Source organism: Comamonas odontotermitis (assembly GCF_040396735.1).
In the GTDB taxonomy this organism is placed as follows: domain Bacteria; phylum Pseudomonadota; class Gammaproteobacteria; order Burkholderiales; family Burkholderiaceae_C; genus Comamonas; species Comamonas odontotermitis_C.
Genome location: NZ_JBEBNZ010000007.1, coordinates 55,388 through 112,661, shown reverse-complemented (window position 1 = coordinate 112,661; position 57,274 = coordinate 55,388). Strand labels below are relative to the sequence as shown.

The following is a 57,274-nucleotide window of genomic DNA, read 5'->3' as shown; positions in this document are numbered from 1 at the left end:
GGGCTTTTCCCTCCAGGCAGGCAAGAGTCTGGGCGTGGTGGGTGAGTCGGGCTCTGGCAAATCAACCCTCGCACGCCTGGTGATGGCGCTTGACGCGCCAACATCCGGCCAGGTGCTGCTGCAGGGCCAGGACCTGCACCGCATGCCAGCAAACGACCTGCGCCGCGCACGCAAGGATTTCCAGATGGTGTTTCAGGATCCTTATGGCTCGCTGGACCCCCGCCAGACGGTGGAGCGCATCGTCAGCGAGCCACTACAGGCACAAGCCGACAGCAGCCGCGCCGAGCAGCGCACCCGCACCATCGAGGTGTTGCAGCAGGTGGGGCTGCGCCCACAGGATGTGGACAAGTACCCGCATGAATTCTCTGGCGGCCAGCGCCAGCGCATTGCCATTGCGCGTGCCCTCATCACCAAACCCCAGCTGATCGTGGCCGACGAGCCCGTCAGCGCACTCGATGTGTCCGTACAGGCCCAGGTGCTCAACCTGATGCAGGACCTGCAGACCGAGTTCGGCATCACCTACATGCTGATCAGCCACGATCTGGCTGTCATCAACCATCTGTGCGATGAAGTGGTCGTGCTCTACAAGGGCGAAATCGTGGAGCGCGGCACGCCCGCGCAGCTGTTCCAGCACGCGCAGCACCCCTACACGCAAAAGCTGGTGGGTGCAGTGCCGCAGGTGCGGTCCCGGCGGCGCCATCTGCAGGCTACACAGGCCGTGCAGGCGCAGGCCATGCCAAGTCCTGTATAACCTGGGTCTCAAGGTTCTGTCTTTGCAGGAGCGTGGCACGTCACCTGAGGTGCAGCACACAAAAATCATAGCGGCCAGCGAACAGTGCTCTTGGCTTTAGGCCATAAAGTGTTTGACACTGAAACAGCTGTGTGCGCTACCCGCTCTTATTTTCAGAGCAGAACCGAAGACCATGAATCCGTCATCCGCTAAAAAATTGTTCCAAGGAGTTCCTGGATGCTGAACCGTAGAAATCTGCTTGCCGCAGGCGCACTGGCCCCGCTGCCACTGTGGCTGCCCGCCACCGCCCAAGCGCAGAACAAGAAAGACACCGTTGTACTCGGCATGACGCTGGAGCCGCCAGGGCTCGATCCCACAGCCGGGGCAGCCTCTTCCATTGCGGAAATCACCCAGTACAACATCTATGAGACGCTGACCAAGGTCAATTCCGATGGAAGCGTATCGCCCCTGCTGGCCGAAAGCTGGGAAGTCTCGCCCGATCTGAAGACCTATACCTTCAAGCTGCGCAAGGGCGTCACCTTCCATAACGGCGAGGCCTTCAACGCCCAGTCGGTCAAATTCTCGTTCGACCGCGCCGCTGGCGAAAAAAGCACCAACAAGGACAAGCGCACCTTTGCCAACCTGACGGCCCAGGTGGTGGATGAGCACACCGTCGTGATCCTCAACAAGGAAATCGACCCTGACCTGCTGTTTGTGCTGGGCCAGGCCACCTCCATCATTGTCGACCCCAAGAGCGCCGACACCAACGCCACCAAGCCCGTGGGCACCGGCCCCTACAAGCTGGGCAACTGGAGCAAGGGCGCATCGATCACCCTGGAGGCCTGGCCCCAGTACCGCAATGCCGGCACCATTCGCATCCGCCGCGCCACCTTCCGCTTCATCTCGGATGCTGCGGCCCAGGTGGCCGCGCTGCTGGCGGGCGACGTCGACGTATTCCCACGTGCAACGCCACGTGGCGTGGACCAGTTCAGATCCAACCCACGCTATCAGGTGGTGACCAGCGGATCGCGCGCCAAGACCATCGTCGCCATCAACGAGCGCCGCAAGCCGCTCGATGATGTACGCGTGCGCCGTGCGCTGTCGGCCGCCATAGACCGCAAGGCCGTGATCGCAGGTGCCGCCGAAGGCCTGGGCGTGCCGATCGGCAGCCACTACGTGCCCGGCGCGTTCGGTTATGTCGATACCACCGGCATCAACCCCTATGACGTGGAGAAGGCCAAGAAGCTGCTGGCCGAAGCCGGTGTCAAGACGCCGCTGCAACTGACCATGACGCTGCCCCCCACGCCGTATGCGCGCCAGGGCGGGGAGATCGTCGCGGCCCAGCTGTCCAAGATCGGCATCGACGTCAAGCTGCAGAACGTGGAATGGGCGCAGTGGCTCTCTGGCACCTACACCAACAAGAACTACGACCTGTCGATCATCTCGCACGTCGAGCCGTTCGACCTGGAAAACTACACCCGCCCCGATTACTACTGGGGCTACAAGTCGGAAAAATTCAACAAGCTGTTCGAGCAGATCAAGCTGGAAGCGCGCCCCGCCGACCGCGCCCGCCTGCTGGGCGACGCGCAACGCCTGCTGGCCGAGGACGCCGCCAATGTCTACCTGTACCAGCCGCAGTGGATCACGGTTGCCGCCAAGAACCTGCGCGGCCTGTGGAAGGACATGCCGATCTTCGTCAACGACCTGTCATCCATGTACTGGGCATAACCGGCCTGGCTTGCTACGCTAGCGGCAGGGCCTGTTTGCCTCAAGCCAAGCCCATCACAGGCAACGTGCCGTGATGGGCTTTTTTCATTGAACCCCAACCGATTCCACTCACTGTCTCCATGACCGCGCTGCACGATCTGCCCGCCACCGAGCTCCTGGCCGCCTACCACAGGCACGAGCTGTCCCCTGTCGATGTCATGCAATCCGTCATCGACCATGTATCGCGGTGGGAGCCACGGCTGTGCGCCACCTACCTGTACCGCCCCGAGCAGGCCCTGGCGCAGGCGCGCGAAAGCGAAGCGCGCTGGAGCAGGAACGCACCAGCCGGTCTGCTGGACGGCGTACCCGTCACCATCAAGGAAAACATTGCCACGCAAGGCGACCCGCTGCCCGCAGGGACAGCCGCCGTCAAGCTGGTGCCAGCGGCTGCCGATGCACCGCCCGCAGCCCGCATGCGGGAGGCAGGTGCCATCATGTTCTCCAAGACCACCATGCCCGATTACGGCATGCTGTCGTCAGGCCTCTCCAGTTTTCACCATCTCGCGCGCAACCCCTGGGATCTGAGCAAGGGCCCGGGCGGCTCCAGCGCTGGCGGCGGCGCGGCCGCCGCAGCTGGCTACGGTCCGCTGCATATCGGCACCGACATCGGCGGCTCGCTGCGCCTGCCTGCCAGCTGGTGCGGCATCTACAGCCTCAAGCCCAGCCTGGGCCGCATTCCGATCGATCCACCCTACACCGGCCGCGCCGCGGGGCCGATGACACGCACCGTAGCCGATTCGGCACTGATGATGCAGGTGCTCTCCGCCCCCGATGTGCGCGACACCATGAGCCTGCCCGCGCAAGACATCGCGTGGGGCTCGGTCGCAACCACAACACCCGATTTCGTCCGTGGCAAGCGCATCGGCCTGCTGCTCAATGCAGGCTGTGGATTGCCGTTGGAGCCCGAAGTCAGGGCTGCCGTTGAACACGCCGCCCATCTGCTGCAGGAAGCGGGCGCGCAGGTCACGCGTATGCAGCCTTTCATGACGCAGGCCATGCTCGACGGCATGGACCATTTCTGGCGCATGCGCTCGTTCACCGACATGCAGGCGCTCAGCAGCGAGCAGCGCGACAAGGTGCTGCCCTATATTCGCGCATGGGCCGACAGTGCCCAGGGCATGAGCGGCACGGAGGTCTTCCACGCCAGTCAGCAATTCCACCTGGTGCGCGTTGCCACTGTCCGCGCCACCAGCGCGTTCGACTATGTGATCTCTCCGGTCGCGCCCCATGTGGCTTTCAAGGCCGAATGGGCGGGGCCCACCAACGACCCGATGCGCCCGCTGGAGCATATCGGCTTTACCGTGCCCTACAACATGTCTGAGCAGCCTGCGGCCTCCGTCAACTGCGGTTACACCGCAGCTGGCCTGCCCATCGGCCTGCAGATTGCAGGTGCCCGGTTTGACGACCTGGGCGTTCTGCAGCTCTCGCGTGCTTTCGAGCAGATCCGCGATCCACAACACCCCTGGCCGCAGCCACCAGCGGCATAAGAGAGGAATGCAGCATGGGCGCCCAGCACGACCTGTACGGCAATCCGGTCAGCAGCGATACGGCCGCCTTGCCCTATCTGAACGACTTTGTCGAAGGCTTTGCCGCCTGCGAGATGCGCGTGCTGCGCCTGCTGGAGATTGCCGGGCAGGATGACAGCCCGCTGGTACAGATCTGGAGCGCCGCGCTCCATCTGTTTGCAGAAGATGCCCGGGCTGCCTCCAATGCACGCCCATTTTTGCAGCGCGCATGTGCAAGGCAGGCGCATGCCAATGCCCGCGAAAGGCTCTGGCTGGGGGCCATCGAGGCCTGGGCCGATGGCAACACACCCATGGCGGCAGAGCGGCTCGAAGCGCTGGTGCAGCACCATCCCCGCGATCTGGCAGCGTTGAAGCTGGCGCACTACCACGCCTTCAACCTGGGCGATTCTCCGGCCATGCTGCGCATGGCGCTCACGGCCCAGCCGCACTGCGCCGATGTGCCCTACTTTCACGGCATGCTGGCCTTTGCCTATGAGCAATGCCACCTGCTGCGCCAGGCAGAAGGTGCGGCACGCCACGCGGTGCACATGCGCTTCAAGGAGCCCTGGGCCCACCATGCGCTCGCCCATGTATTGCTGACCGAAGGCCGTGTGAACGAGGGCCTGGATTTCATGCAGAGCGCCAGCGGCAGCTGGAGCGGCCTCAACTCCTTCATGCAGACGCACAACTGGTGGCATCTGGCGCTGTTCCTGATGGAGGACGAACGCCACGACGAAGCCCTGCAGTTGCACGACAGCCAGGTCTGGGGCGTGGTGCCCGCCTACTCGCAGGACCAGATCGGCTCCATCTCGCTGCTCGCGCGGCTGGAACTTGAAGGGGTCGATGTGGGCCAGCGCTGGCAACTGCTCACGCCATACCTGCTGCAGCGCCAGCACGACCATGTGCTGCCTTTTCTGGATCTGCAATACCTGTACGGCCTGGCGCGCGCCGAGCAGTGGGAGGCCGCGCAACAACTGCTCGCCAGCATGCAGCGCCACGCCGATGCGCAGAAACACCCCCAACTGCGCGCCATCTGGCAAGAGGTCTGCCTGCCCGCAGCGCGAGGCGTGCTGGCCCATGCGCAAGGCCGGTACCAGCAAGCGGCCCGGCAATTGGGACCGCTGATTGCACGCCTGGTGGAAATAGGCGGCAGCCACGCCCAGCGCGACCTGTTCACCCAGCTGTACTGGAGCGCATTGCGCCATACCGGCCAGTGGACGGCCTTGCAGAACCTGGTGCAGCCCTGGCGCAACCAGCAGCCGCAGTCCAAACGGCTGGCACGGCACATGCAGCGCATCTACCAAGGGCTGGGCCTTCCCCCTGCCCTGGCAAATTCAGAGAACTAAGAGCCGCTAACACAACCCAGCAAATCGTAGATTTGCGGTTGAGACGAGGAGTGAAGCCGCAGGCAGTACAAAAGTACGACAAGGCAAAGCAACGACGTATCAAGGGTTGTGTTAGCAGCTCTAAGACACCCAATCCGACTGCAGCAATGCCCGCACCTGCTGCACCAGCGCGGATTCAGCGGCGCGCGCCGGCAGCAGGCCAAACTGCACCCGGGTGAGGCTGGGCAAGCCTGCCTCGGGCATGACAGGCGCCATGTTCTGCGTCAGAGTCGCCGCGTTGATACACGCCACCCCCAAGCCTGCAGCAATGGCCGATTGCAAACCCGCTACCCCGGAGGCCTGGTGCGCCACCACATAGTCCACCCCCTGCTGCCGCAGGCGGGCTTCGGCATATTGGCGCAGCGCGCAGGTCTCGGGCAGCACGAGCAGCGGCAAGGGCTGCCCGACCTCTGGCGCCCATTGGCGTGCGCGGGCCCAGACCAAGGCTTCCTCCGGGCCCAGCGTCTGCAAAGGCTGCTTGAAGGGAGGCGTTGCCATCACCACGCCCAGATCGCACTGGCCCTGGGCATGCGCCGCCTCCACGTCGGAGCTTTTGAGAACGCTCACCTCCAGCCGCACTGCGGGATGCTGCTCTGCCAGGGCCTTGAGCATGCGTGCCAGCGCGTCGGGCTTGAAGTAATCGGTGACGGCCAGCTTGAGAGCGCCCTGCAGCGCCACGCCACGCATGTCGCGCAAGGCATGGTCTGCCATGCCCACCAGCGCTCGTGCATGGCCCAGCAGTTGGAGGCCCGCTGCCGTGGGCACCACGCCTGTCTTGCTGCGCAGCAGAAGGGGCTTGCCCACGCAGTCTTCCAGTTTTCTGATCTGCTCGCTGACGGCTGACTGCGACAGGAAAAGCTGGGGCGCTGCAGCCGTCAGGCTGCCTGCATCCGCAACAGCCATCAGGGTTCTGAGCTGTGCGAGATCAAGATGGGCCATGATTGATCCAACGGTTTAACAGATGACATCAATCATATCTTCCCGTTTTACAGATGCATAGAGGGCTTTCAGAATGGAGCCATCGATCCTCTTTCAAGGTTTTTTCAGGAGAACACCATGCCCCACATCGCCATCCAGCTTTCCGGCCCGCGCAACGCCCAGCGCCAGCAACAGATCAGCGAGGCCATTGCCCAGTTGACGCAGGACATTCTGGGCAAGCGGCCCGAGGTCATCGCCATCACGTTCGCACAGGTTGCGGCGCAAGACTGGTGGATTGCAGGCAAGACCCTGGAGGAATTGGGCCAGTCGGCATTTCAGCTGGATATCAGCATCACCGACGAAACCAACACCAAGGCAGAAAAGGCGCGCTACCTGCAAGCCGTCTATGACACGATGGCCGCGCTGCACCCGCAGTTGCACCCGGTGTCATACGTGCATGTCATCGATGCCCGCGCTGCTGCCTACGGCTATGGTGGCAAGACGCAGGAATACCGCTATCACAAGGCGTGACAAGAGCGCATCCCCGCGCAGCGCGTCAACGCTGCGACGTGGCCAGCTTCACCGCCAGCCCCACAAACACCACGGCCGTGATCTTGTTGAGCCAGAACTGCGCCCGTGGCGAGCGCAGCAGCAGATTGCCAAAGGCGCCGGAGAACAGTGCAATGGCGCCGAACACCAGAAACGCCGCCAGAATGAACACCGCGCCAAAGACAAAGATCTGCGGGCCGACCGGGCCGATGGCGGGGTCGGCAAACTGCGGCAAAAAGGCCAGAAAGAAGATCAGCACCTTGGGATTGGTGAGGTTCATCACCACGCCACGGCGCACCATGGCCAGCAACTCCTTACTACTGATTTCATAGCTACTGGCGCTCGCTTTGCTTGTTCCATTGCCTGATTTCTCTGCTGAAACAGGCGCCCGCCACGCTCCCCAGGCCAGGTAGGCCAGATAGGCTGCGCCGCACCACTTGAGCACGGTGAACGCAATGCTGGATGCTGCAAACACCGCCGCCAGCCCCAGCGCCACCGCCGTGGTGTGCACGACCACCCCCAGGCACAGGCCCACCACCACGGCAATGCCAACACGCCAGCCACGCTGCACCGATTGCATCAGCACAAACAGGTTGTCGGGCCCCGGCGACAAGGCCAGCAGCACCGCAACACCAAAAAAAGCAACCAGGGACTGAAGGGTAGGCATAGGAGGTATCCAGGCAACTCACTGACAAAGGCGGTAATCGGCACATTATGGCTTGCCGCCTGCCAATTGCATTCTGGACGCACTTACGCGCGCGACAACGGGGCAGTCACAATCCAGCCTTCCAGCGGGTCCGCGCCCGTAGGCAAACCGTAGTGCGCATCGCCCTGCAGATGACGGCTCAGGCCCCAAGCCGCCTGCAGCATGCAGATGGCGGCATCCAGGTGATCGCCGCTCGCGTCCTGCAACATGCATTCCTGCTGCGCTGCACTGGCACTCAGGCGCAGCTGCAACGAGTGATCGCCCTGCAGCAGGGCCGCCAGGCAATCTTGCCGCGCAGCAGCGCGCTCGGGCGTCTGGCTTTGCCTGTCATCGCTTTTGTAGCTGCGGCGGCCAATCAGCTCGCGGGCCAGCAAGCCGGGATAGGCTTCCAGCGCGACCTTGCGGCTCCTGCGCCGCAGCAGGCCTGGAAAATCGGCTCCCGCGGCAAGAAGGCGCGGCACACCGGCATGCAGCATGTAAGCCACAGGCGGGTTGACCCATTTCATCGACGGGCTGGAGCCCGCCGGGCCATCGGTGGCGCGGTGCGCAAACTTGCCGCCAACGGGCCGCCCGGCGCAAAAGGCCTTGAACTGCTCACGAATCAGGGCGCGATCCAGGCCTGCATAGTGCTGCACGCAGGCTTGCCAATCGGTAGGCCAGCCCAGTTGCTCCACCAGTTCGCGCGGCAGCGCAAATGGCAAATCAAAGCCGCCCACCCAGGCGATGTCCTGCGCGAGAAAATCGCTCCACGCATCCAACGTGGAAAAAAATGCAAAGCCTTGCAGCTGTACGCTGCGGCTGGCCGCATCCCAAGCGCCATACGCCTGCACAATGGGTTTTCGCCTGCCGGGGCTGCTGCTGAAATCACACCCCAGCACCATGGGAGGCGGCATGGCAGGCTGCGCCATCGCTCAACCCAGACCCAGCGCCGTCACGCCCAGCGCAATCAATACGGCCCCGGCAATGCGCAAGGCGCGGTCCCCTTCGCCCAGCAATTTGCCGCCGATCAAGGCGGCAAACAGCATCGACACCTCACGTGCTGGTGCCACGTGCGAGATGGGTGCGCTTTGCACGGCGTACAGCACCAGCACATAGGCGATAGGGCTGAAGATGGCAACCACCAGCGCGTATTTCCACTGCAGCTGCCACAGGCGCCAGGTTTCCGTCCGGTTGCGCAGGCCCAGCGGCGCCAGCACCACGCAGCGCAGCAGGTTGCCCATGTAATCGAGCAGAATCGGCGACATCAGCAGCACCTTGACGGCATAGCTGTCCACCACCGTGTAGGCGGCAATGAAGACACCCGTCAGCAAGCCGTAGTACAGGCCCTTGATGGTGCGCTCGCGCTTTTCGCCACTGCCGCCCTGGGTGGCCGTGCGCAACATGGCCGGGCCGCCTGCGATCAGGAACACGCCCACCACCACGCCGACAATACCGAAGGCCCCCATTGCCGACAGGTGCTCGCCCAGAAACAGCACTGCCACCAGCGACGACAGCAAGGGCCCGCTACCGCGCGCCAGGGGGTACACCACCGTGAGGTCGGCTACACGGTAGCCGCGCAGCAAAATGATGAAATAAAACACATGCAGCAGCGCACTGGCCGCGACAAAGCCCCATTCCACCCAGCCCCACAGCGGCACCACTTCTCGGCCCAGCCACCAGCCCAGCGGCAGCCAGACGATGGCGTTGAGCACCGAGGTGAACAGCGAAAAGCGGGCATCGCCGCCCGCCTTCTTGGCAACGATGTTCCAGAACGCATGGATGATGCCCGCAACAATGATCAGCGCAAACGCGTAGAGCGTCATGTCCCCTCTTTGCTCAAAAAATGGCTTCTGTGCCGCACAGGGTCAGAAGCCGCCACACCCTGAAGCAAGCACCGCGCTGCGGCACGGGCAAAAAAACCGCCCGGCAAAGGCCGGGCAGTTGGTGATGGTGGATGGAGGATTTCAGTTACCTGCACGCTGCGGAATCAGCGAGAGAAATTCGCGCCGCAGGTTGGGGTTGGTCAAAAACTCGCCACGCATCACGGAGTTGAGCATCTTCGAGTCCATTTCGCGCACACCGCGCCAGGACATGCAGAAATGCGAGGCCTCCAGCACCACGGCCAGGCCATCGGGTTGGGTCTTGTTCATGATCAGGTCCGCCAGTTGCACGATGGCTTCTTCCTGGATCTGCGGACGGCCCAGCACCCAGTCCACCAGGCGCGCATACTTCGACAAGCCGATCACATTGGTGTTCTTGTTGGGCAGCACGCCAATCCATACCTTGCCGATGACCGGGCACAGGTGGTGGCTGCAGGCGCTGCGCACGGTGATGGGGCCCACGATCATCAACTCGTTCAGGTGCTCGGCATTGGGGAAGGCCGTCACCTCGGGCTGCGGCACATAGCGGCCCTTGAACACCTCGTTGATGTACATCTTGGCCACGCGGCGCGCGGTGTTGCGGGTGTTGTGGTCGTCTTCGGTGTTGATCACCAGGCTGTCGAGCACGCCCTGCATCTTGTGTTCCACCTCGTCCAGCAGCTTTTCCAGCTCGCCGGGCTCGATGAAATCCGCGATGTTGTCGTTGGCATGGAAGCGCTGCTGGGCCGCCACTATCCGCTCGCGGATCTTGACGGACACCGGTGTGCCTTCTGCGCTGGCAGGCGCTTTTTTCGGATCGGATAGTTCGGTAAACATAGCAGGCATGGTACCAGCGAAATCTGTCCTCATGGGTATTGGTGTTTATCGCCCGCTGCGCTTATGTGACGCGCGCAAGAAGCTATATTTAATATAGCAAACCATTCTGGAGCGCTGCCGGTCTTCATCTGGCAGCATGCGCCCCTCCCGGAGTGATCCCTCTCTCCCATGGCTCGCCGCCTGCAGCAAAGCGGCGCTGGCAGCGAATGCCTGCGCATCCGGCCCTCCGTCAATCCCGCAGGCGGAACTCTGCAATCAGCGGCAGGTGATCGGACATGCGCCACCAGATGCGCCCGCGCGGAACAAACAGGCCGCAGGGCGTCAGACCCCGTGCGTAAACATGGTCGAGCTGCACCACCGGCAGGCGCGAGGGGTAGGTCATCAGCGGCTGCTCGTCGTACTCGAACAGCCCGAACCCGGCGAGCATGGACTTGACCTGGAACCCCCAGTCGTTGAAATCGCCCGCCACCACCACCGGCTCGTCGTCCGGCACGTACTCGTTGATGAACTGCTGAATCTGCGCCGTCTGGCGCAAGCGGCTGCCGTGCACCAGGCCCAGGTGTACCACCACCGCATGGACGCGGCGCCCGGCAATCTGCATGGCGGCATGCAGCAGGCCGCGCTGCTCGAAGCGGTGGTCCGAGATATCGCGGTGGTGCGTCTCCAGGATCGGCCAGCGCGTGAGCAATGCATTGCCGTGCTCACCCCACTTGGTCTGCGCATTGGTGTAGTAGGCAGCGGTGTAGCCCAGCGGCGTCAGAAAATCTGCTTGCGTCTGCTCGGGCCAGTTATCAAAGAAACCGGCCTCCTTGCGGTTGTCCTTGCGCACCTCCTGCAGGCAGACGATATCGGCATCCATCTGCTCCACCGCCAGCCCCAGGTTGTGGATCTCCAGCCTGCGCACCGGCCCCAACCCTTGCACACCCTTGTGGATGTTGTAGGTGGCCACGCGCAGAATCGGATGTTCGTCGTCTAGTTCGGTCATGGATGCAGGAACCTTGGCAGCCACAGAATGGCTTCGCTGTTCGATATGGAATAGCAACGCTCTGCCGCCTCTCGCCAATCATGCCACGCATAGGCGCTGTGCTCTCGCGGGCTGAGGGTGATGTTGGTGTAGGACGGCACCTGCAGGCTGAGCACGTGCTCGGTGTTCATGCGAACCCCGGGCGCATAGCGGTGCAGCCACTGTGGATAGATGGGGTAGATGTTCTCCAGGTTCCAGTCGCGCAGGGTGCAATCGGGGTGATGGGCGTCAATCCCCGTTTCTTCGCCCACCTCCCGGATCGCGGTCTGTACCCAGGTTTCATCTTCCGCATCCTTGCTGCCCGTCACAGGCTGCCAGTAATCAACCCCGGCCATGCTGCCCACACGGCGCAGCAGCAATACCTGCAAGTCAACCGTATGGATGATGACCAATACAGATTGCGGAATTTTGAAAGGCTTGGAATTCACAATGGTGGGGCGCGGGAGAAATCACGACAAGGCAGTTGCAGCGGCCTGCAACCTTTAAAAAGAATAGCATTCAGCGCTTATCCACTGCGCGTGAATCACCTTTTTTGCCAGAACTTGCATGGCCATTGGCACCCGCCGTCGCCACCGGAGGCGGCAGATCCTTGGCCTGCAACAGGCGCACCTGCTGCACCAATTGGTTGTGGGCATGGAGGAAGGCCGCCGCAATGACCTTGCCTTCGTTCGTATTGCTCCAGCCGGCGCCAGCGCCTCCTCCCAGCTTGCCCAATACCACGCCCCCCACGCCCAGATCGGTGGCGCGGGCCGAACCCGTGGCCGCAGCGACCTGCTCCGTGGTTTCATTGTCGGTAAGAAAGAGCGCCGTCTGCGCTTCCTTGAGCTTGACCTGCTCTGCCACACCGGCCAGCCCCGCAATGTCGCGCAACATGGGAATCATCGCAATGATGCCAGCGAGACCGCGCCCCGCATCCTGCTCGCTGAAAGTGAGGTTGGGCACCATGGTGTACTGCGCTTCATAGCCTTTGCGCTTTTCCACCGTGCCATTGGGGCGCAGCACGCCTGCATCCTGCAGTTCGCCCTCGCGGATCGTGCCCTGCAGGCCACCCGCGCGGTCCACCACACGAAAGCAGCCGCTTTGCTGCATCAACAGGCGCACCAGCGGCACCGGCGTGGGTGGCAGGTTGGCAGCGCTGGGCATCACATAGCCGCGCGGATTCTCCAGCAAGGCCACGGTGGCAATCGGCGCGTCGCAACGCTCCAGGCTGGCATGGGCGTTCTGCCCGCCAGCAGGCCCGGCGGAGCCCGATATCTCCGACCCGCCCTCGCCCAACTCGGTCTTCTTTTCGCCGCAGGCGGCCAGCGCCAGTGCCGCAGCCATGGCAATTACCGCCCGTACCGTGCCTGCCTTGGTGTAGTGCATGCCTCGCCTCTCCAGATCATGAGCCCGCAAGCATAAAGCCTTGCTTTCAATGCAAAACGCCAAAACCTTGCGGCTTTGGCGTTTTATCGTTGCCAGATGCATCAGCCCCAAAAGCCGATGCCGGGCCGGTGCTTACTGGGCAGCAACCGCATTGCGCAGCTTGATGTGCAGCTCGCGCAACTGCTTTTCGTCCACGGCCGAAGGCGCCTGCGTCAGCAAATCCTGGGCGCGTTGGGTCTTGGGGAAAGCAATCACGTCGCGGATGGATTCGGAGCCCGTCATCAGCGTGATGAGGCGGTCCAGGCCGAACGCCAAGCCGCCGTGCGGAGGCGCGCCGTACTGCAGCGCATCCAGCAGGTAACCGAACTTGGCGCGTTGCTGCTCAGGGGTGATGTTCAGGGCGTCAAACACCTTGGCCTGCACGTCGGCACGGTGGATACGCACCGAGCCGCCGCCCAGCTCCCAGCCATTCAGAACCATGTCGTAGGCCTTGGCGATGCACTTGCCGGGTTCGGTGGCCATGAGTTCTGCGTGGCCATCCTTGGGACTGGTGAAGGGGTGGTGCACAGCGGCCCAGCGGTCGTTTTCCTCGTCGTACTCAAACATCGGGAAATCCACCACCCACAGCGGTGCCCACTTGTTCTCGAACAGGCCGCCGGCCTTGCCGAAATCGCTGTGGCCGATCTTGATGCGCAGCGCGCCGATGGCGTCGTTGACAACCTTTTCCTTGTCTGCACCAAAGAAGATCAGGTCGCCATCCTGAGCGCCAGTGCGCTTGAGAATTTCGGCAATGGCTGCATCATGGATGTTCTTGACGATAGGCGACTGCAGGCCATCGCGGCCCTTGGCCAGTTCGTTGACCTTGATGTAGGCCAAGCCCTTGGCACCGTAGATCTTGACGAACTCGGTATAACCGTCGATTTCACCACGCGAGAGGCCACCCTGCTCGCGGGCGCCACCAGGAACGCGCAGGCCCACCACACGGCCGCCCTTCATGTTGGCCGCGCCGGAGAACACCTTGAAGTCCACGTCCTTCATGACATCAGTCAATTCGGTGAACTCCAGCTTGACGCGCAGGTCCGGCTTGTCCGAACCAAAGCGGAAAGCCGCGTCCTGGTAGGTCATCATCGGGAATTCGCCCAGCTCCACGCCCAGTTGGGTCTGGAACACTTCCTTGATCATGCGCTCGAAGATCGCGCGGATTTCTTCCTCGTTCAGGAACGAGGTTTCGCAGTCGATCTGCGTGAACTCGGGCTGGCGGTCGGCGCGCAGGTCTTCGTCGCGGAAGCACTTGGTGATCTGGTAGTAACGGTCGTAGCCGGCCACCATCAGCATCTGCTTGTACAGCTGGGGCGATTGCGGCAGCGCGTAGAACTCGCCGTCGTGCACGCGCGAAGGCACCAGATAGTCACGGGCGCCTTCTGGCGTGGACTTGCCCAGCATCGGGGTTTCGATGTCGATGAAGCCTTCCTTGTCGAGGAAGTTGCGCACCTGGATCGCGGTCTTGTAGCGCAGCATCATGTTGCGCTGCATGACCGGGCGGCGCAGGTCCAGCACGCGGTTGGTGAGGCGCACGGTTTCCGACAGGTTGTCGTCATCGAGCTGGAACGGAGGCGTGACCGAGGCGTTGAGCACATTCAGCTCGTGGCACAGCACTTCGATCTTGCCACTCTTGATGGAATCATTGGTCGTGCCTTCCGGACGGGCACGCACCACGCCCTTGACCTGCACGCAGAACTCGTTGCGCACGCCTTCGGCGGTCTTGAACATGTCGGCGCGATCCGGGTCGCAGACCACCTGCACATAGCCTTCGCGGTCGCGCAGGTCAATAAAGATCACACCACCGTGGTCGCGGCGGCGGTTCACCCAGCCGCACAGCGTTACGGTTTCGCCCATCTGGGCTTCGGTCACCAGACCGCAGTATTGCGAACGCATTGCCATAGCCAATCTTCCTGCGCCTTGTGGGCGCTCTAGTCCTTTAGTTTTTGGGGATCGAGGGACGCTGCTCCGGAGGAGCCACCACACCCATCGACACGATGTATTTGAGCGCGGCGTCCACGCTCATATTCAGTTCCACACAGTCGCTTTTGCGCACCATCACCAGATAACCGCCCGTGGGGTTGGGGGTAGTGGGCACATACACGCTGACAAATTCTTCCTGCGCACCCACTGCGACCAGATGATCAGCCAGCTCGCCGCCGGGCGCACCCGTCACGAAGCCGACGGTCCACATGCCGGGATGCGGCCATTGCACCATGACGGCGGTACGAAATGCATTGCCGCTTTCGGAAAACAGGGTGTCGGACACCTGTTTGACGCTGGAATAGATCGAGCGCACCACCGGTATGCGGCTGACCAGGGCATCGCCCCAGCTCACCAGCTTGCGGCCAACGAAATTGCTGGCCGTGCCCCCCACCAGCAGCAGGATCGCCAGCGTGAGCACCACGCCGAAACCCGGCACATGGTAGCCCAGGACCTTGTCTGGCTGCCAGCTCTCCGGCAGGATCTGCAGGGTCTGGTCAAGCGTGCCGACGATCCAGCCGAGCACCCAGACCGTGATCACGCCGGGCACAACGACCAGCAATCCGGTCAGCAGCCATTTGCGCAGTGCAGCCATGGGTGGTGGGAATCCTTATGCAGCAGAGCTGGTTGATGCTGCGGGTGCCGCAGCAGGCGCGGGCGCGGGTGCGGCCGCAGGCGCTGCAGCGGGCGCAGCCTTGCTGTCGCTGGACGAGCTTGCTCCGCCCGTGTCCGAGCTGGATTTCTTACCGCTGAAATCGGTGGCGTACCAGCCCGTGCCCTTGAGCTGGAAGCCCGGCGCAGTCAGTTGCTTGGAAAAGCTCGCTTGCTTGCATTCGGGGCATTCGGTCAGCGGCGCATCCGATATTTTTTGCAAAACATCCTTGGCAAATCCGCAGGCACTGCACTTGTAGGCGTAAATAGGCATCGCGCAAAGTCAGAAAACGAAGGGAAACCCTTGATTATAGGCTGGCTTGCACAAACCAGCCCGGGCTACCGGGCCTTTCGGGATTCGCACGCATGGTTTGAAAAATGATAGCTGATAGCGCCTGCTGTTATTGAAATCCATGTCAAAAATGACATGAAAGCCAATAGGTATGCGCGCAGACAGCTCTCATTTTTCTGGAAACCCACCCCGCTTCAGCGCGCCATGGCCCCTGCGGGCGCGGCTTCCGGCTCGAACGGAATCACATCCGTCTTCTGGTTGGGGACCCACTGCGGCGCGAGCGAGCCTGCCACCATGCCGGCAAAAGCCGACAGCACACCGGCCAACTGCGCCGGGAAAGCACTGCCCCAGGCCATGTTGAGCCCAGCCAGCCACACGCCGATGCCCAGAAACACCGCCAGCAGGGCGCCTTGCGTGGTTGCGCGCTTCCAGTACAAGCCCATGGTCAGCGGCACAAACGCCCCCACCAGCGGCACCTGGTAAGCGCCGGACACCAACTCATAGATCGGCGTGCCTTCCATCTTGATCGAGTACGCCAGGACACAGGCGCTGAACACCAGCACGCTGATGCGCATGGTGCGCAGATTGTCGTGATCACTCACATGGGGGCGGAACTGGCGCCAGATGTTCTCGGTAAAGGTGACGCTGGGTGCGAGCAAGGTTGCGGATGCGCAGGATTTGATAGCCGACAGCAGTGCGCCAAAGAACAGGATCTGCATGATGAACGGCATCTTCTCCATCACCAGGGTGGGCAGCACCTTCTGCGGATCTTCCTTGAGCAGGCTTGCCGTTGCCTCGGGCATGATGATGAGCGCGCTGGCTACCAGGAACATGGGCACAAAGGCAAACAGGATGTAGGCAGAGCCGCCGATCACTGTGCCGCGCACGGCCGATTTCTCGCTGTTGGCCGACATCACGCGCTGGAACACGTCCTGCTGCGGAATCGAGCCCAGCATCATGGTGATGGCCGCTGCAAAGAAAAACACAATGTCGTGCCAGGTCGGCTCGGGCCAGAACTTGAACAGGTCACGGCTGGTGGCCAGATCGATGACCTTGCCAGCGCCGCCCGCCATGTCGGAGGCGAAGAAGGCCAGCACCATGAGGCCGACAACCAGAATGATCATCTGCACGAAATCGGTCACCGCCACCGACCACATGCCACCAAACAAGGTGTAGGCCAGGATCGAAACCACACCGATCACCATGCCCATCGAGGTGCTGATCGCGCCATGCGAGAGCAAGTTGAACACCAGCCCCAGCGCTGTGACCTGCGCCGACACCCAGCCCAGATAGCTGAGCATGATGATGAGCGAACAGATGATCTCCACCGAGCGGCCGTAGCGCTTGCGGTAGTAATCACTGATGGTGAGCAGGTTCATGCGGTAGAGCTTGGCGGCAAAGAACAGGCCCACCAGAATCAGGCAGGTGCCCGCGCCAAACGGGTCTTCCACCACATTGCGCAGGCCGCCTTCGATGAACTTGGCGGGCACGCCCAGCACGATCTCCGAGCCAAACCAGGTGGCAAACGTGGTCGTGATGATCATGAACAGGGGCAGATGGCGCCCTGCGACTGCAAAATCTGCCGTGTTCTTGACCCGTTTGGCGGCCCACAGGCCCACGCCAATGGTTACAAAAAGGTAAGCAATCACCATGTAGAGCAGCACGTTGTCACTCCTGCAAAGCGTAAAAGGTCAAAAGATACGAACGCGAATCAGGAGCTGCAGCACCACCAGCCCCAGGACGAAACCGATGCCACCGCTGACGATGATCTGCAGCAGCTTGTTGGTCAGCTTCTGCTGCGCCAGCAGCTCCTTGAGAGTCTCGTCGTTGTCGCGGCCCTGTTGCGAGAGGTACTGGTGCACCAGGCGCGGCATGTCCGGCAGCAGCTTGGCGTAGCGCGGAGCCTGGCTTTTCAGCTCACGCCACAGGCGCTGCGGCCCCATCTGGTCGAGCATCCACTTTTCAAGGAAAGGCTTGGCCGTGCTCCACAGGTCCAGGTCCGGGTCGAGCTGACGGCCCAGTCCTTCGATGTTGAGCAGGGTTTTTTGCAACAGCACGAGCTGCGGCTGAATCTCGACCTGGAAACGGCGCGAAGTCTGGAACAAACGCATCAGCACCATGCCCAGCGAAATCTCCTTGAGCGGGCGGTCGAAGTACGGCTCGCACACGGCGCGGATCGCCGCCTCCAGCTCATCGACCCGCGTGTCGGGCGGTACCCATCCGCTTTCGATGTGCAGCTCTGCAACACGCTTGTAGTCGCGGCGGAAGAAGGCCGTGAAGTTCTGCGCCAGGTATTCCTTGTCGAACTCCGTCAAGGTGCCGACGATGCCAAAATCCAGCGAGATATAGCGGCCAAAGCTCTCGGGCTCCAGGCTCACCTGGATATTGCCCGGGTGCATGTCAGCATGGAAAAAGCCGTCACGGAACACCTGGGTGAAGAAGATGGTCACGCCATCGCGCGCCAGTTTGGGAATATCCACGCCAGCGGCTCGCAAGGTTTCAACCTGGTTGATGGGCACGCCATTCATGCGCTCCATCACCATCACCTCCTGATGGCAGAAATCCCAGAACACCTCGGGAATCAGCACCAGATCGAGCCCTTCCATGTTGCGGCGCAACTGGGCGGCGTTCGATGCCTCGCGCATCAGATCGAGTTCGTCGTGCAGGTAGGTATCGAACTCCGCCACCACCTGGCGCGGCTTGAGGCGCTTGCCATCGGCAGAGAACTTCTCCACCAGCTCCGCCATGGTGCGCATCAGGGCGAGGTCGCTGTCGATCACCGGCAGCATGCCTGGTCGCAGCACCTTCACGGCCACATCACGCAACTCGCCAGCGCGGGTGCGGATGGTGGCAAAGTGCACCTGGGCTATGGATGCGCTCGCAACGGGCTTTTCATCAAAGCTGGCGAACACCTCGGCAATCGGCTTGCGGAACGCACGCTCGATGGTCTCGACCGCGATGCGCGGATCGAATGAGGGCACGCGGTCCTGCAGCAGCGACAGTTCTTCGGCAATATCGGGGGGCAGCAGGTCACGCCGGGTCGAGAGCACCTGCCCGAACTTGACGAAAATGGGTCCCAGCTGCTCCAGCGCTTCACGCAGGCGCTGGCCGCGCGGCTGCGTCCACTTGCGGCCCAGGCGCAGCACACGGGTGATGCCCTTGAGCCACGGGTGGCTGAAGCTGGAGAGCACCATGTCGTCCAGCCCATAGCGCCACACCACCCATAGGATGGTAAAGCCACGGAAAAAACGCTTCATGAGGGCTGGCGCTCGCTGGGAGAATCGGCGCCTGTGCCATAGCCTGGAGGTGTAGGCGGCGCTGGCGGTTGCGCCTGCTGGCCGGAGCGGCTGCCGCCAAAGCGGTCTGCCGTGCGCACCCCCATGTCGACGAACTGGCGCAGCGCCACCGCAATGCGCTGACCAAAGGAAGCCAGCCAGTGCGCGGGGGTATCGCCCACGATGCGTGCCAGGTCTTCCTCGACGTCCCAGCGGACATGGTCGACCAGCCACTGGATCTCGGCGGCGAACTGCACATCGCCGTCAATGCGGATAGCGGGCTTTTCACCCTGCAGCACATCACGCGCCAGCGCGAGCGGCGATTCATCAACCACATGCACGCGCAGATCAGGTGTTACGCCGGGCTCGGCCAGGTCCAGCAGGCCGGCTGGCGTGATCTGCAGCGCCAATTGAATGCTGCGCCACTGCACCTGAACCACTCGCCCACTTTGGCGCGTGAGGCGCTCCATGGCGATGCTTTCCTGCATCAGCACATGGTTCAGGAACAGCACCACACGGTGTTGCACCTCGGACACCAGCCACTGCGGTGGTTGTGCCGAATCCAGAATGCGCGCAAAAATGCCGCCCGGAAAAGAAAAAGGGGACTGTGTTGCCATAGTCCCCAATTATTCCCCAACTCGATCGCCTATGCCTTCGATTAACAGGCACGGCGATGGAGTTTTATGACACAGCGCCTAAGAACATGCGATCTCTACGCAGCCACGTTCTTACTGCAAGGCTTGCAGACCAGCGACCAGCCAGCCGCTGGTGCCGTCCTTCGGCTTGGTCATGTTCCACACTTCGCGGAAGGGGCTGGGGCCCGCATTCGCCTCTTCACGGATCATGCCGGAGAACTCGACGCTGGCCATGTAGGCGTTGCCCAGGTCCTCGATACCCAGCAATTGGGCTTCAAGCATCACAACATCGGTCTGGTTGGGCTGCACACCTTCGCGGTGCTGCTCGCGCTCCTGCAACTGACCCTTGACCTCTGCCAACATGGTATCGGTCATCATCGAGCGCAGGGTCTGAACATCACCACGGTCCCAGGCAGCCTGCAAGGTCACGAAATTGCGCTTGGCCGCATCCAGAAAGCCTTGCGTATCAAAGCCTTCGGGCACGCCCCAGTTCTGCGAGCCACCCAGCGCCGAGCCGATCATGCTGCCACCCGCTGCCGCGGCCACGGGTGCCGCGCCTTGCTCCCAGGGACGGGCGGATGCATCATTGCCCACTTTCTCAGGGTTGTACTGGCGTGCCACGGGAGCCGATTCCGGCGCCTGAGGCGTGGCATTGCCTGCGCCCTGGAAGGCGAAAGGCGAGTTGTTAGCAGGCGCTGCCGCACCACTCTTCTTGCGCATGATGAAGCCGACAATCGCCAGCACCGCCATGATGGCCAGACCTACCAGCAGCATGTTGGCGAACGCTTCACCAAAGCCCAGGCTGTGTGCCAGCCAGGCCAGGCCCAGACCGGCGGCCAGGCCACCCAGCATGGCGCCCCAGGGCTTCTTGGGCGCAGCCTGTGGGGCTGCATTCGGGGTTGCAGGGCGCTGTGCCTGCTGGGCAGGCGCAGCCTGACTGGGCGCCTGGGAAGGCGTTGCCTGGCGCTGCGTCACATTGCTCGATTGCTGCCCCATGGACTTGCCGCCACCCATGCGCTTGGCATCGGCATCCACATGCACAAACGCCAGCAGAACCACCAGGGCTACTGACCACAGTTTCATCATATTTGCTCCGTTCTTTTTCAATGCCTGCGCACCTTGCGGTACCGGCTTCTTCACTGTTACGCCCCATGCTTGCATGACCGGCCTGTTGTGTTGTATTGCGCCAGACGCTGGGCCGCGTCCGTCTTTTCAACCTGCCATGCGATTCAAATCATCAGCACTTGATGCCCATATGCAACGCGGTGATGCCCGCCGTCATGTTGTGGTAGTCGACATGCCCAAAACCTGCCTGATGCATCATGGCCTTCAACTCCTTCTGGCCAGGGTGCATGCGGATCGATTCAGCCAGGTAGCGGTAGCTGTCCGCGTCACCCGCCACCATCTGTCCGATACGTGGGAGCACCTGGAAGGAATACAAGTCGTACGCCTTCTCCAGAGGCTTGGCCACCTTGGAAAACTCCAGCACCAGAAGCTTGCCGCGCGGCTTGAGCACGCGGTTCATCTCCTTGAGGGCCACATCCTTGTGCGTCATGTTGCGCAGGCCAAAAGCCACGCTCACCACGTCGAAGTAGTTGTCGGGAAAAGGCAGCGCCTCGGCATCGCACACCATGGTGGGCAGATGAATGCCTTTGTCGATCAGGCGGTCACGCCCCACACGCAGCATGGCTTCGTTGATGTCGGTGTGTACCACCTGGCCGCTCTTGCCGACCTTCTTGGCAAAGGCCAGTGACAGGTCGCCCGTACCGCCGGCGATATCCAGCGCACGCTGGCCTTCCTTGAGGTTGGCGACCATCACGGTGTATTGCTTCCAGATGCGGTGCAGCCCACCAGACATCAGGTCGTTCATCACGTCGTACTTGCTCGCAACCGAATCGAACACGCCGCGCACTTTGCGCGCCTTGTCCTTTTCATCAACCGTCTCAAATCCAAAGTGGGTGGTACTCATAGTTCGAATGCTAGCAAGCTCTGCAACGCCTCTCCTGACAAACCCCGCCATATGGGCGGGTATGCAATCAAAGGCATTTGATGCTGCAGCTTAATATGATCAAGCGCATGCAGCTATCAAATTCATAGCTTTATATACAAAATATTTCGTCTGATCCACGCAGCGCATGGCCTGCACAGCGCTCTGCCCCGCGCAGCGGCGCGCTTTTTCCGATCAATGGTGGTGACCGCAGCCCCCGCCTGAAGCGCCAGCCTTGGACGCCATGGGCTGGTCGCGGTCCACGCCGGCCGCCTGCAACCTGTCCAGATAACCCTGCCACAGCTCGCTCTGGCGCTCGCCCAGTTCGTACAGGTACTGCCAGCTGTAGAGACCGCTTTCGTGGCCGTCCGAGAAGATGGGCTTGATGGCGTAGTTACCCACCGGCTCCACGGCAACGATGGTCACATCGCGCTTGCCAGTCTGCAGCACCTCCTGCCCCGGGCCATGGCCCTGCACCTCGGCAGAGGGCGAATACACGCGCAGCAGCTCGAACGGCAGCTTGAATGCAGCGCCATCGGCGTACTGCACCTCCAGCACGCGCGAGGCGCCATGCACGGTCAGCGCGGTCGGTGTCGGGGTGTCGCGGTTCAAGCCAGCCATGGGGTTCCTTTACAGCTCCGCAGCTCGCACTGCAGATAAAACAGCCTCTTGCGCACATCTGGCGTGCGCAATGCTATCAAAAACAATAGCAATTATGACGCAACCAGGCGCTCGAGCGCCGCAACCATGCGCGCCTCGGCGGCAGGCAGCTGCGCGGCCAGTTCAGCCTCCAGTGCAACGCTGCGCTCGCGCTGCACCGCAGCCCATACCGAGCCCGGAAAGTGGCTGTCGTCGCTGTAGCGGGCAATCACATGCCAATGCAGATGCGGCACCATATTACCCAGCGCCGCCACATTGATCTTGCGGGGCGCAGGAGTCATTGCGCGCAGCGCCAGCTCCACGGCCACGACGGCATCCATGCACCACTGGCGCTGCTCGGCAGGCAGAGCGGAGAACTCCGCCACATGCGCGGCCCAGACCACACGATAAAAAGCAGGAAAACCCGCTTCTTGCGCATGGATGACACGCAAGGCGCCGCCCGCGCGGGCGCCCTGCCACACCAGGCGGCCGCCTGTGCCGTGGCACAGCGGGCAACCGGGGTTCGGTTCGATGGCAGGATTCGTCATACCAGCACCCGTTCAATGCCGCCGTTGTTGGCGCGCTGCACGTATTCGGGCATCCAGTTTTCGCCCAGAATCTCGCGCGCCATCTCGACGACGATGTAATCGGCCTCCAGCAGGCCGTTCTGCAGATCGTCCTGGTAGCGGTTGAGGCCCTGCAGGCAGCTCGGGCAACTGGTCAGGATCTTGACGTTGTCCTTGGCGTCCACCTTGCCTTCGTCGCGCAACTGAGCCTCGCCCTTGCGGATTTCTTCGGTCTTGCGAAAACGGATCTGGGTCGAGATATCGGGACGGGTCACGCCCAGCGTGCCCGATTCGCCGCAGCAGCGCTCGCTCTTGAGCACGTTGTCGCCCACCAGCGCCTTCACGGTTTTCATCGGATCCTGCTGCTTCATCGGCGTATGGCAGGGGTCGTGGTACAGGTACGCGCTCTTGCCCTGCAAGGTCACACCCTTCTCCAGCAGGTATTCATGGATGTCGATGATGCGGCAGCCCGGGAAGATCTTGTCGAACTGGTAGCCCTGCAGCTGGTCGTAGCAGGTACCGCAGCTCACCACCACGGTCTTGATGTCCAGGTAGTTGAGCGTGGTTGCCACGCGATGGAACAGCACCCGGTTGTCGGTGATCATCTTCTCGGCCTTGTCGAACTGGCCGCTGCCGCGCTGTGGATAACCGCAGCACAGGTAACCCGGCGGCAGCACGGTCTGCACACCGGCATGCCACAGCATGGCCTGCGTGGCCAGGCCCACCTGGCTGAACAGGCGCTCCGAGCCGCAACCGGGGAAGTAGAACACTGCCTCGGTCTCCGAATTGGTGGTTTTCGGGTCGCGGATGATGGGCACGTAGTCCTTGTTCTCGATGTCGAGCAAGGCACGCGCCGTCTGCTTGGGCAAGCCGCCAGGCAGCTTCTTGTTGACGAAGTGGATCACCTGCTCCTTGATCGGTGCAGTGCCGACACTCGCTGGCGGGTGCGCGGTCTGGCGTCTGCCCAGCCCCTTGAGCACATCAACGGCCAGCCGCTGGGCCTTGAAGCCCACGCCCACCATGGTCTTGCGCAGCAGCTTGATGGTATCGGGATTGGTGGCATTGAGCATGGCCATCGCCACCTTATTGCCGGGGCGGAAGCTCTTCTTGCCCATCTGGCGCAGCAGGTTGCGCATGTTCATGGTCACGTCGCCAAAGTCGATCTTGACCGGGCATGGCGTGGCGCATTTGTGGCAGACCGTGCAGTGGTCCGACACGTCCTCAAACTCCTGCCAATGGCGGATGGACACGCCACGGCGCGTCTGTTCCTCGTAGAGGAATGCCTCCACCAGCAGTGATGTCGCCAGAATCTTGTTGCGCGGCGAATACAACAGGTTGGCGCGCGGCACATGGGTGGCGCACACCGGCTTGCACTTGCCGCAGCGCAGGCAGTCCTTGACCGAATCGGCAATCGCGCCGATATGGCTTTGCTGCATGATGAGCGATTCATGCCCCATCAGGCCAAACGACGGCGTGTAGGCATTGGTCAGATCGGCATACATCAGCGACTTGCGCGATTTGTCGCCGGCATAGGTCTGCTCCAGCAGCAGGCGGCGCTCTTCGGGGCGCAGCAGCTTGCCCTTGTTGAAGTGGCCGTGCGGGTCGATCTTGGCCTTGTACTCGGCAAAGGGGCGCAGTTCGTCGTCGCTCAGAAACTCCAGCTTGGTGATGCCAATGCCATGCTCGCCCGAGATCACCCCACCCAGGCTGCGAGCCAGGGTCATGATGCGCGCCACCGCCGCATGGGCCGTGGTGAGCATCTCGTAGTCATCGCTGTTGACGGGCAGGTTGGTGTGCACATTGCCGTCCCCCGCGTGCATGTGCAGTGCCACGAACACGCGGCCCTTGAGCACACGCTGGTGAATGGCCACCACCTCGTCCATGATCGGCTGGTAGGCCGAGCCGGTGAAGATCGCAGCCAGCGGCGCGCGCAGATCGGCCTTCCAGCTGGCGCGCAGGGTATGGTCCTGCAACAGCCGGAACTGGCCTTCCACGTTGTTCAGCCAGCCCTGCCAGCGTCCATGCACCTCGGTCACCAGCGACAGGGCCTGCGCCACGCGGTCTTCCAGCAGCTCGGCGGACGGAATCTCGCTCGCATCGTCCTGCTTGCCCAGCGGCAGTTGGCCATTGGCAAAAAAGGCGTGCAACTCGTCGCACAGCTTGATCTTGTTCTGCAGCGACAGTTCGATATTGATGCGCTCGATGCCATCGGTGTATTCGGCCATACGCGGCAGCGGAATCACCACGTCTTCGTTGATCTTGAAGGCGTTGGTGTGGCGGCTGATGGCCGCCGTGCGCTTGCGGTCCAGCCAGAATTTCTTGCGTGCCTCGGGGCTGATGGCAATGAAGCCTTCGCCACTGCGCGAATTGGCGATGCGCACCACTTCGCTCGTCACGCGTGCCACGTCGTCCGGGTTGTCGCCCACGATGTCGCCAAACAGCACCATCTTGGGCAGGCCGCCATGCTTCTTGCTCTTGGTGGCATAGCCCACAGCCTTCAGGTAGCGGTCATCCAGGTGCTCTAGCCCCGCCAGCAGCACACCCGAGCGCTTTTGCTCGGCGAACATATAGTCCTTGATCTCGACGATCGAAGGCACCGCATCCTTGGCATTGCCAAAAAACTCCAGGCACACCGTGCGGGTGTGCTCCGGCATGCGGTGCACCACCCAGCGCGCGCTGGTGATGAGGCCATCCGTGCCTTCCTTCTGCACGCCCGGCAGGCCCGAGAGGAACTTGTCGGTCACATCCTTGCCCAGGCCTTCCTTGCGGAACTTGTAGCCTGGAATGTCGAGGCGCTCCGTGCGCAGCAGCTTCTTGCCCTCGGCATCGAGGTACTTCAGTTCGAAGCTGGCCATCTCGGCGTCGTGGATCTTGCCCAGGTTGTGGTGCAGGCGCGTCACCTCCAGCCACTGCGCATCCGGCGTCACCATGCGCCAGCTGGCCAGGTTGTCCAGCGCCGTCCCCCAGAGAACGGCCTTCTTGCCGCCCGCATTCATGGCGATGTTGCCGCCAATGCACGATGCCTCGATCGATGTCGGGTCCACGGCAAACACAAAGCCGCCGCGCTCGGCCGCATCGGCAACGCGCTGCGTCACCACACCAGCCTGCGACCAGACGGTGGGCACCGGGTGGTCCACGCCGGGCAGAGACACCATCTCCACCTCAGTCATCTTTTCCAGCTTTTCGGTATTGATGACCGCGCTGCGCCAGGTCAGCGGAATCGCACCGCCTGTATAGCCGGTGCCGCCGCCGCGCGGCACGATGGTCAGACCCAGCTCGATACAGGCCCGGACGAGCCCCGCAATTTCTTCTTCGCCATCGGGTGTCAGCACCACAAAGGGGTATTCGACGCGCCAGTCGGTGGCATCGGTCACATGGCTCACGCGCGAGAGGCCATCGAACTTGATATTGTCCTTGGCCGTGATGCGCCCCAGGGCGCGCTGCACCTTGCGGCGCAGCTCGGTCGCCTCCTGCAAGGTTGTGTCGAACTCGGACACTGCGACCTGGGCCGCTTCGATCAACTGCCCCACCAGCGCATCGCGCGCGGCGTCTTCTGCGGGTGCGCGGCGCTTCTGCACTTCAGCCAGGCGGTGGTGCAAGGCTTCCACCAACTGCTTGCGGCGGCCGGGGTTGTGCAGCAGATCGTCCTGCAGGTAGGGGTTGCGCTGCACCACCCAGATATCGCCCAGCACTTCGTAGAGCATGCGGGCCGAACGGCCCGTCTTGCGCTCCTGGCGCAGTTGGCCCAGCAGGTTCCATGCGTCGAAACCCAGCAGGCGAATCACGATTTCACGGTCGGAGAACGAGGTGTAGTTGTAGGGAATCTCGCGGAGACGGGCTGGCCCGTCGACCTGTGCTTGCAAGGTGGCCAGCGCAATCGGTGCATTCATGGATGAAACCTGTATGGGAGCGTGGGGCTCCCTGGGAGTTGGCAGTGGGGGCACCGATTTTATGACATGGGGCAATTACGCATGGCTGTAGCCTGCAAAAGCAGATAGGCCGCTCCAGTTCTTGACCATCAAAGCCTTTTGCCAAGAACAGGAATTTTTCTCTATTTTTCTCATTTGATCGAATTTGAGCATTTAATCAGGGCCGGTCATGCCTAACACAGATGTTTGACTGCCTTGTGTGACACCCCCAACGATGGACTAGGCAAATTCCCGGGTGGTTACATTTTTTCTTTCAACCTAGAATACAGCCTGTCTTACAATCGTAACGTCTTGTATTTGTTGACGCTGTATGCCTGTACAACCGGGTTTCCCCAGTTGCTTCACCAACGGCGATATGCCACAACGTCACAGAACATTCACAAACGCCTCATACGATTCGTTTTTGAGCGTTTTTCATAACCCAGGAGCATTCATGCACTTCAAGCGTTTGGCCATCGCTGCCGGTATCGCAGCCACCACGAGCCTGTCCGCCCATGCAGTCACCGACATCCAATGGTGGCATTCCATGACCGCCGTGAACAATGAGTGGGTCAACGATCTGGCCAAGGAGTTCAACGAAAGCCAGAAGGAATACAAGATTGTTCCTACCTACAAGGGCACCTACGACGAATCGATGACCGCAGCCATCGCGGCCTTCCGCTCGGGCAATGCGCCAGACGTTTTGCAGGTGTTTGAAGTGGGCACCGCCACGATGATGGCATCCAAGGGCGCCTCGGTGCCCGTGGGCAAGGTAATGGCCGACGCTGGCGTGTCGTTCGACCCCAAGGCCTACATCCCTGCCGTGGCCGGTTACTACACCGCCCCCAACGGCCAGATGCTGAGCTTCCCGTTCAACAGCTCGACCACCATCTTCTATTACAACAAGGACGCCTTCAAGAAGGCCGGCCTGAACCCCGACAAGGCCCCCACCACCTGGCCTGAAGTGTTTGAAGCCGCCAAAAAGCTCAAGGCCAGCGGCCACAGCTGCCCCATGACCCTGGCATGGCAGGGCTGGACCCAGCTGGAGTCCTTCTCCACCTGGCACAACGTCGAGTTCGCCACCGAGCAGAACGGCCTGAGCGCCAATGGCTACAAGGCGCGCATGAAGATCAATTCTCCACTGCACGTCAAGCACATCGACAATCTGGCTGCTGCCGCCAAGGCAGGCGAGTTTGTCTACAAGGGCCGTGGCTCGATTCCCCAGGCATCGTTCACTGCTGGTGAGTGCGCAATGATCCAGACCTCGTCGGGCTTCTATGGGGACGTGGCCAAGAATGCCAAGTTCGCCTACGGCTTGTCGACCCTGCCTTACTACCCCGATGTCAAAGGCGCGCCACAGAACACCGTCATCGGCGGCGCCTCGCTGTGGGTGATGGCTGGCAAGTCGGCCGAGCACTACAAGGGCGTGGCCAAGTTCTTCGAATTCCTGTCGCAGACCAAGGTGCAGGCCGCTTCGCACCAGCGCACCGGCTACCTGCCTGTGACCATGGCTGCCTATGACCTGACCGAAAAGTCCGGCTTCTACCAGAAGAACCCAGGCACCGACACGGCCGTGACGCAGATGATCCGCAAGGTGACCGACAACTCGCGCGGTATCCGCCTGGGCAACTATGTGCAGATCCGTACCATCGAGGACGAAGAACTCGAACAGGTCTGGGCTGGCAAGAAGAGCGGCAAGGAAGCGCTGGACTCCATCGTGACCCGCGGCAATGAACTGCTCGCCCGCTTCGAGAAATCGTACAAGAAGTAATCCTTTCACGGACTCGCATCTACCCTGTCTACACAGGGTGGATGCAGGCCTGATCCCGCCCTCCGGACGCTGAAAAATGCTCCGGCGGCTTTTTTGTTTTTAAGCTCCATCATGGAAAAACGCGTCCTTTTCCGATCCAAGTGGCTGCCCTGGGTGCTGATTACCCCGCAGTTGCTGATCATCGGCATTTTCTTTTTCTGGCCCGCCGCGCAGGCAGTGCTGCAGTCGTTCCAGATGGAAGACGCTTTCGGCATGAGTACGGAATGGGTCGGTCTCGACAACTTCCGCACCCTCTTCGCCGACCCCACCTATCTCGACTCGTTCTACCGCACCGCTCTCTTCTCGGTACTGGTGGCGGGTATCGGCATTGCCACTTCGCTGGCACTTGCCATTTTTGCGGATCGCATCGTGCGCTTCGCCATGGTCTACAAGACCATGCTCATCATTCCCTATGCCGTGGCGCCCGTGATCGCTGGTGTGCTGTGGATCTTCATGTTCTCGCCATCGCTGGGCGTGGTGTCATATTTCCTGGGCAAGCTGGGCTACACCTGGAACCACCTGATGAATGAAAACCAGGCCATGGCGCTGATCGTGCTGGCCTCGGTGTGGAAGCAGATCTCGTACAACTTCCTGTTCTTCCTGGCTGGCCTGCAGTCCATCCCCAAGGCACTGATTGAAGCGGCCTCCATTGATGGTGCCGGTCCATGGCGCCGCTTCTGGAACATCCAGCTGCCACTGCTCTCGCCCACCACCTTCTTCCTGCTGGTGATCAACATCGTCTACGCCTTCTTTGACACCTTCGGCATCATCGATGCGGCCACCCACGGCGGCCCTGGCCAGTCGACGTCGATCCTGGTCTACAAGGTGTATCTGGATGGCTTCAAGGCGCTCGACCTGGGCGGCTCGGCGGCACAGTCCGTAATTCTGATGTGTATTGTGGTTGTGCTGACGGTGATCCAGTTCCGCTACGTTGAAAAGAAAGTGCAGTACTGATCATGGTGGACCGCAACCCCTGGCTCAATTTCTTCTCGCACGCCGTACTCATCCTCGGCGTGGCCATCGTGGCCTTTCCGCTGTATCTGGCGCTGGTGGCTTCGACGCACACCTCCACCGAGATCGTGCAGGCGCCCATGCCGCTGCTGCCCGGCACCCATATGTGGGAAAACTACAAGGAAGCGCTGATCGGCTCCGGCAAGCTGGGCTCCAACACCAATGTGGTGCACATGATGTGGGTGAGCTTTGTCGTGGCCATCATCATCACCGTGGGCAAGATCGCGATCTCGCTGCTGTCGGCGTTCGCCATCGTCTACTTCCGCTTTCCCTTCAAGATGGTCTGCTTCTGGGCGATCTTCCTGACGCTGATGCTGCCTGTGGAAGTGCGTATCCTGCCCACGTACAAGGTCGTGGCCGAGCTGGGCCTGCTCAACAGCTACGCCGGCTTGTCGCTGCCGCTGATCGCTTCGGCAACCGCCACCTTCCTGTTCCGCCAGTTCTTTCTGACGGTACCGGACGAGTTGGTGGAGGCCGCGCGCATTGACGGCGCCGGCGCCATGCGCTTTTTCAAGGACATCCTGGTGCCCCTGTCCAAGACCTCGATCGCGGCCCTGTTCGTGATCCAGTTCATCTACGGCTGGAACCAGTACCTGTGGCCGCTTCTGATGACCACCTCGGAGGACATGTACCCCGTTGTCGTGGGCATCAAGCGCATGGTTGCTGGCGGCGGTGAAGCTGCCATCGACTGGAACATCGTGATGGCCACGGCCATCCTCGCCATGCTGCCACCAACCCTGGTGGTGATGCTGATGCAAAAGTGGTTTGTCAAAGGCCTGGTGGATACCGAAAAGTAATCCCCCGTCTTGCCCATCCACCATCTTTGACCGATTGAAAAAAAACCCGTTATGGCTTCCATCTCTCTCAAGAACATCGTCAAACGCTATGGCAGCGGCAAGTCTGCCGTGCCCGTCATCCACGGCGTCAACGCCGAAATCAAGGACGGCGAATTCATCGTGCTGGTCGGCCCGTCGGGCTGCGGCAAATCGACCCTGCTGCGCATGATCGCGGGCCTGGAAGAGATCACCGGCGGTGACCTGATGATCGGCGACCAGGTCGTCAACAACCTGGAGCCCGCCAAGCGCAACATCGCCATGGTGTTCCAGAACTATGCGCTCTACCCGCACATGAGCAACTACGAGAACATGGCCTATGGCCTGAAGCTCGCCAAGGTGCCCGAGGACGAGATCAAGCGCCGCGTGGACAAGGCTGCCAAGATTCTGGAGCTGTCGCACCTGCTGGACCGCAAGCCGCGCCAGCTGTCGGGCGGCCAGCGCCAGCGCGTGGCCATGGGCCGCGCCATCGTGCGCCAGCCCCAGGTCTTTTTGTTTGACGAGCCCCTCTCCAACCTGGACGCCAAGCTGCGCGGCCAGACCCGTATCGAAATCCAGAAGCTGCACGCCGAGCTGGGTATCACCAGCCTGTTCGTGACCCACGACCAGGTCGAGGCGATGACCCTGGCCCAGCGCATGATTGTGATGAACGGCGGCAATGTGGAGCAGTTCGGCACCCCCGAAGAGGTCTACCACACCCCCGCCTCCACCTTTGTGGCCGGCTTCATCGGCTCGCCCCCGATGAACCTGCTCAAGAATGCCCCTGGTGGCAAGTCTGGCCAGATTCTGGGTATCCGCCCTGAGCACATCGACCTGGTGCCTTCGGGCGGCTGGGAATTCAAGGTGGACACCGTCGAGCTGCTGGGCGCAGAACGCCTGCTGTATGGCAAGGTGGGCGGCGAAGACCTGACCGTGCGCGTGGAAGAAGGCCAGGCCTACCCCAAGCCCGGCGAGACGGCGCGGATCCAGGCACGCGAAGACCGCCTGCACTGGTTCAACGCCGAAACCGGCAAGCGTATCTAAAACAATGGCGGGTCGATGTGCGGCGCCTCAGGCCTTTTCTGAAGCAACCACCGCGGCCCGCCATACAACCCACAGCACCAACAAGCGCCCAAACTCATACTTTGCGGCGCTTTTTTACGCACTGCGGTTGCTGCTTTTGCCGAAGGTCTATAGCCAAACACAGCTTTTGTGCCCATTTCTCAAGGGCCAATAGCTACTAATTTGATAGTAATCGAGAACGCCATGACACCCTCCACCCACTGGCCCTATCCCCGCTGGATCGCCCACCGAGGCGCTGGCAGGCTTGCACCCGAAAACACCATGAGCGCCTTCCGTCTGGGCGCCTCGTTCGGCTACCGGATGTTTGAATGCGACGCCAAGCTCAGCAGCGACGGAGTGCTGTTTCTAATGCACGATGCGGACCTCAAGCGCACCACCAACGCCCAGGGCACGGGCAGTGACCTCAGCATGGGCGCGCTGGCCCAGCTTGATGCCGGCAGTTGGCATTCGCGCAGCCATGCGGGCGAAAACCTGCCCACGCTGGAAGCCCTGGCCCGTTGGTGCCTGGCCAACCACTATTTCCTCAATGTGGAGATCAAGCCCACGCCCGGACAGGAGTTGGAAACCGGCCGCGCCACCGGCGCGCTGATGAACCGCATCTGGCCCCCAACTGTGGTGCCACCGCTTTTCACCTCGTTCAAGCCCGATTCGCTGCGGGGAGCCCGCGAGGTTGCGCCGCACATCCCGCGAGGCCTGCTGGTGGACAAGTTTGCCGACGGCACGGGCGAGGCTGACCTACAACTGGCTGTGGAACTGGGCTGCCAGGCCCTGGTGCTCAACCATGCGCTGTGGAACGCCGCGCTGGTGGCCAAGGTACACGCCGCTGGCCTCTACTGCAGCAGCTACACCGTCAATGACGAATGGGCCGCCCAGCGCCTGATCGATCTGGACACGGACGGCATCATCACCGACCGGGTGGACCTGTTCAGCCCCGCCCAGGACGGTCCGAAGCTATGAAAAATGGAGCGTACAGCGTTTGCTCCCTCTGATTTTGGGATGAGAATCATAAGAACCATGGAGTGACGTGCGCAGACTGCTCCTGCCTTGATCGCACGCACAAAAAAGCCCGGCAATGCCGGGCTTTTTGCCAAAGCGCCTGGCCTCAGTCCATCTTGGTACCCGATGCCTTGACGGCCGCCGCCCAGCGCGGCATTTCGCCCGCCAGGAATTTGGCGAACTCTTCGGCGCCCAGGAAAGCAGGATCGGCACCCTGCTCCACCATTCGCCCGCGCACGTCGGGCATCTGCATCACCTGGCCAAAGGCACTGCTGAGCTTGGCCACCACCTCCTTGGGCGTACCAGTGGGGGCGAGGAAACCGTAGAAGCCCACCACCTCGAAGCCCTTGAGCCCGCTCTCGATAGCCGTGGGCACTTCGGGCAGCGCTGGGTTGCGATCCTTGCTGGTCACGGCCAGCGCGCGCACCTTGCCCTGCTTGTGGTAGGCGGCAGCCTGCGGAATGCTCTCGGCCATGAACTGCACCTGGCCACCCACCAGATCGGTGAAAGCCGGTGCGCTGCCTTTGTAAGGGATATGGACCAGATCAAGGCCGGTCGTGCTCTTGAACATCTCGGGCACCAGATGGCTGATGCCGCCATTGCCCGCCGAGCCGAAGTTGACCTTGCCCGGATTGGCCTTGGCGTAGGCAATGAACTCCTGCAGATTCTGGGCCGGCACCTTGTTGTTGACCAGCAACGCCAGCGGCTGCATGGCCGTGCGCGCCACAGGCGTGAAGTCCTTCAAGGTGCTGTAAGGCAGCTTCGGATAGAGCGCGGGGTTGATCACCATCACGCCAGTATTGGCGAGCATCAAGGTGTAGCCGTCAGCGGGCGACTTCATCACATCCTGCGCACCCACCGCGCCACCTGCGCCGGGCTTGTAATCCACGATGATGGGCTGGCCCAGCACGCCCTGGAGCTTGTCGGTCAGCAGACGGGCATGCTGGTCCAGCGGGCCGCCAGCCGGAAAGCCGATGACGACGCGTATCGGCTTGGAGGGAAACGGCTGCTGTGCCTGCGCGGCGGTCACAAATGCCAGCCCAGCCACAACGGACAGGCCGATCTGCACAAATTTCTTCATCGAATGTCTCCCACAGGTTGTTATCAAAAGAGAAGCTGGCAGCGCAAGCTCTGCCTCATTTATAACGACAAAACTACCAAGAACCCTTTTACCGCAAGCGCCAGCTACTCACTTTTTTGATGGGCGCCGAGCATTCCCGACAGCACAGGCACCGGTATCTCCGGGGCATGCCCTGCTGCCTTGCGGCGCCTCCACACCCACAGCCACCCCAGGCACTGCAACGCGGTCAAAACCACCAGCATATCAAGCGCCAGCTGGGCTGCCCATAGATGCTTGCTCATGTCACGCACGCCTTCGCCCAGCAGCACGATGATGAGCTGCGACACCACAAACAGCCCCAGCAGCAGGCCTCCCGTCGCCAGCTGACGGAGCCCGCTGGCATGGCGGCTGCGGCTGGCTGCAAAAAGCAGCAGGGAGCCCAGCAGGAACAGCGGCGCCAGCGGCGTGATGGTGCGCTCGCGCACTTCGGTCATGCGCAGCAGCAGGTCCGTCACCCCAGGTGCTCCGCCTTCCACCCGCCTGAGGTAGAAATTTCCAGGAAACACATGGAAGTACTGCACCGTGAAATGGCTGGGCAACGCATATTCGGCCAGGCGCCACAGAACTTGCGGATGGTGCAGGTAGGGCCGCAGCACGTCGGCCTTGCCCAGCTTGGGCGTGACGGGGTAGCAGGTGTGCTCGGTGTGCTGCACCTGGGTGCCGCCCGGGCCGGAGAGCGCATTGCCCCAGGCATCCACACCAATGCAGGCGCGCCGGTCTGCCGGCACGCCCAGGCCATCAAGCTGCGCAGGCGTCAGCACCATGTACGAGCCCAGATACACCCCATGGTAGGCATTGAGCCCCGCATTCTTGCCGATCAGCAAGGGCACCAGACACACCACCTGTACGGCAAACAGCAGCTTGAGGAGTGCCCTGTCGGGCACCATCCGCTGCCACCGGCTGGCAGCCCACACGCACACCAGCGCCAGCAGCGGCAGATAGAAGTACTGCACCTTGGCCAATCCGCACACCAGGGCCCCGAGGCCCAGGCACAGGAGCCGCACCGTCCGGCGCGATGCCAGCATGCCCACCAGCAACAGGGGCAGCGCAACCAGGCACGCGTATTCGGCATAGAGCGACTGGGCCATGCCAATGTTGTGCGCCATGAAGAACACGGACAGCCAGCCCAGGGCAAACACCGTGCACCACACCGCCCCGCGCTGCAATGCGACTGCACACTGCCAGGCCAGCACGCCGGCATACGCCAGCAGCAGCAGCTTGGCCGCCAGCGCAGTGCGGGAGATATCGAAAACCGCCCCCGGCAGGTAGCGCTGCACCCAACCCGCAAAGGTGAAGATATGGGAGGCCAGTTCTGGATTGCCAGGCATGCGGAAGGGTCGCTCCGGCAGCGCCCAGCGAATGCCGTCCCCCAGTGGAGTCAGGTACAGATGACCGACAACGCGCTGGAAATCATTGGTATCGACAAACAGCAAGGCCTGCGATCCCCAGATCAGGGCCACGCCAGCGACTCCCGCAACAAAGAAACCAATAAAGAAAAGCCACCTGGAACGGCGGCTTGGCGGGGTCTGTGCGGAAGTCATCCCGCAATTATGTCTGAATTGTAAAGCTGAAAGGGGCTAACGCCGCCAGCCACCCAGCACGGCCCACTGACTGGTAGTGAGAGTCAATACCAGGAGCGCATAACCCGCCACACTTCCGTCGCGTCCCTGCCACAGCAGTGCTACAAAAAGCGCAGCACATCCAGCCAGAAAATGCAGCGCCAACTGCCCATACCAGGGCAGGAGCGGTGTCGCCTTGCGCGCAAACACCCAGCGCGCGAGCACCAGGAGCACCGCCAAGAAGGCGGCGGGGGCACAGAAATTCAACAGATGCCACAGGCTGGCGATAGCAGGCATAAAACGAGGTGATTGATATAAGTCAAGGTGGTACTGACACGACAAGCGCTGGTTTGGCAGAGATTTTATAATCCATGCCATGGCAGTTTGGGCCCTGGGCATCAACCACACGACGGCGCCGGTCGATATACGCGGCCGGTTTGCATTTGCACTCGACAAGATTGCGCCGACTTTGCAGAGTCTGCGCTCCTCGATTTCGGGTGTGCATAGCCACGCCGGTGTGGAAACCGCCATCCTGTCCACCTGCAACCGCACCGAGATTTACTGCGCTGCCCGCGAGCCAGCGCTGGACCACACCCTGCGCTGGCTGGCCCAAAGCGGTAATCTGCCGCCCGAGGCGCTGCAGAAATACACCTATTCCCTGCAGGACGGCTTTGCCGCACGCCATGCTTTCCGCGTGGCCAGCGGGCTCGACTCCATGGTGCTGGGCGAGGCGCAGATTCTCGGCCAGATGAAAAATGCCGTGCGAGCCGCCGAAGACGCCGGCTCGCTGGGCACCACGCTCAACCAGCTCTTCCAGCGCAGCTTTGCCATCGCCAAGGAAGTGCGCTCCTCCACCGAGATCGGCGCGCACAGCATCAGCATGGCGGCCGCGGCCGTGCGCCTCGCAGGCCAGCTGTTCGAGGAACTCACCAAGATTCGCGTCCTGTTTGTCGGCGCCGGCGAGATGATTGAACTGTGCGCCACGCACTTTGCGGCCAAGCAGCCTGCGCACATCACCATCGCCAACCGCACCCTGGAGCGCGGCGAAAAGCTGGCCGCGCAGTTTGGCGCCAGCACCATGCGCCTGTCCGAGCTGCCCGATCACCTGCACGAGTACGACGCCATCATCAGCTGCACTGCGTCCAGCCTGCCCATCATTGGCCTGGGCGCGGTGGAAAGCGCACTCAAAAAGCGCAAGCGCCGCCCGATCTTCATGGTCGATCTGGCCGTGCCGCGCGATATCGAAGCCGAGGTCAAGGACCTGGGCGATGTGTATCTCTACACCGTGGACGACCTCGCCCATGTCGTCAAGGCCGGGCAGGAGCTGCGCCAGGCTGCCGTGGTGCAGGCCGAAACCATCATCGACACGGGCGTGCAGCGCTTCGTGCAGTGGATGGACCAGCGCGCCCCCGAAGGCGGCGCGGTGCCGCTCATCCAGCAGATTCACGCGCAGGCCGACGTCTGGCGCGCAGCCGAGATCGAACGCGCCAAAAAGCGCCTGGCCAAGGGCGAAGATGTGGATGCCGTGCTCGAAGCCCTCTCGCGCGGCCTTGCGCAGAAGATGCTGCACGGCACCATGGCCGAGTTGCACGCGGGTGACGCCGATGCACGCGCGCAGACCGCCGATGTGGTTTCGCGCCTCTTCCTGCGCAACCAGCGCGGCGGCCAGTCCGGCTTGTAGCGGACGCTGCACTTGCTGCAGCCATTCGCCTCGCTCCCCTTCCTCTTTGCTCCTGTTTTTGATTACCTGCCGCGCATCTGGCGGGCGCTACAGGGCTATCTGACACAAAGAATCATCATGAAAGACTTCCTCCGCCAGCAGCTGGAACGCTATGCCGAACGCCTCAAGGAGCTGGATTTCCTGCTCTCGCGCGAAGACATCATGGCCAACATGCCGCAGTTCATGAAGCTCTCGCGCGAGCACACCGATGTGGCCGCCGTGGCAGAACGCTATGCACGCTTTGTGCAGGTGGAATCGGACATCGCCGGTGCCCGCGACATGCTGGCCGACCCGGACATGGCCGACATGGCGCAGGAAGAGATCACCAACGGCGAAGCCGAGCTGGAACAACTGGCGGCCCAGCTGCAGCGCATGCTGCTGCCCAAGGACCCGGATGACGCCCGCCCCGCCTTCGTTGAAGTGCGGGCAGGCACGGGCGGCGACGAATCGGCGCTGTTTGCCGGCGACATCACCCGCATGTACACGCGCTACGCCGAACGCATGGGCTGGAAGGTCGAGATCATGAGCGCCAACGAAGCAGAACTCGGCGGCTACAAGGAAGTGGTGCTGCGCATCGATGGCGGTGACAACGTATACGGCACCTTGCGCTTTGAAAGCGGCGGCCACCGCGTGCAACGCGTCCCCGCGACCGAAACGCAGGGCCGCATCCACACCAGCGCCTGCACCGTGGCCGTGATGCCCGAGCCCGACGAGCAGCAGGCCATCACCCTGAATCCGGCTGACCTGCGCATTGACACCTTCCGCGCCAGCGGCGCGGGCGGCCAGCACATCAACAAGACCGATTCGGCCGTGCGCGTGGTGCACTTGCCCACCGGCATCGTGGCCGAATGCCAGGACGGCCGCAGCCAGCACAGCAACAAGGCCAAGGCCCTGCAGGTGCTGCAGGCCCGCATTCAGGAAAAGGAACGCAGCGAGCGGGCCGCCAAGGAAGCGGCCATGCGCAAGGGCCTGATCGGCTCGGGCGACCGCAGCGACCGCATCCGCACCTACAACTTTCCGCAGGGCCGCTGCACCGACCATCGCATCAACCTGACCCTGTACAAGCTGGGCTTCATCATGGATGGCGACCTGAAGGAGCTGATGGACGCCCTGCAATCGGAGCGCGAAGCCGAACTGCTGGCCGAGCTGGAAGTCAACCAGTAAACCCGTAAGACTGGCGCACCATGTTCACCCACCGCCCCGGTATTGCCATACGCTCAGCGTTGTGTATCGCGTTGGCACTGGCTGCCAGCACCGCCTCAGCCCAACTGGCGCGCAAGCCATCGATGTACGAAGACGGGCGCGCGGCTGGCACCGCCCCGCCGCAGGAGCTGATGGCGCGGCCTGCAGGCACGCCCACGCCCTCGCAAGCCATGGGCAATCACAGCAGCCAGCCTTTTGCGGCAGCGCTGCATAGCCAGGCGGAGTTTGACCAGCTCGCCCGCGTCTACAACGCGGGCACGCCGCTGGCCCAGCCGCATGTCATCTTTGTGATCGACCGCCAGGTCCGGCCGGCACCTCGCCTGTATTTCATCAACACCCCCCGTTTTCAGTTGCACGACCGCTTTCTGCGCGAGCAAGGCCTGCTCGCGGGCGGCAAGGAGGCGCTCAACCGCAACTACCGTGACGCGGGCCGCCGCTTCATTCTGGGCACCCTCAGCTGGCAGCCGCAGATCGATGGCTTTGTGTACGAGTTCTGGGAAGGCGACCAATTGACCGCCACCTTGCTGCGCGAGACCGAAGCCCGGCTGCAGGGCAGCTTTTTTGCACCCGTGCGCTTCAAGGCCAACTCCAGCGCGCAAGAGCAGGTGGCCACGGGCGCAGGCATCGCGCCGGTCACGCAAAGCGCCCTGATCGGCCAGCAGCGCTTCTTGCCGCTGAACCCTGGCCAGGCCGTAGGCCGCCTGCGCCTGGTGGACGATATCGACCAGGCGCGCGATCTGCAACCCAGCGACATCGTCGTGCTGCGCCAGGTGCCCATCACCTTGCCCCCTGTGGCTGGCGTGGTGACCGAGCAGCCCTCCACCATGGTCTCGCACGTCAACCTGCTCGCCAGGGGCTGGGGCGTACCCAATGCCTACGTGCGCGATGCCAGCCGCGTGCTGGCCGCCCACAACGGCCAATGGGTACAGTTGACCGTAGGCGCCAAGGACTACCAGCTGCGTGCCGCAACGGCCGACGAGCGCGAGAACGCCATCCAGAAATCGGCGCTCAAGCGCAGCGTTGCGGGCGCCAGCATCCACAAGGACACGCGAACGACCGCCCTGCAGCCGCTGGCCGCACTGCGCGCGCAAAATCGCAGCCAATGCGGGGCCAAGGCCGCCAATCTGGGCGAGGTGCTGCATGCCGCCATCGCAGGCATCAGTGTTCCTGACGGCTTTTGCGTGCCCTTTGGCAGCTACACCAGTGCCATGCAGCGCTTTGGCCTGGCAGAAAAAATGGCACGCATGCAGCAGCAACCCGGCTTTGACAGCGATGCCGCCGTACGCCGCACAGCTTTGGCAGCGCTGCGTGCCGAGATCGAGCAGATGTCGCTGGACGCCTCTCTCACCCAAAATCTGCAAGCACGCTGGGCCAGCCAGTTGCAGGCAGCAGGCGTGTTCGTGCGCAGCTCATCCAGTTCGGAAGATCTGCCCGGCTTCAGCGGTGCGGGCCTCTACACCACCGTGCCCAACGTAAAAGGCGAAGCCGCACTGCAGGATGCCGTGCGCAAGGTATGGGCCTCGGTCTTCAATTTCGAGGCCTGGGAGGCACGCCGCGCCGCAGGCATTGCGCAGGACGCCGTCGCCATGGCGGTGCTGGTGCAAAAGGCCGTGGATTCTGACGCCTCGGGTGTGATGGTGACGCGCGACCCGCTGGGTGGCACGCCTCACAGCGTTTTCATTGCTGCCAAGCGCGGCATCGGCATCCGCGTGGTGGAGGGCCGCCGCGTGGCCGAGCAGGTGCTGTACTCGCGCCGCAGCCGCGCCGTGCAGGTGCTCAGCCGCTCTGCCGAAGACACCGAACTGCGCCTTGCGCCCGGCGGCGGCGTGCAGGAAGTGGCAGTGGCACAGCGCCAGGTGCTGACGGACGCGCTGGTGCAACGCCTGGCAGATGCAGGTGCGGCGATCGAAGCGCGCTTTGGCGCCCGCACGCAGGACATCGAATGGGCCGTGACCGGTGATCGTATCCTGATCCTGCAATCCAGGCCTTTTGTGCAGTCTGTGCGCAACTAGCAAGCGCAGATTGCTATCAAAAACATAGAAATGAATGCACCCACTTCCATGACGGTTGCGCAGGCGCTGGCCCAGGCAGCTGCCCAAGGCATCGCGCGTATCGATGCGCAGATGCTGCTGCTGCACCTGTGCGGCCAGCCCACGCACAGCCGCGCCTGGCTCATCACCCATGATGGCGATGCCTTGACCGCCGAGCAGGCGGCGCAGTGGCAGCAGCTGCTGCAACGCCGCGCAGACGGCGAGCCCGTGGCCTACCTGACCGGCCACAAAGGCTTTTACGGGCTGGATCTGGCAGTGGACGCGCGCGTGCTGGATCCGCGCCCCGACACCGAAACCCTGGTGGATTGGGCACTGGAGTTGCTGCCCGTCAACGGGGAAGGCCCGCCGCAGCTGCGCTTGGCCGACCTGGGCACGGGCAGTGGCGCCATTGCGCTGGCCCTGCAGCATGAGCGGCCCGCCGCCGAGGTGTGGGCGGTGGATGCGAGCCTCGACGCGATTGCGGTCGCCAGGGCCAATGCGGCGCGGCTGCAATTGCCCGTTCACTTTGCCCACAGCCACTGGCTGTCGGCGCTGCAAGGCGACTTTGATGCCATCGTCACCAACCCGCCCTATATCCGCGATGACGACCCGCACATGCCCGCGCTGCGCCATGAGCCGCGCCAGGCCCTGACGAGCGGCGCAGACGGCCTGGACGATATCCGCCATATCGTAAACACCGCGCCACAGTACCTGCGAAGCGGCGGGTGGCTGTTGATCGAGCATGGCTGGGACCAGGCGGGCGATGTACGCGCCCTGCTCGCGGCACGGGGTTTTGCCCAGGTACAAAGCCGCAACGACCTTGCCGGCATCGAGCGCGCCAGCGGCGGGCAATGGACTTCCGTGAAATAATGGTCTCCATCCGGCTTGATAAAGGGCGGTCTGCCCTTACCTAAGCGCTAATTCACACAACACTGAAACCACTCTCCCAAGACGGAGCCAACCCATGAGCGATACCCAACAACGCATCGACCAACTGGTCAAGGGCAATGACATCGTGCTGTTCATGAAGGGAACAGCCAGCTTTCCACAGTGCGGCTTCTCCGGCCGTGCCGTGCAGATCCTCAAGGCCAGCGGCGTTGATGCGCGGAACATCACCACCGTGAACGTGCTGGAAGATCCCGAAATCCGCCAAGGCATCAAGGATTACAGCCAGTGGCCCACCATTCCCCAGCTGTATGTGAAGGGCGAATTCATCGGTGGCTCGGACATCATGATGGAAATGTACGAATCGGGTGAATTGCAGCAGCTGGTGGCTGCAGCCTGACACAGATCAATTTTCGATGAAAGCCGCCCGCGGGGCGGCTTTTTTGTGCGCGCCGCACGCCCCAGCAATGGCCTTGCCGCCTCTGGCAGCAGGCGCATGCGGTAAGCTGGCTGGGGTTTGGCATTGCATCCTTCAAGATCGGCAAGCCCGACCATGCCAATCCGGCCCTGCAAAGCCTGCAGCGCCGCCCTCACGAAAGCACTTGCCAGCCGATTGGCCGGCATGCGACCATTGAACAAATTTCAAGAATCGGCAGAGCCCACACGCCCTGCCAACGCTTTCGCCGATAGATGCGAGCAGCCGGTCTGCACTGCTCCAACCGTTTTTGCTTATGAATGTGACGCAGAGCCTCCTCACCATTGCCTTGCTGATTGCCCTCAGCGCCTTTTTCTCCACAGCGGAGATTTCGCTGGCTGCTTCGCGCCGCCTGCGGTTGCGGCAAATGGTGGACGATGGCGATGCGCGGGCTGCCCTTGTCATCCGCACGCAAGAGCAGCCCGGGGAATATTTCACGGTGGCGCAGATCGGCGTCAACGCAGTCGCCATTTTGGGCGGCGTGGTCGGTGAAGGAGCGCTCACCCCTTTCTTTGCAGCATGGACCGAGCCTTGGCTGGGTGCCGAGCGTGCCGCCACCGTTGGGTTTCTCGCCTCGTTCACCCTGGTGACTTCGCTGTTCATCCTGCTGGCCGACCTGCTGCCCAAGCGCCTGTCGATGACCGAGCCCGAGCGCCTGGCCGTGCTGGTGTGCCGGCCCATGCAGTGGCTCACGGTAGTGTTCAAGCCGCTGGTGTGGCTCTTCAACCGGCTGGCCACGGGTCTCACACAGCTCCTGGGCCTGCCCACGGTGCGAGATGAGCGCATCACCTCCGAAGACATCCTCGCACTGACCGAAGTGGGCGCCAAGACCGGCCTGCTCGCCATCGGAGAGCAGCAGGTGATCGCCAATGTGTTCGAGCTTGACTCGCGCACCGTGGGCTCGGCCATGACGCAACGCGACCGCATCGCCTTCTTCTACCAGGACGACAGCGACGACATCATCCGCGCCCGCATTGCCGAAGAGCCCTTTTCCACCTACCCGGTGTGCGTGGGCGATATCGACCACGTGGTGGGCTATGTCGATGCCAAGGATCTGTTCCAGCGCGTGCTGAACAACCAGCCCATCAAGCTGACCGACGAGGCGCTGGTGCACAAGGCGCTGGTGGTGCCCGACAGGCTGACGCTGGCCGAGGTGCTCACCCAGTTCCGCCAGGCGCACGAGGACTTCGCCATCATCGTCAATGAGTACAGCCTGGTGGTCGGCGTCGTCACGCTGAACGATGTGATGAGCACCGTGATGGGCGATCTGGTCGGCCCGTCGGATGAAGAGCTGATCGTGCGCCGTGACGAGACCTCATGGTTGATCGATGGCATCACACCCATCGAGGATGTGGAACGCGCCCTGCTGCTGAACGAGTTGCCGCATTCCGAAGAATATGAGACTCTGGCGGGTTTCCTGATGGTGATGCTGCGCCGCATTCCCCGCCGCACGGACAAGGTCGTCTGGGGCAAGTACCAGTTCGAGGTGATGGACGTGGACAGCTACCGCGTCGACCAGGTGCTGGTGACCGTGGTCGATCCCAACAAGGTGCCCGACACGCCGGTGCCACCGTCCACGCAAGGGTCCGGTAGCCTGACGCACTGAGCCGCCTCGCCAGGATGGCATTCACGCTGCGGCCCTGAACGGGGGAGCAATAAAAAACCACCTCGCGGTGGTTTTTGTATTTTCGGGCTTTGGCGCTTACTGAGTGGACGCAGGCAGCTATCAATCAAGGAGCAATCAAATTACTGATCAGGCTTCCGTTTTGTTTTCGAACAGCCATTGGCGCTGCGCGCCGTACACGAGGTTGGGATAGGTGTCCTTGCCTCGGCTGCCGTTGTAGCGGCCCAGGGCCATGAACAGGTCGCCGTTTTCACGGTCGATGTAGTGGCGCAGGATGACACAGCCAAAACGCAGGTTGGTCTGCATGTGGAACAGCTTGCCTGGATCGCCGTCGCCGATCACCCGCGTCCAGAAAGGCATCACCTGCATGTAGCCGCGTGCCCCCACGTTGGACATGGCGTACTTGCGAAAACCGCTTTCCACCTGCACGAGTCCGAGCACCAGCGATTCATCAAGACGCGCACGCTTGGCCTCGTACCACACGGTCTGCAGGAAATCGCGGCGCACCTCCCAATCGGGCTTACGGCGGCGCAGGCGGTCGCTCATCGAGCCAAGCCAGCGCAGGTAGCGAATCTTGGCTTCGGTCGAGACGAACACCGGCTCAGGCGGCGCCGCACTGTTGATGGCGGCACTGAGGGCCGAGCGCACGGAGTCGATCAAAGGCTCTTCCAGCTGACCGCCCGCATGCGCAGCCTGTGGTGCAGCCAGCCACGCGCCCGGCCCCGCCAGCAGCGAAGCCATGGCCGCGCGGCGCGATACACCTGCGGATGAAACAATGGACGAACCCGTCATCTCGACAATCCCTCAGAACGACTCTGCGCTTGTGCGCTTTTTTAAGATTTTTGAATACGGCTGGTGACAAAGCCCAGCACGTCAGCCACGGCCACCTTGGTGGCGGCGGTATCTCGGCGGTGCTGGTACTCCACCATGCCTTCCTGCAAACCGCGGTCACCCAGCACCACGCGGTGGGGCACGCCGATCAACTCCCAGTCGGCAAACATGGCGCCAGGGCGCTCGCCGCGGTCGTCCAGTATCACATCCACGCCCGCAGCCAACAAGTCTGCGTGTAGCTTTTCAGCCGCAGTCTTTACCGCTTCGCTGCGGTCCATGCCGATGGGGCAGACCACCACGGTGAACGGCGCAATCGCGTCGGGCCAGATGATGCCGCGCTCGTCATGGTTCTGTTCGATGGCGGCAGCTGGCAGGCGCGTAACGCCAATGCCGTAGCACCCCATCTCGAATTCGGCAGGCTTTCCGTTTTCGGCCAGGAAGGTCGCCTTCATCGCCTTGGAGTACTTGGTGCCGAGGTAGAACACATGGCCGATCTCGATGCCGCGCTCGATCAGCAACTCGCCCTTGCCGTCGGGCGACTTGTCGCCAGCCACCACATTGCGCAGGTCGGCCACCACTTCAGGCTCAGGCAGATCGCGGCCAAAGTTAACACCTGTCAAATGGTAATCGGCCTCGTTGGCGCCGCAGACCCAGTCGGCCATCACGGCCACATCCCGGTCCACCACCAGCTTGACGGGCTTCTTCAGATTGACCGGGCCCAGGTAGCCAGGCTGGCAGCCAAAGTGGTCTTCGATCTCGGCCACCGTCGCAAAGCGGAAGTCGGCCAAACCTGGCACCTTGCCAACCTTGATCTCGTTCATGTCATGGTCGCCGCGCAACAGCAGCAGCCAGACCTGGGTTTTGACAATGTCGCCCGCCTCGTTGCGCTCGTCGGTGGCCAGCACCAGCGATTTGACGGTGTTCTGCAGGGGCAGCTTCAAAAGCTCTGCCACATCGGCGCAGGTGCTCTTGCCGGGCGTGGCGGTCTTGGCCATGGCCTGGGCGGCAGCGGGGCGCGCCTGCACAGGTGCCAGAGCCTCGGCCTTTTCGATGTTGGCCGCGTAGTCGCTGTCAGGGCAGTAGACGATGGCGTCTTCACCCGTGGCGGCAATCACCTGAAATTCTTCGCTCAGGTCGCCACCGATGGCGCCGCTGTCGGCACGCACGGCACGGTACTGCAGACCGAAGCGGTCGAAGATGCGCCTGTAAGCGGCGCGCATGGTCTGGTAGCTGATCTGGGCGGCATCGCGGTCCTTGTCGAAGGAGTAGGCGTCCTTCATGATGAACTCGCGGCCACGCATCAGGCCAAAGCGGGGGCGACGCTCGTCGCGGAACTTGGTCTGGATCTGGTAGAGGTTCTTGGGCAGCTGCTTGTAGCTTTTGAACTCCTGGCGGGCTATGTCGGTCACCACCTCTTCGCTGGTGGGCTGGATGACAAAATCGCGCTCGTGGCGGTCCTGAATGCGCAGCAACTCGGGGCCCATCTTCTCGAACCGGCCCGTTTCCTGCCACAGCTCTGCCGGTTGCACCACGGGCATGGACACTTCGATGGCGCCTGCACGGTTCATCTCTTCGCGCACGATGGCTTCGACCTTGCGGATCACACGCAGGCCCATTGGCATGTAGTTGTAGATGCCGGCACCGAGCTTTTTGATCATGCCGGCGCGGGTCATCAGCTGGTGGCTGACGATTTCAGCGTCCGCAGGCGCTTCTTTCAGGGTCGAGATGAGAAATTGCGAAGCTTTCATAGTCTATGACAATGGACCTAGTAGTTGCCCGCTTGAAGATGGCTTCAAGGCGCAGGCATAATGGACACAGTTTAAAAAATTGGGGTTAGATTATGCTGGACCGAGATGGCTTTAGGCCAAACGTCGGCATCATCCTGCTCAACCAGCGCAATCAGGTGTTTTGGGGCAAGCGCATCCGCACCCACAGCTGGCAGTTTCCGCAGGGCGGTATCGACCGTGGAGAAACCCCCGAGCAGGCGATGTTTCGAGAGCTGCATGAAGAAGTGGGCTTGCGACCAGAGCATGTCCGTATTGTGGCTAGAACGCGTGACTGGTTGCGATACGAGGTGCCCGAGCGCTTCATTCGACGCGATGCAAGAGGCTATTATCGCGGACAAAAGCAAATATGGTTTTTGCTCCAGTTAACCGGCAACGATTGGGACCTGAATCTGCGTGCCACCAACCACCCCGAGTTCGATGCCTGGCGCTGGAACGATTACTGGGTGCCGCTTGATGTGGTGGTGGAATTCAAGCGCGGCGTGTACGAGATGGCACTGACCGAGCTGTCGCGCTATGTGCCCCGCCAGGACGCCCGCAACCGCTACCTGCGCAGCAATGCGCGCCAGCGCGACCATGAGCATGGCGAGCAGTACCCGGCAGCGCTTCCCGCGCAGGCCGTGACGGAGACGCTGCAGGTGACCGTGACCACCACCACGGTCAGCTACCACTCGCCGCTGCGCATGATGCAGGAGATGGAGCTGCCCCCGGGCGCCAGCTTCGACCCCGATCCGGCCAATGCCACCCGCAGCAACCCGCCTTCTGGCAAGGCATGACCTGCGTGAATTCCCCCCCTGAAAAACAAAGCGCCCACTCGGGCGCTTTTGTTTTGATAGCTGCCTGTGCCCTACTGCCAAGCACCAGCAGCCCATTCCATCCAGGTTTCAGTGCCCGGTCAGCACCATGTTGTCACGGTGCAGCATTTCAGGTTCGCCCGTGTAGCCCAGCAGTTGCTCGAATTCGCCGGACGGCTTGCGGCACAGGCGGCGCGCCTCCGTGCTGCCATAGTTGGCAAGGCCCCGCGCCAGCTCGATGCCTTCGGGGTCGCGCACGCCGATCACTTCGCCGCGCGAGAACTCGCCATGCACGCTGACCATGCCGATGGGCAGCAGGCTCTTGCCTTCGCCGCGAAGCTTTTGCGCGGCGCCAGCATCCACCGTCACATAGCCATGCATCTGCAGGTGGTCCATCATCCACTGCTTGCGTGCCTGGTTCTTGTGGGTATCGGCCACCAGCAAGGTGCCAATCGCCTCACCCGCCACCAGGCGCAGCAGCGCGTTCGGCTCCCGCCCCCAGGCAATGACGGTCGATGCGCCCGAGCCGGCCGCCCGCTTGGCCGCCAGAATCTTGGTCAGCATGCCACCCTTGCCGATGCCGGAGCCGGCGCCGCCCGCCATGGCCTCCAGCTTCAGATCGCCCGCCTGCGCCTCGTGCACGAACTGGGCGTCGGGGTTCTTGCGTGGATCGGCGGTGTAGAGGCCCTTCTGGTCCGTCAGGATCACCAGTGCATCGGCTTCCACCAGGTTGGCCACCAGCGCACCCAGGGTGTCGTTGTCGCCAAACTTGATTTCGTCGTTGACCACGGTGTCGTTCTCATTGATCACCGGCACCACGCCCAGTTGCAGCAAGGTCAGGAGCGTGACACGCGCATTCAGGTAGCGCTCGCGGTCTGCCAGATCGGCGTGCGTCAGCAGCACCTGGGCACTGCCCAGGTTCTGTTCGCGCAGCTTGGTTTCGTACATCTGCACCAGGCCCATCTGGCCGACGGCGGCAGCGGCCTGCAGCTCATGGATCTCCTTGGGGCGCTGGTGCCAGCCCAGGCGCTTCATGCCCTCGGCAACGGCGCCGCTGGAAACCATGATGACTTCGCGCTTGATGCCGTCATCGCCATGCACCAGGGCCGCAAGCTGGCGGCTCCATTCGGTGATGGCACCTTCATCCAGGCCCTTGCCTTCGTTGGTAACCAGACTGGAGCCGACTTTGACCACGATGCGACGTGCGTCGCGCAGAACATTCGATGCCATTTTTTGCTTTTTCTGGCGTTTGCGCCCGCCTGGCAAGCGCAAGCAGCTATCAATAAATGAGTAACCTAGGGATGCAGCGGCCGCCGCTCAATCGGGCGACGAAAAACGCGGATCGTCCGAATAACTGGGCTGCTCCAGCTCAGCACCTGCCACAAAGCGCGGATCCACCTCTTGCGGCTCCTGCTCTGCCTTTTGCATGCTGTGCACGAACTGGAAGATTTCCTTGATCAACGGCTCGCAGCCTTCACGCGTCAAGGCCGAGATTTCGTACACCGGGCCCTTCCATTTGTAGCGCTTGACGAAATCCTTGACCTTGGCGGCACGTTCCTCGACCGGAATCATGTCCAGCTTGTTGAGCACCAGCCAGCGCGGCTTGCTGTAGAGTTCTTCGTCGTATTTCTTCAACTCTGCCACGATCGCCTTGGCTTGCGCAACGGGATCCACGCCCTCGTCGAACGGCGCCAGATCAACGATATGCAGCAGCAAGCGTGTGCGCTGCAGGTGGCGCAGAAACTGGTGACCGAGGCCCGCACCGTCGGAAGCGCCTTCGATCAGGCCCGGAATATCGGCCACGACAAAGCTCTTCTCGGGCCCCACGCGCACCACGCCCAGGTTGGGGTGCAGGGTGGTGAACGGGTAGTCGGCAATCTTGGGGCGTGCGTTGGATACCGCCGAGATGAAGGTGGATTTGCCCGCATTGGGCATACCCAGCAAACCCACGTCTGCCAGCACCTTCAGCTCCAGCTTCAGGTTGCGGCGCTCACCTTTCCAGCCAGGGGTTTTCTGGCGGGGGGCACGGTTGATGGCGCTCTTGAAGCGCAGGTTGCCAAAGCCGCCGTCACCGCCCTTGGCAATGGTGATCACCTCGCCGGGGTTGAGCAGTTCAAAAAGCACCTCACCGGTTTCAGCGTCGGTGATGATGGTGCCCACCGGCATGTGCAAGGTGATGTCCTTGCCCGCTGCACCAAACATGTCCGATCCCTTGCCGTGCTCGCCCCGCTCCGCATCATGGCGGCGCGAGTAGCGGTAGTCGATCAGGGTGTTGAGGTTGACATCGGCCAGTGCGTACACGTGGCCACCACGGCCGCCATCGCCCCCATCGGGGCCGCCGAATTCCTTGTATTTTTCGTGGCGGAACGACACACAGCCATTGCCACCATCGCCAGCTGCAATGTCAATAAACGCTTCATCTACGAATTTCATGGTCGTCATCCACCCGCCCCGATACCGGGAATACGGGATTTGTCTGCTGCACCTTGCCGGGGTACCCGGCTGCAGCGCTGCCAAAACCGCTATTGTCGCATCCACAGCAACAGCGGCATGGCCCAAAAACACCAAAGCCCCGCACCAGCGGGGCTTTGACCAGGGCCGAAGCCCGGGAGACACTTGTTTGTCTTAAGCAGCCTTGGTGATGCTCACCGTGTGCTTGGACAGAGCGCCCTTGGTTTCGAAGGTCACGTGGCCATCGACCAGAGCAAACAAGGTGTGATCCTTGCCCAGGCCGACATTGGTGCCGGGATGGAACTTGGTGCCGCGCTGGCGAACGATGATGGAACCTGCGCTGATCAATTGACCACCGAAAGCCTTCACACCCAGCATTTTTGGCTTGGAATCACGTCCATTTCGCGTAGAGCCGCCGCCTTTTTTCTGTGCCATGAGATATAGCTCCTGTTAAGCTGCCAACATTAAGCAGCAATTGCACCGATTTGCAGTTCGGTGAACTGCTGGCGATGGCCTTGACGCTTCTGATAGTGCTTACGACGACGCATCTTGAAAATGCGCACCTTGTCGTGCTTACCATGGGCTACCACCGTAGCCTTAACCGTTGCACCGGACACCAAGGGCGTGCCGATCTTCAGTTCTGCGCCGTCGCCGACTGCCAGGACCTGATCGATCACGATTTCTTGGCCTACGTCCGCAGCAATCTGTTCTACCTTGATTTTTTCGCCGGAAGCAACGCGATATTGCTTGCCACCGGTTTTTATGACCGCGTACATATGAACCTCTAAAAGGGGATAGCTTGCAAAGAAATTTCGCAAGAGCCGAAGATTGTATCACGCCCCTCGAAAAGCTGCAAGCAGTACTCTCCCCCCAGTCTTCTGGCGCATGTAAAGAGCACATCACCAGGGCTGGCACCGGGGCAAGTGCACCAGGATTGCTGCCACGGTTTCTATAATGCTGCATCCATAAAAATACCGAGATAGCCGCCTTGTCCGAGTCCAACACCACCACTCAGCCCCATCCTCTCAGCCTGGTCGCCGACGACATGCGTCAGGTGGACGCCGTCATTGCCCACCGGCTGAGCTCCTCGGTTCCACTGATTGGAGAGATCGCGCACTACATCATCTCGGCAGGCGGCAAGCGGTTGCGGCCTGCGTTGCTGCTGATGGTGGCCGGCGCACTGGGCTACAAGGGCGAGCAGCGCTTCAATCTCGCAGCTGTGGTGGAATTCATCCACACCGCCACCTTGCTGCACGATGATGTAGTTGACGAATCAACCATGCGACGCGGCAAACCGACGGCCAACGAGAGCTTTGGCAATGCAGCCAGCGTGCTGGTCGGCGACTTTCTGCATTCGCGCGCCTTCCAGATGATGGTGGATGCCGACAGCATGCAGGTCATGCAGATTCTCTCGGAAGCAACGAACATCATCGCCGAAGGTGAAGTGCAGCAGCTCATCAACACCCACAATGTGGATCTGGATGAGGCAGGCTACCTGACCGTCATCCGCTCCAAGACCGCCAAGCTATTCGAAGCCAGCGCGCGTCTTGCCGCCGTGCTGGCGGGCTCGGACGCGGCCGTGGAGACCGCCTGCGCCAGCTATGGTCGCGCGCTGGGCACCGCGTTCCAGGTGATCGATGATGCGCTGGACTATGACGGCGACACCGAAGTGATGGGCAAGAACATCGGCGACGACCTTCGCGAAGGCAAGGTCACCCTGCCCCTGATCATCGCCATGCAACGCGCAACAGCGGCAGATCGTCAATTGATTGTGAACGCCATTGAAACAGGCGCCACCCCGCATATGGCTGAAATCGTGCAGCTGGTCAAAGCCACCGGCGCGCTGGATGCCACCCGCGCTGCGGCAGGTCAGCAGGCCCAGGAAGCCATCGACTGCCTGGATCATCTCCCCCAGAACACATTCACCGAAGCCCTGCGCGGCCTGGCTTCGCAACTGCTCACGCGCCGGGTGTAAGAATGACCAAGGCCCCCATGGCTTGGTCAATGAAGGCCAACTGTCGTACATCCACTGCAGACAGGCGAGGAGAGCCGGGCTTTTTTTGTTAAATCTCCAAACAACTGCTACAGTTTCCGGAATACGCAGAGAGGCTATCTACGATAGGCGTAACCGATTACATGGCTGACAACACCACAATTTCTCCAGCACCATCCATTGCACTGCCGGGCATCGCCCGCGCCTTGGTCGCCAGCGGCAAGCTTCCGCTGGCCAAGGCCGAGGCTTTGTATGCCAGCAGTATCAAGAGCAAAAACAGCTTCATTGGAGAACTGGTTGCCAGCGGCGCTGTTTCGGGCATTGATGTGGCCGCCATCATTTCTGCCGTCTACAGCGTCCCGCTGATCGATCTCGACGCCGTCGACGCAGACCGGCTGCCCAGCGGGCTTCTGGATGCCAAACTGGCATCCGCCAACAAGATCGTCGCACTCGCCAAACGCGGCAATCGCCTGGTGGTAGCCACTGCAGACCCCACCGACCACTCCGTGGCGGAGCAGATCAAGTTCAGCACGCAGCTCAGCGTGGATTGGGTGGTTGCCGAGCACGCCAAGGTAACCAAGCTGCTCGAATCGGTCGCCAAGCAAACAGGAGACAACCTCAACGACTTGGTTGGCGATGTCAATCTCAATGAGTTTGAGATTTCGGACGATACAGACTCGACCGACAAGAGCGCCAACGATGAGATGGACGTCGAGGATGCGCCCATCGTCAAATTCCTGCAGAAGATGCTGATCGATGCATTCAATATGCGCGCATCCGACCTGCATTTTGAGCCCTACGAGCACAACTACCGCATTCGCTACCGTATCGACGGCGAGCTGCGCGAGATTGCATCGCCGCCGACAGGCATCAAGGACAAGCTCGCCTCCCGCATCAAGGTCATTTCGCGCCTGGACATCTCCGAAAAGCGAGTGCCGCAGGACGGCCGCATGAAGCTGAAGATCGGTGCAGACCGGGTGATCGACTTCCGTGTGAGCACCTTGCCAACGCTGTTTGGCGAGAAGATCGTGATCCGTATTCTGGACCCGAGCAGCGCCAAGCTGGGCATTGATGCCCTTGGCTATGAGCCCGTTGAGAAGGAGCGACTGCTGGACGCGATCAAGCGCCCCTACGGCATGATCTTGGTGACGGGGCCGACTGGCTCGGGCAAGACCGTGTCGCTCTATACCTGCCTCAATATCCTGAATACGCCAGCAGTCAACATCGCCACGGCAGAAGACCCTTCGGAAATCAACCTTCCGGGCGTCAACCAGGTCAACGTCAATGAAAAGGCGGGCCTGACCTTTGCGACAGCCCTCAAGGCGTTTCTGCGGCAGGATCCCGACATCATCATGGTGGGTGAAATCCGTGATCTGGAAACGGCCGATATCGCCATAAAAGCCGCGCAGACCGGTCACCTGGTGCTATCAACGCTGCACACCAACGACGCCCCCACCACGCTCACTCGCATGCGCAACATGGGCATTGCGCCGTTCAACATCGCGTCCAGCGTGATCCTGATCACCGCTCAGCGCCTGGCGCGGCGCCTGTGCCCCAACTGCAAGCGACCAACGGAAATTCCGCACGAGAATCTGCTGGAAGCCGGATTTACCGACGAGGATCTGGATGGCACCTGGATGCCCTATGAGGCCGTCGGATGCGACGCCTGCAACAATGGCTACAAGGGGCGGGTCGGCATCTACCAGGTGATGCCCGTCTCCGAAGAAATTCAGCGCATCATCCTGCGCGACGGCAGCGCACTGGAAATCGCGGAACAGGCCGAGGTGGAGGGCGTACGCTCCCTGCGCCAGTCTGGTCTTCACAAAGTCAAAAAGGGATTGACCTCGCTGGAAGAGGTTCTGGCCGTCACCAACGAATAAAGCAATGAGGGCAGGGAGAAATGGCAACAACCGTCAACAAGAAAACATCGAACGAAGCCGTTTACGAGTGGGAGGGTAAAGACCGCAACGGCAAGATCGTGCGCGGCGAAACCCGCGCCGGCGGCGAGAACCAGGTGGTCGCTTCCTTGCGACGCCAGGGTATTTTGCCGTCCAAGATCAAGAAGCGCCGCATGCGCTCGGGCAAGAAGATCAAGCCCAAGGATATTGCACTCTTCACCCGCCAGTTGGCGACCATGATGAAGGCGGGCGTGCCATTGCTGCAGGCCTTTGACATTGTGGGCCGTGGCAGCACCAACGCCAGCGTAACCAAACTGCTCAATGACATCCGCAGCGATGTGGAATCGGGTTCATCGCTCAGCACCGCCTTCCGCCGCCATCCGATGCAATTCAATGCCCTGTACTGCAATCTGGTGGAAGCCGGGGAAGCCGCCGGTATTCTGGAGAGCCTGCTGGATCGTCTGGCCACCTACATGGAAAAGACCGAGGCGATCAAGAGCAAGATCCGCTCGGCCCTCATGTATCCCTCCGCGGTGATCATCGTTGCGTTCGTGGTGGTGGCCGTGATCATGATCTTCGTGATTCCGGCCTTCAAGGAAGTGTTCACCTCCTTTGGCGCCGATTTGCCGGGCCCGACGCTGATCGTGATGGGCATCAGCGACTTTTTCGTCAAGTACTGGTATTTGATCTTCTTTGGCATTGGCGGTGCCGTGTACTTCTTCTTCCAGGCCTGGAGGCGCAGCGAGAAGATGCAGCGTTTCATGGACCGCTGGCTGCTGCGCGTGCCCATTTTTGGCCCATTGATTGAAAAATCCTGCGTGGCGCGCTGGACCCGCACGCTGTCAACCATGTTTGCGGCAGGCGTTCCACTGGTGGAAGCCCTGGACTCCGTGGGCGGCGCCTCCGGCAACTCGGTATTTGCTGTCGCTACCGAAAAGATCCAGCAGGAAGTCTCCACGGGTACCAGCCTGACCGTGGCCATGGCCGATGCCAATGTGTTTCCGTCAATGGTCATCCAGATGTGCGCCATTGGTGAGGAGTCCGGCTCCATCGACCATATGCTGGGCAAGGCTGCAGACTTCTACGAAGCCGAGGTTGACGAGGCCGTTGCCGGCCTGTCCAGCCTGATGGAGCCCATCATCATCGTGTTCCTGGGCACAATCATCGGCGGCATCGTGGTATCGATGTATCTGCCCATCTTCAAGCTCGGCCAGGTGGTGTAAGCGTGTCGGAAAGTTCCTTGTACGTGGCCTTGTTTGCGCTGCTGGGTTTGCTGGTAGGCAGTTTTTTGAACGTGGTGATCCATCGATTGCCGATGATGCTGGAGCGGCACTGGAAGCGGGATGCGCAGGCGCTTTTGGCGGGAGATGTAGAAGCCCCTGGCGTGGAGGACGAAGCAGGTGCTGACCACTTCAATCTCTGCACCCCTGCTTCGCGCTGCCCACACTGCAAGCACCAGATCCGCTGGTTTGAGAATATTCCCATCGTCAGTTGGCTGTTCCTGCGCGGCAAATGCAGCCAGTGCAAAACAGGCATCTCGGTACGGTACCCGCTGGTGGAATTGGCCAACGGATTGCTGTGGGCCTATTGCATCCACCGCTGGGGACTGACCGCCACTGGCGCAGCATGGTGTTTTTTCTCGTCCATGCTGCTCACCGCATCCCTGATCGACTGGGACACGACCCTGCTGCCTGACGACCTGACCTTGCCGCTGCTGTGGGCCGGATTGCTGTGCAGCGCGCTGGGCTGGATTCCAGTACCACTCAAGGATTCGCTCTATGGTGCGGCCGCAGGTTACCTGTCGCTGTGGAGCATCTACTGGGCCTTCAAGCTGCTGACCGGCAAGGAAGGCATGGGGTATGGTGACTTCAAGCTATTGGCCGCGTTGGGTGCCTGGTTTGGCTGGCAAGCCCTCATTCCGATTGCGTTGTTCTCTTCCGTGGTCGGGGCGGTGATTGGAATCGGCCTCAAGGTCTTTTCCAGCCTGCGTGAAGGCGGCTATATGCCGTTTGGCCCCTTCCTGGCAGGTGCCGGCTTCTTGGTGATGTGGTTTGGCACCGGCATCATTGACCGCCTGCTGCAGCCCTGATGTAGGGATCAGAAGGCGATGAAACCCCGCATCGGCGTCACTGGCGGTATCGGCAGCGGCAAGAGCACGGTCTCCGAGCGGTTTGCGCAACTGGGCTGCGCCGTCATTGATGCCGATCAGATCGCGCGCGCCCTGACACTGCCGGGTGGTGCCGCCATTGCTGCCATCCAAGCGCAATTTGGCGCGCATTTCATCACCCAGGATGGCGCGCTCGACCGTACCCAGATGCGTGAAGCCGTGTTTCAAGACCCTGGTGCCAAACAGAAGCTTGAAGCCATTCTTCACCCCTTGATTCAGCGCAGCATTTTTGACCGCTATGCGGATGCGTGTTTGCACAGCGATGCAAAAATGGTCATTTTCGATATCCCACTCCTGGCCGAATCGGGCCAATGGAGCCCGCGCCTGGACCAGGTCATCGTCGTGGACTGCGAGGAGCGCACGCAACGGGCCCGCGTACAGGCGCGCAGCCAGTTGTCTGCCGAAGCGGTGAATGCCATCATGGCGCAGCAGGCCAGCCGGGAACAGCGTCTGCGCAAGGCTGATTGGGTCATCTGGAATGAAACGCTCTCGTTACAAGCGCTAGGCGATGAGGTCCTGGGCCTATACAATGAATTGATAGCAGCCCTTGCGCTCCAACCCTGACGTCTTTCTGTGATTGTTTACGAGTACCCATTTAACGAACGCGTACGCTCCTACCTCCGGTTGGATTATCTGCTGCGCCGGTTGGATGTACTTTTGCAGCGCAGCACCGATGTCGACCACCATTTCGCCATCACCACGCTGTTCGAGATCATGGATGTCGCCTCGCGCACCGATCTGAAGGCAGACCTCCTCAAAGACCTGGAACGCCAGCGCCAGCAGTTCAACGCCTACCGTGCCAGCCCCATGATTGCCGTCGACATGCTCGACAAGGTGATTGCACAACTGGACAGTGCCCACACACAGCTGCGCGAGCAAAACGGCAAGCCCAGCCAGTTGCTGATCGAGAACGAGTGGCTGATGGCCATCCGCAACCGCTCGGGCATCCCGGGAGGCACCTGCACTTTTGACCTGCCCAGCTACCACACCTGGCTGCATGCCGACAGCGAATTGCGACGCGCAGATCTGCAGCGCTGGACCGAGCCTTTTGCGCCACTGGCAGGTGCACTCTTTCTGTTGCTCAAGCTGTTTCGCGATTCCGGCACTCCACAGCGCATTGCCACCATACGCGGGCAGTTCCAGCAAAACCTGCCTCAGGGCCGCACCTACCAGTTGCTGCGCCTGCGGCTCGACCCGGAAGCCGCTCTGGTGCCCGAAATCAGCGGCAACCGGCTGATGATCTCGATCCGCATGCTGCACAAGGCCGACAACGGCCAGATGGTGCTCACCCAGCAGGATGGCCAGTATGAAATGGTGCTGTGCGCCTGAGCGGTTGATTTTTCGCTGAAAACTGGCTTACAGCTGACATGTGCCGATTGCTATCGGTTTTCTAAAAGCATATGCCTCAGCAATGGTTGAATGGCCCCGCCTACAATCACTGCATGAGTATGACTACGGACCACGACACCCCTGCCATCACCTGCCCCCAGTGTGGCGGCCCCTCCAGCTTTGCCAAGAGCAACCGATTCCGCCCATTCTGCAGTGAGCGCTGCAAGATGATTGACCTGGGCGCCTGGGGCAATGAGGATTTTCGTGTGCCCGCCGAGTCACCACCCCTGGATGCGCAATATGGCGACCCGCGCCATGAAGACTAGCCGCATTGACATTGTCTGTATTGCCTATCTCAATCCCAGGCGCAGCAAGCACCATCGGCTATATGTTTTGATGCACCACCGCATTCAGGTGCACCGCGTGCCCGGCTATTGCCCTTCTGCCAAGGCTACATTGGCGTAATGCGCCACATCAAACGGTAGCCCGCGCTCTTCGCTCAGCCATTGCAACACCGGGAAAGACCCCTCCAGCACCGGCCGCACGGTCAGCGGCAACTGTTGCCAGGACATCTGCTGGCCTTCGCGCATCTCAAATTCGCCTGTCCATTGCGTCACCTTGCACCAATGCAGGCGCACCAGCGCGTGCGTGTAGCTGTGCTCCGTCACCTTCCAGGCGATGCAGTTGGCAATGGTGATACCCAGCTCCTCCTGCAACTCCCGGCGCAAAGCCTGCTCCACCGTCTCGCCATCTTCCAGCTTGCCGCCGGGGAACTCCCACCAGCCCGCACGCGGCTTGCCCGCCGGGCGGCTGGTGATCAGCAGTGCGTTGTCGCTTTCGCGGATCAGCACGCCCACGGCCACTTCGGTGTATTTGCGTGGCTCTGCGCCAGTTGTGGATAACTCAGTCACTTTTCACCCAATTTCTGTTCAATCTTCTTCAGCCTCTTCACCCAGATCTGCCACGTCGGCAATGCGGGCTCGGCCTTCCGCCTGGCGGTTGGCTCCGCGCCCCGCCCAGTCGCGTGCAAACTGGTGCGCCACCCGGCCGCTGCGCGATCCGCGCTCCAGCGCCCAGACCAGCGCCTCGGGCCGGGACGC

The 57,274-nt window shown here is 61.8% G+C and carries 54 protein-coding genes (2 of these 54 cut by a window edge); 24 read left to right on the top strand and 30 right to left on the bottom strand.

The features are described from left to right. The 4 genes from ACH2DG_RS08930 to ACH2DG_RS08915 all read left to right on the top strand — a co-directional run. A protein-coding gene (locus tag ACH2DG_RS08930; protein ID WP_395025582.1) for an ATP-binding cassette domain-containing protein crosses the window boundary here: on the top strand, positions 1–751 show its 3' portion. 107 nt of this gene lie to the left of the window's left edge; the window shows 751 of its 858 coding nt (coding positions 108–858); the start codon falls outside the window, past its left edge; its stop codon occupies positions 749–751. Positions 752–967: 216 nt separating this feature from the next. Beyond that, entirely contained in the window at positions 968–2,458 is a 1,491-nt protein-coding gene (locus ACH2DG_RS08925) for an ABC transporter substrate-binding protein (protein ID WP_395025581.1), read from the top strand. Positions 2,459–2,577: 119 nt separating this feature from the next. After that, positions 2,578–3,984 carry an amidase gene (locus tag ACH2DG_RS08920; protein WP_395025580.1) on the top strand — a complete coding sequence of 469 codons (1,407 nt, stop codon included), beginning with the start codon at positions 2,578–2,580 and terminating at the stop codon, positions 3,982–3,984. 14 nt (positions 3,985–3,998) lie between these two features. Further along, positions 3,999–5,348, top strand: a complete 1,350-nt coding sequence (locus ACH2DG_RS08915; protein WP_395025578.1) for a tetratricopeptide repeat protein — start codon at positions 3,999–4,001, stop codon at positions 5,346–5,348. A gap of 120 nt (positions 5,349–5,468) precedes the next feature. Here ACH2DG_RS08915 and ACH2DG_RS08910 read toward each other — a convergent pair whose 3' ends face one another. Beyond that, positions 5,469–6,326: a LysR family transcriptional regulator gene (locus ACH2DG_RS08910; protein WP_395025577.1), complete on the bottom strand. Its 858-nt coding sequence runs from the start codon at positions 6,324–6,326 to the stop codon at positions 5,469–5,471. A 117-nt stretch (positions 6,327–6,443) separates the two neighbouring features. Here ACH2DG_RS08910 and ACH2DG_RS08905 point away from each other — a divergent pair, with 117 nt between their 5' ends. After that, positions 6,444–6,836, top strand: a complete 393-nt coding sequence (locus ACH2DG_RS08905) for a 4-oxalocrotonate tautomerase family protein (protein WP_395025576.1) — start codon at positions 6,444–6,446, stop codon at positions 6,834–6,836. A 25-nt stretch (positions 6,837–6,861) separates the two neighbouring features. Here the strand turns inward: ACH2DG_RS08905 and ACH2DG_RS08900 are convergent, their stop codons facing one another. From ACH2DG_RS08900 to ACH2DG_RS08815, 18 genes are all read right to left on the bottom strand, one after another. Further along, on the bottom strand, positions 6,862–7,521 hold the full coding sequence (locus ACH2DG_RS08900; RefSeq protein ID WP_395025575.1) for a LysE family translocator: 660 nt from the start codon (positions 7,519–7,521) through the stop codon (positions 6,862–6,864). 83 nt (positions 7,522–7,604) lie between these two features. Continuing rightward, positions 7,605–8,453, bottom strand: a complete 849-nt coding sequence (locus ACH2DG_RS08895) for a DUF429 domain-containing protein (protein ID WP_395025573.1) — start codon at positions 8,451–8,453, stop codon at positions 7,605–7,607. Between the two features lie 18 nt (positions 8,454–8,471). Further along, positions 8,472–9,362, bottom strand: a complete 891-nt coding sequence (locus ACH2DG_RS08890; protein ID WP_395025572.1) for an EamA family transporter — start codon at positions 9,360–9,362, stop codon at positions 8,472–8,474. A 141-nt stretch (positions 9,363–9,503) separates the two neighbouring features. Further along, positions 9,504–10,235 (bottom strand): GTP cyclohydrolase I, encoded by a 732-nt coding sequence (folE, locus tag ACH2DG_RS08885; protein WP_224150136.1) that lies wholly within the window; start codon positions 10,233–10,235, stop codon positions 9,504–9,506. A gap of 229 nt (positions 10,236–10,464) precedes the next feature. Continuing rightward, positions 10,465–11,220, bottom strand: coding sequence for an endonuclease/exonuclease/phosphatase family protein (locus ACH2DG_RS08880; protein ID WP_395025571.1), 756 nt, complete (start codon positions 11,218–11,220; stop codon positions 10,465–10,467). Continuing rightward, a complete protein-coding gene (gene nudB / locus ACH2DG_RS08875; protein WP_395025569.1) occupies positions 11,217–11,687 on the bottom strand; it encodes a dihydroneopterin triphosphate diphosphatase in 471 nt (156 codons plus the stop codon). Before nudB ends, ACH2DG_RS08880 begins: the two co-directional genes overlap by 4 nt. Positions 11,688–11,757: 70 nt before the next feature. Continuing rightward, positions 11,758–12,624 carry a CsgG/HfaB family protein gene (locus tag ACH2DG_RS08870; RefSeq protein WP_395025568.1) on the bottom strand — a complete coding sequence of 289 codons (867 nt, stop codon included), beginning with the start codon at positions 12,622–12,624 and terminating at the stop codon, positions 11,758–11,760. Between the two features lie 132 nt (positions 12,625–12,756). Beyond that, the gene (gene aspS, locus ACH2DG_RS08865; RefSeq protein ID WP_395025567.1) at positions 12,757–14,565 is read right to left on the bottom strand and encodes an aspartate--tRNA ligase; all 1,809 of its coding nucleotides are present in this window, start codon (positions 14,563–14,565) and stop codon (positions 12,757–12,759) included. Between the two features lie 37 nt (positions 14,566–14,602). Then, positions 14,603–15,241, bottom strand: coding sequence for a DUF502 domain-containing protein (locus tag ACH2DG_RS08860; protein ID WP_395025566.1), 639 nt, complete (start codon positions 15,239–15,241; stop codon positions 14,603–14,605). Positions 15,242–15,256: 15 nt separating this feature from the next. After that, on the bottom strand, positions 15,257–15,571 hold the full coding sequence (locus ACH2DG_RS08855; protein ID WP_395025565.1) for an FmdB family zinc ribbon protein: 315 nt from the start codon (positions 15,569–15,571) through the stop codon (positions 15,257–15,259). Between the two features lie 212 nt (positions 15,572–15,783). Continuing rightward, positions 15,784–17,253: a sodium:solute symporter family protein gene (locus ACH2DG_RS08850; RefSeq protein WP_395025564.1), complete on the bottom strand. Its 1,470-nt coding sequence runs from the start codon at positions 17,251–17,253 to the stop codon at positions 15,784–15,786. Between the two features lie 27 nt (positions 17,254–17,280). Beyond that, entirely contained in the window at positions 17,281–18,846 is a 1,566-nt protein-coding gene (gene ubiB / locus ACH2DG_RS08845; protein ID WP_395025563.1) for a ubiquinone biosynthesis regulatory protein kinase UbiB, read from the bottom strand. Beyond that, on the bottom strand, positions 18,843–19,481 hold the full coding sequence (locus tag ACH2DG_RS08840) for an SCP2 domain-containing protein (RefSeq protein ID WP_395025561.1): 639 nt from the start codon (positions 19,479–19,481) through the stop codon (positions 18,843–18,845). The genes ubiB and ACH2DG_RS08840 overlap by 4 nt, the downstream gene beginning before the upstream one ends. Positions 19,482–19,592: 111 nt before the next feature. Continuing rightward, positions 19,593–20,585: a Tim44 domain-containing protein gene (locus ACH2DG_RS08835; RefSeq protein ID WP_395025560.1), complete on the bottom strand. Its 993-nt coding sequence runs from the start codon at positions 20,583–20,585 to the stop codon at positions 19,593–19,595. Between the two features lie 151 nt (positions 20,586–20,736). After that, positions 20,737–21,468: a bifunctional demethylmenaquinone methyltransferase/2-methoxy-6-polyprenyl-1,4-benzoquinol methylase UbiE gene (ubiE, locus tag ACH2DG_RS08830; protein WP_395025559.1), complete on the bottom strand. Its 732-nt coding sequence runs from the start codon at positions 21,466–21,468 to the stop codon at positions 20,737–20,739. Between the two features lie 213 nt (positions 21,469–21,681). Beyond that, the gene (locus ACH2DG_RS08825) at positions 21,682–22,107 is read right to left on the bottom strand and encodes a gamma-butyrobetaine hydroxylase-like domain-containing protein (RefSeq protein WP_395025558.1); all 426 of its coding nucleotides are present in this window, start codon (positions 22,105–22,107) and stop codon (positions 21,682–21,684) included. 92 nt (positions 22,108–22,199) lie between these two features. Beyond that, entirely contained in the window at positions 22,200–22,673 is a 474-nt protein-coding gene (locus tag ACH2DG_RS08820; RefSeq protein ID WP_395025556.1) for an HIT family protein, read from the bottom strand. Further along, complete coding sequence (locus tag ACH2DG_RS08815; protein WP_395025554.1) at positions 22,670–26,581, bottom strand: DUF3683 domain-containing protein; 3,912 nt, start codon at positions 26,579–26,581, stop codon at positions 22,670–22,672. The genes ACH2DG_RS08820 and ACH2DG_RS08815 overlap by 4 nt, the downstream gene beginning before the upstream one ends. A 472-nt stretch (positions 26,582–27,053) precedes the next feature. On the opposite strand from ACH2DG_RS08815, the gene ugpB reads away from it, so the two are divergent. The 5 genes from ugpB to ugpQ all read left to right on the top strand — a co-directional run bounded on the left by ugpB (position 27,054) and on the right by ugpQ (position 32,272). After that, positions 27,054–28,370 carry a sn-glycerol-3-phosphate ABC transporter substrate-binding protein UgpB gene (gene ugpB / locus ACH2DG_RS08810; protein WP_395025553.1) on the top strand — a complete coding sequence of 439 codons (1,317 nt, stop codon included), beginning with the start codon at positions 27,054–27,056 and terminating at the stop codon, positions 28,368–28,370. A gap of 111 nt (positions 28,371–28,481) precedes the next feature. Next, positions 28,482–29,363 carry a sn-glycerol-3-phosphate ABC transporter permease UgpA gene (ugpA, locus tag ACH2DG_RS08805; protein WP_395025551.1) on the top strand — a complete coding sequence of 294 codons (882 nt, stop codon included), beginning with the start codon at positions 28,482–28,484 and terminating at the stop codon, positions 29,361–29,363. A 2-nt stretch (positions 29,364–29,365) separates the two neighbouring features. After that, positions 29,366–30,217, top strand: a complete 852-nt coding sequence (gene ugpE, locus ACH2DG_RS08800; RefSeq protein ID WP_395025550.1) for a sn-glycerol-3-phosphate ABC transporter permease UgpE — start codon at positions 29,366–29,368, stop codon at positions 30,215–30,217. 51 nt (positions 30,218–30,268) lie between these two features. Beyond that, on the top strand, positions 30,269–31,276 hold the full coding sequence (locus ACH2DG_RS08795; protein WP_395025549.1) for a sn-glycerol-3-phosphate import ATP-binding protein UgpC: 1,008 nt from the start codon (positions 30,269–30,271) through the stop codon (positions 31,274–31,276). Positions 31,277–31,498: 222 nt separating this feature from the next. Continuing rightward, positions 31,499–32,272, top strand: coding sequence for a glycerophosphodiester phosphodiesterase (gene ugpQ / locus ACH2DG_RS08790; RefSeq protein WP_395025547.1), 774 nt, complete (start codon positions 31,499–31,501; stop codon positions 32,270–32,272). Positions 32,273–32,417: 145 nt separating this feature from the next. Here ugpQ and ACH2DG_RS08785 read toward each other — a convergent pair whose 3' ends face one another. The 3 genes from ACH2DG_RS08785 to ACH2DG_RS08775 form a co-directional block, all read right to left on the bottom strand. Then, positions 32,418–33,392, bottom strand: coding sequence for a Bug family tripartite tricarboxylate transporter substrate binding protein (locus ACH2DG_RS08785; protein ID WP_395025546.1), 975 nt, complete (start codon positions 33,390–33,392; stop codon positions 32,418–32,420). Between the two features lie 104 nt (positions 33,393–33,496). After that, the gene (locus ACH2DG_RS08780; protein ID WP_395025544.1) at positions 33,497–34,891 is read right to left on the bottom strand and encodes a hypothetical protein; all 1,395 of its coding nucleotides are present in this window, start codon (positions 34,889–34,891) and stop codon (positions 33,497–33,499) included. A 117-nt stretch (positions 34,892–35,008) separates the two neighbouring features. After that, positions 35,009–35,287, bottom strand: coding sequence for a hypothetical protein (locus ACH2DG_RS08775; RefSeq protein WP_395025543.1), 279 nt, complete (start codon positions 35,285–35,287; stop codon positions 35,009–35,011). A 79-nt stretch (positions 35,288–35,366) separates the two neighbouring features. Here ACH2DG_RS08775 and hemA point away from each other — a divergent pair, with 79 nt between their 5' ends. From hemA to ACH2DG_RS08745, 6 genes are all read left to right on the top strand, one after another. Continuing rightward, positions 35,367–36,671: a glutamyl-tRNA reductase gene (gene hemA, locus ACH2DG_RS08770; RefSeq protein WP_395025542.1), complete on the top strand. Its 1,305-nt coding sequence runs from the start codon at positions 35,367–35,369 to the stop codon at positions 36,669–36,671. A 117-nt stretch (positions 36,672–36,788) separates the two neighbouring features. After that, a complete protein-coding gene (gene prfA, locus ACH2DG_RS08765) occupies positions 36,789–37,874 on the top strand; it encodes a peptide chain release factor 1 (RefSeq protein ID WP_395025541.1) in 1,086 nt (361 codons plus the stop codon). 20 nt (positions 37,875–37,894) lie between these two features. Then, positions 37,895–39,925, top strand: a complete 2,031-nt coding sequence (locus ACH2DG_RS08760) for a PEP/pyruvate-binding domain-containing protein (protein WP_395025539.1) — start codon at positions 37,895–37,897, stop codon at positions 39,923–39,925. Positions 39,926–39,955: 30 nt separating this feature from the next. Continuing rightward, positions 39,956–40,813, top strand: coding sequence for a peptide chain release factor N(5)-glutamine methyltransferase (prmC, locus tag ACH2DG_RS08755; protein ID WP_395025538.1), 858 nt, complete (start codon positions 39,956–39,958; stop codon positions 40,811–40,813). 94 nt (positions 40,814–40,907) lie between these two features. Continuing rightward, a complete protein-coding gene (grxD, locus tag ACH2DG_RS08750) occupies positions 40,908–41,228 on the top strand; it encodes a Grx4 family monothiol glutaredoxin (RefSeq protein ID WP_395025537.1) in 321 nt (106 codons plus the stop codon). Between the two features lie 331 nt (positions 41,229–41,559). Then, positions 41,560–42,909: a hemolysin family protein gene (locus tag ACH2DG_RS08745; protein ID WP_395025536.1), complete on the top strand. Its 1,350-nt coding sequence runs from the start codon at positions 41,560–41,562 to the stop codon at positions 42,907–42,909. Positions 42,910–43,056: 147 nt separating this feature from the next. Here the strand turns inward: ACH2DG_RS08745 and ACH2DG_RS08740 are convergent, their stop codons facing one another. Then, positions 43,057–43,719, bottom strand: a complete 663-nt coding sequence (locus ACH2DG_RS08740) for a lytic transglycosylase domain-containing protein (RefSeq protein ID WP_224150166.1) — start codon at positions 43,717–43,719, stop codon at positions 43,057–43,059. A 41-nt stretch (positions 43,720–43,760) separates the two neighbouring features. Continuing rightward, positions 43,761–45,506, bottom strand: a complete 1,746-nt coding sequence (locus tag ACH2DG_RS08735; protein ID WP_224150167.1) for a proline--tRNA ligase — start codon at positions 45,504–45,506, stop codon at positions 43,761–43,763. 92 nt (positions 45,507–45,598) lie between these two features. On the opposite strand from ACH2DG_RS08735, the gene ACH2DG_RS08730 reads away from it, so the two are divergent. Continuing rightward, on the top strand, positions 45,599–46,318 hold the full coding sequence (locus ACH2DG_RS08730; protein WP_395025535.1) for an RNA pyrophosphohydrolase: 720 nt from the start codon (positions 45,599–45,601) through the stop codon (positions 46,316–46,318). Between the two features lie 108 nt (positions 46,319–46,426). On the opposite strand, the gene proB is transcribed toward ACH2DG_RS08730, so the two are convergent. The 4 genes from proB to rplU form a co-directional block, all read right to left on the bottom strand. After that, positions 46,427–47,566: a glutamate 5-kinase gene (gene proB, locus ACH2DG_RS08725; RefSeq protein WP_395025533.1), complete on the bottom strand. Its 1,140-nt coding sequence runs from the start codon at positions 47,564–47,566 to the stop codon at positions 46,427–46,429. 87 nt (positions 47,567–47,653) lie between these two features. Beyond that, positions 47,654–48,769 (bottom strand): Obg family GTPase CgtA, encoded by a 1,116-nt coding sequence (gene cgtA / locus ACH2DG_RS08720; RefSeq protein ID WP_395025532.1) that lies wholly within the window; start codon positions 48,767–48,769, stop codon positions 47,654–47,656. Positions 48,770–48,961: 192 nt separating this feature from the next. After that, positions 48,962–49,222, bottom strand: a complete 261-nt coding sequence (rpmA, locus tag ACH2DG_RS08715) for a 50S ribosomal protein L27 (RefSeq protein WP_395025530.1) — start codon at positions 49,220–49,222, stop codon at positions 48,962–48,964. 29 nt (positions 49,223–49,251) lie between these two features. Next, positions 49,252–49,563: a 50S ribosomal protein L21 gene (gene rplU / locus ACH2DG_RS08710; RefSeq protein WP_184707123.1), complete on the bottom strand. Its 312-nt coding sequence runs from the start codon at positions 49,561–49,563 to the stop codon at positions 49,252–49,254. Between the two features lie 269 nt (positions 49,564–49,832). Here rplU and ACH2DG_RS08705 point away from each other — a divergent pair, with 269 nt between their 5' ends. From ACH2DG_RS08705 to ACH2DG_RS08675, 7 genes are all read left to right on the top strand, one after another. Then, positions 49,833–50,762 carry a polyprenyl synthetase family protein gene (locus tag ACH2DG_RS08705; protein ID WP_395025639.1) on the top strand — a complete coding sequence of 310 codons (930 nt, stop codon included), beginning with the start codon at positions 49,833–49,835 and terminating at the stop codon, positions 50,760–50,762. Between the two features lie 161 nt (positions 50,763–50,923). Beyond that, positions 50,924–52,660: a type IV-A pilus assembly ATPase PilB gene (gene pilB / locus ACH2DG_RS08700; protein ID WP_395025529.1), complete on the top strand. Its 1,737-nt coding sequence runs from the start codon at positions 50,924–50,926 to the stop codon at positions 52,658–52,660. Between the two features lie 20 nt (positions 52,661–52,680). Continuing rightward, on the top strand, positions 52,681–53,901 hold the full coding sequence (locus ACH2DG_RS08695) for a type II secretion system F family protein (protein WP_395025527.1): 1,221 nt from the start codon (positions 52,681–52,683) through the stop codon (positions 53,899–53,901). Between the two features lie 2 nt (positions 53,902–53,903). After that, positions 53,904–54,767 carry a prepilin peptidase gene (locus ACH2DG_RS08690; protein WP_395025526.1) on the top strand — a complete coding sequence of 288 codons (864 nt, stop codon included), beginning with the start codon at positions 53,904–53,906 and terminating at the stop codon, positions 54,765–54,767. Positions 54,768–54,785: 18 nt separating this feature from the next. Next, positions 54,786–55,409, top strand: a complete 624-nt coding sequence (gene coaE / locus ACH2DG_RS08685; RefSeq protein WP_395025524.1) for a dephospho-CoA kinase — start codon at positions 54,786–54,788, stop codon at positions 55,407–55,409. A 9-nt stretch (positions 55,410–55,418) separates the two neighbouring features. Next, a complete protein-coding gene (zapD, locus tag ACH2DG_RS08680) occupies positions 55,419–56,174 on the top strand; it encodes a cell division protein ZapD (RefSeq protein ID WP_395025522.1) in 756 nt (251 codons plus the stop codon). A gap of 113 nt (positions 56,175–56,287) precedes the next feature. Next, a complete protein-coding gene (locus tag ACH2DG_RS08675; protein WP_395025521.1) occupies positions 56,288–56,500 on the top strand; it encodes a DNA gyrase inhibitor YacG in 213 nt (70 codons plus the stop codon). Positions 56,501–56,605: 105 nt separating this feature from the next. On the opposite strand, the gene ACH2DG_RS08670 is transcribed toward ACH2DG_RS08675, so the two are convergent. After that, the gene (locus tag ACH2DG_RS08670) at positions 56,606–57,085 is read right to left on the bottom strand and encodes an NUDIX domain-containing protein (RefSeq protein WP_395025519.1); all 480 of its coding nucleotides are present in this window, start codon (positions 57,083–57,085) and stop codon (positions 56,606–56,608) included. A gap of 18 nt (positions 57,086–57,103) precedes the next feature. Further along, positions 57,104–57,274: the 3' end of an ATP-binding protein gene (locus ACH2DG_RS08665; RefSeq protein ID WP_395025518.1), read on the bottom strand. 786 nt of this gene lie beyond the right edge of the window; only the last 171 of its 957 coding nucleotides appear in the window; the start codon falls outside the window, past its right edge; the stop codon is at positions 57,104–57,106.

Coding starts and splice junctions, on each gene's coding strand:
- ACH2DG_RS08925 (WP_395025581.1), top strand. CDS start 968: ATGCTGAACCGTAGAAATCTGCTTGCCGCAGGCGCACTGGCCCCGCTG.
- ACH2DG_RS08920 (WP_395025580.1), top strand. CDS start 2,578: ATGACCGCGCTGCACGATCTGCCCGCCACCGAGCTCCTGGCCGCCTAC.
- ACH2DG_RS08915 (WP_395025578.1), top strand. CDS start 3,999: ATGGGCGCCCAGCACGACCTGTACGGCAATCCGGTCAGCAGCGATACG.
- ACH2DG_RS08910 (WP_395025577.1), bottom strand. CDS start 6,326: ATGGCCCATCTTGATCTCGCACAGCTCAGAACCCTGATGGCTGTTGCG.
- ACH2DG_RS08905 (WP_395025576.1), top strand. CDS start 6,444: ATGCCCCACATCGCCATCCAGCTTTCCGGCCCGCGCAACGCCCAGCGC.
- ACH2DG_RS08900 (WP_395025575.1), bottom strand. CDS start 7,521: ATGCCTACCCTTCAGTCCCTGGTTGCTTTTTTTGGTGTTGCGGTGCTG.
- ACH2DG_RS08895 (WP_395025573.1), bottom strand. CDS start 8,453: ATGCCGCCTCCCATGGTGCTGGGGTGTGATTTCAGCAGCAGCCCCGGC.
- ACH2DG_RS08890 (WP_395025572.1), bottom strand. CDS start 9,362: ATGACGCTCTACGCGTTTGCGCTGATCATTGTTGCGGGCATCATCCAT.
- folE (WP_224150136.1), bottom strand. CDS start 10,235: ATGTTTACCGAACTATCCGATCCGAAAAAAGCGCCTGCCAGCGCAGAA.
- ACH2DG_RS08880 (WP_395025571.1), bottom strand. CDS start 11,220: ATGACCGAACTAGACGACGAACATCCGATTCTGCGCGTGGCCACCTAC.
- ACH2DG_RS08870 (WP_395025568.1), bottom strand. CDS start 12,624: ATGCACTACACCAAGGCAGGCACGGTACGGGCGGTAATTGCCATGGCT.
- aspS (WP_395025567.1), bottom strand. CDS start 14,565: ATGGCAATGCGTTCGCAATACTGCGGTCTGGTGACCGAAGCCCAGATG.
- ACH2DG_RS08860 (WP_395025566.1), bottom strand. CDS start 15,241: ATGGCTGCACTGCGCAAATGGCTGCTGACCGGATTGCTGGTCGTTGTG.
- ACH2DG_RS08855 (WP_395025565.1), bottom strand. CDS start 15,571: ATGCCTATTTACGCCTACAAGTGCAGTGCCTGCGGATTTGCCAAGGAT.
- ubiB (WP_395025563.1), bottom strand. CDS start 18,846: ATGAAGCGTTTTTTCCGTGGCTTTACCATCCTATGGGTGGTGTGGCGC.
- ACH2DG_RS08840 (WP_395025561.1), bottom strand. CDS start 19,481: ATGGCAACACAGTCCCCTTTTTCTTTTCCGGGCGGCATTTTTGCGCGC.
- ACH2DG_RS08835 (WP_395025560.1), bottom strand. CDS start 20,585: ATGATGAAACTGTGGTCAGTAGCCCTGGTGGTTCTGCTGGCGTTTGTG.
- ubiE (WP_395025559.1), bottom strand. CDS start 21,468: ATGAGTACCACCCACTTTGGATTTGAGACGGTTGATGAAAAGGACAAG.
- ACH2DG_RS08825 (WP_395025558.1), bottom strand. CDS start 22,107: ATGGCTGGCTTGAACCGCGACACCCCGACACCGACCGCGCTGACCGTG.
- ACH2DG_RS08820 (WP_395025556.1), bottom strand. CDS start 22,673: ATGACGAATCCTGCCATCGAACCGAACCCCGGTTGCCCGCTGTGCCAC.
- ACH2DG_RS08815 (WP_395025554.1), bottom strand. CDS start 26,581: ATGAATGCACCGATTGCGCTGGCCACCTTGCAAGCACAGGTCGACGGG.
- ugpB (WP_395025553.1), top strand. CDS start 27,054: ATGCACTTCAAGCGTTTGGCCATCGCTGCCGGTATCGCAGCCACCACG.
- ugpA (WP_395025551.1), top strand. CDS start 28,482: ATGGAAAAACGCGTCCTTTTCCGATCCAAGTGGCTGCCCTGGGTGCTG.
- ugpE (WP_395025550.1), top strand. CDS start 29,366: ATGGTGGACCGCAACCCCTGGCTCAATTTCTTCTCGCACGCCGTACTC.
- ACH2DG_RS08795 (WP_395025549.1), top strand. CDS start 30,269: ATGGCTTCCATCTCTCTCAAGAACATCGTCAAACGCTATGGCAGCGGC.
- ugpQ (WP_395025547.1), top strand. CDS start 31,499: ATGACACCCTCCACCCACTGGCCCTATCCCCGCTGGATCGCCCACCGA.
- ACH2DG_RS08785 (WP_395025546.1), bottom strand. CDS start 33,392: ATGAAGAAATTTGTGCAGATCGGCCTGTCCGTTGTGGCTGGGCTGGCA.
- ACH2DG_RS08775 (WP_395025543.1), bottom strand. CDS start 35,287: ATGCCTGCTATCGCCAGCCTGTGGCATCTGTTGAATTTCTGTGCCCCC.
- hemA (WP_395025542.1), top strand. CDS start 35,367: ATGGCAGTTTGGGCCCTGGGCATCAACCACACGACGGCGCCGGTCGAT.
- prfA (WP_395025541.1), top strand. CDS start 36,789: ATGAAAGACTTCCTCCGCCAGCAGCTGGAACGCTATGCCGAACGCCTC.
- ACH2DG_RS08760 (WP_395025539.1), top strand. CDS start 37,895: ATGTTCACCCACCGCCCCGGTATTGCCATACGCTCAGCGTTGTGTATC.
- prmC (WP_395025538.1), top strand. CDS start 39,956: ATGAATGCACCCACTTCCATGACGGTTGCGCAGGCGCTGGCCCAGGCA.
- grxD (WP_395025537.1), top strand. CDS start 40,908: ATGAGCGATACCCAACAACGCATCGACCAACTGGTCAAGGGCAATGAC.
- ACH2DG_RS08745 (WP_395025536.1), top strand. CDS start 41,560: ATGAATGTGACGCAGAGCCTCCTCACCATTGCCTTGCTGATTGCCCTC.
- ACH2DG_RS08740 (WP_224150166.1), bottom strand. CDS start 43,719: ATGACGGGTTCGTCCATTGTTTCATCCGCAGGTGTATCGCGCCGCGCG.
- ACH2DG_RS08735 (WP_224150167.1), bottom strand. CDS start 45,506: ATGAAAGCTTCGCAATTTCTCATCTCGACCCTGAAAGAAGCGCCTGCG.
- ACH2DG_RS08730 (WP_395025535.1), top strand. CDS start 45,599: ATGCTGGACCGAGATGGCTTTAGGCCAAACGTCGGCATCATCCTGCTC.
- proB (WP_395025533.1), bottom strand. CDS start 47,566: ATGGCATCGAATGTTCTGCGCGACGCACGTCGCATCGTGGTCAAAGTC.
- cgtA (WP_395025532.1), bottom strand. CDS start 48,769: ATGAAATTCGTAGATGAAGCGTTTATTGACATTGCAGCTGGCGATGGT.
- rpmA (WP_395025530.1), bottom strand. CDS start 49,222: ATGGCACAGAAAAAAGGCGGCGGCTCTACGCGAAATGGACGTGATTCC.
- rplU (WP_184707123.1), bottom strand. CDS start 49,563: ATGTACGCGGTCATAAAAACCGGTGGCAAGCAATATCGCGTTGCTTCC.
- ACH2DG_RS08705 (WP_395025639.1), top strand. CDS start 49,833: ATGCGTCAGGTGGACGCCGTCATTGCCCACCGGCTGAGCTCCTCGGTT.
- pilB (WP_395025529.1), top strand. CDS start 50,924: ATGGCTGACAACACCACAATTTCTCCAGCACCATCCATTGCACTGCCG.
- ACH2DG_RS08695 (WP_395025527.1), top strand. CDS start 52,681: ATGGCAACAACCGTCAACAAGAAAACATCGAACGAAGCCGTTTACGAG.
- coaE (WP_395025524.1), top strand. CDS start 54,786: ATGAAACCCCGCATCGGCGTCACTGGCGGTATCGGCAGCGGCAAGAGC.
- ACH2DG_RS08675 (WP_395025521.1), top strand. CDS start 56,288: ATGAGTATGACTACGGACCACGACACCCCTGCCATCACCTGCCCCCAG.